Annotated in this window: 56 protein-coding genes and 2 tRNA genes (2 of these 58 only partly in view); 34 read left to right on the forward strand and 24 right to left on the reverse strand. The window is 58.4% G+C overall.

Annotated features, from left to right (window positions below):
* Positions 1-64, reverse strand: the start of a protein-coding gene (locus MMW58_RS22020) for a DUF421 domain-containing protein (protein ID WP_041144412.1). It extends 383 nt beyond the left edge of the window; 64 of the gene's 447 nt are visible here — the first part of the coding sequence; the start codon lies at positions 62-64; its stop codon lies beyond the left edge, outside the window.
* A 9-nt stretch (positions 65-73) separates the two neighbouring features.
* On the reverse strand, positions 74-577 hold the full coding sequence (locus MMW58_RS22025; protein WP_241722109.1) for a hypothetical protein: 504 nt from the start codon (positions 575-577) through the stop codon (positions 74-76).
* Between the two features lie 383 nt (positions 578-960).
* Here MMW58_RS22025 and MMW58_RS22030 point away from each other — a divergent pair, with 383 nt between their 5' ends.
* Complete coding sequence (locus MMW58_RS22030; protein ID WP_133596549.1) at positions 961-1,311, forward strand: DUF1304 domain-containing protein; 351 nt, start codon at positions 961-963, stop codon at positions 1,309-1,311.
* 367 nt (positions 1,312-1,678) lie between these two features.
* Here the strand turns inward: MMW58_RS22030 and MMW58_RS22035 are convergent, their stop codons facing one another.
* The 4 genes from MMW58_RS22035 to MMW58_RS22050 form a co-directional block, all read right to left on the reverse strand.
* Entirely contained in the window at positions 1,679-2,458 is a 780-nt protein-coding gene (locus tag MMW58_RS22035) for a MipA/OmpV family protein (RefSeq protein WP_241722110.1), read from the reverse strand.
* A gap of 90 nt (positions 2,459-2,548) precedes the next feature.
* On the reverse strand, positions 2,549-3,793 hold the full coding sequence (locus MMW58_RS22040; RefSeq protein WP_241722111.1) for a sensor histidine kinase: 1,245 nt from the start codon (positions 3,791-3,793) through the stop codon (positions 2,549-2,551).
* Positions 3,794-3,813: 20 nt separating this feature from the next.
* Positions 3,814-4,515, reverse strand: a complete 702-nt coding sequence (locus MMW58_RS22045) for a response regulator (RefSeq protein ID WP_181955380.1) — start codon at positions 4,513-4,515, stop codon at positions 3,814-3,816.
* 212 nt (positions 4,516-4,727) lie between these two features.
* Entirely contained in the window at positions 4,728-5,564 is an 837-nt protein-coding gene (locus MMW58_RS22050) for an alpha/beta fold hydrolase (RefSeq protein WP_241723770.1), read from the reverse strand.
* Between the two features lie 253 nt (positions 5,565-5,817).
* Here MMW58_RS22050 and MMW58_RS22055 point away from each other — a divergent pair, with 253 nt between their 5' ends.
* The 7 genes from MMW58_RS22055 to MMW58_RS22085 all read left to right on the forward strand — a co-directional run bounded on the left by MMW58_RS22055 (position 5,818) and on the right by MMW58_RS22085 (position 11,778).
* Positions 5,818-6,807: a GlxA family transcriptional regulator gene (locus MMW58_RS22055; RefSeq protein ID WP_123706851.1), complete on the forward strand. Its 990-nt coding sequence runs from the start codon at positions 5,818-5,820 to the stop codon at positions 6,805-6,807.
* A gap of 171 nt (positions 6,808-6,978) precedes the next feature.
* On the forward strand, positions 6,979-7,830 hold the full coding sequence (locus tag MMW58_RS22060; protein ID WP_133596541.1) for a MurR/RpiR family transcriptional regulator: 852 nt from the start codon (positions 6,979-6,981) through the stop codon (positions 7,828-7,830).
* Between the two features lie 274 nt (positions 7,831-8,104).
* Positions 8,105-8,536, forward strand: coding sequence for a PTS sugar transporter subunit IIA (locus tag MMW58_RS22065; protein WP_045854309.1), 432 nt, complete (start codon positions 8,105-8,107; stop codon positions 8,534-8,536).
* A 10-nt stretch (positions 8,537-8,546) separates the two neighbouring features.
* Entirely contained in the window at positions 8,547-9,020 is a 474-nt protein-coding gene (locus tag MMW58_RS22070) for a PTS sugar transporter subunit IIB (protein WP_133596539.1), read from the forward strand.
* A gap of 41 nt (positions 9,021-9,061) precedes the next feature.
* Positions 9,062-9,856 carry a PTS mannose/fructose/sorbose/N-acetylgalactosamine transporter subunit IIC gene (locus MMW58_RS22075; protein WP_133596537.1) on the forward strand — a complete coding sequence of 265 codons (795 nt, stop codon included), beginning with the start codon at positions 9,062-9,064 and terminating at the stop codon, positions 9,854-9,856.
* Positions 9,853-10,710, forward strand: coding sequence for a PTS system mannose/fructose/sorbose family transporter subunit IID (locus tag MMW58_RS22080; protein WP_133596535.1), 858 nt, complete (start codon positions 9,853-9,855; stop codon positions 10,708-10,710). Before MMW58_RS22075 ends, MMW58_RS22080 begins: the two co-directional genes overlap by 4 nt.
* 9 nt (positions 10,711-10,719) lie before the next feature.
* The gene (locus MMW58_RS22085; protein ID WP_241722112.1) at positions 10,720-11,778 is read left to right on the forward strand and encodes a tyrosine-protein phosphatase; all 1,059 of its coding nucleotides are present in this window, start codon (positions 10,720-10,722) and stop codon (positions 11,776-11,778) included.
* A gap of 37 nt (positions 11,779-11,815) precedes the next feature.
* Here MMW58_RS22085 and MMW58_RS22090 read toward each other — a convergent pair whose 3' ends face one another.
* From MMW58_RS22090 to MMW58_RS22105, 4 genes are read right to left on the reverse strand one after another with little or no spacing between them, the layout of a single operon-like run.
* The gene (locus MMW58_RS22090; protein ID WP_241722113.1) at positions 11,816-13,282 is read right to left on the reverse strand and encodes an ABC transporter permease; all 1,467 of its coding nucleotides are present in this window, start codon (positions 13,280-13,282) and stop codon (positions 11,816-11,818) included.
* Positions 13,279-14,091 carry an ATP-binding cassette domain-containing protein gene (locus tag MMW58_RS22095; RefSeq protein WP_052698700.1) on the reverse strand — a complete coding sequence of 271 codons (813 nt, stop codon included), beginning with the start codon at positions 14,089-14,091 and terminating at the stop codon, positions 13,279-13,281. Before MMW58_RS22095 ends, MMW58_RS22090 begins: the two co-directional genes overlap by 4 nt.
* Positions 14,088-15,041: a glycine betaine ABC transporter substrate-binding protein gene (locus MMW58_RS22100; RefSeq protein WP_133596529.1), complete on the reverse strand. Its 954-nt coding sequence runs from the start codon at positions 15,039-15,041 to the stop codon at positions 14,088-14,090. Before MMW58_RS22100 ends, MMW58_RS22095 begins: the two co-directional genes overlap by 4 nt.
* Positions 15,042-15,048: 7 nt before the next feature.
* Entirely contained in the window at positions 15,049-16,401 is a 1,353-nt protein-coding gene (locus tag MMW58_RS22105) for an NtaA/DmoA family FMN-dependent monooxygenase (protein ID WP_133596527.1), read from the reverse strand.
* 603 nt (positions 16,402-17,004) lie between these two features.
* Between MMW58_RS22105 and MMW58_RS22110 the strand changes: the two genes are divergently transcribed.
* On the forward strand, positions 17,005-17,586 hold the full coding sequence (locus MMW58_RS22110; protein WP_241722114.1) for a DUF308 domain-containing protein: 582 nt from the start codon (positions 17,005-17,007) through the stop codon (positions 17,584-17,586).
* Positions 17,587-17,747: 161 nt separating this feature from the next.
* Complete coding sequence (locus tag MMW58_RS22115; RefSeq protein WP_241722115.1) at positions 17,748-18,356, forward strand: nucleotidyltransferase domain-containing protein; 609 nt, start codon at positions 17,748-17,750, stop codon at positions 18,354-18,356.
* Between the two features lie 23 nt (positions 18,357-18,379).
* On the opposite strand, the gene MMW58_RS22120 is transcribed toward MMW58_RS22115, so the two are convergent.
* Positions 18,380-19,552, reverse strand: a complete 1,173-nt coding sequence (locus MMW58_RS22120) for an MFS transporter (protein ID WP_241722116.1) — start codon at positions 19,550-19,552, stop codon at positions 18,380-18,382.
* On the reverse strand, positions 19,549-20,742 hold the full coding sequence (locus MMW58_RS22125; protein WP_241722117.1) for a serine hydrolase domain-containing protein: 1,194 nt from the start codon (positions 20,740-20,742) through the stop codon (positions 19,549-19,551). The genes MMW58_RS22120 and MMW58_RS22125 overlap by 4 nt, the downstream gene beginning before the upstream one ends.
* A gap of 116 nt (positions 20,743-20,858) precedes the next feature.
* On the opposite strand from MMW58_RS22125, the gene MMW58_RS22130 reads away from it, so the two are divergent.
* Positions 20,859-21,779, forward strand: a complete 921-nt coding sequence (locus tag MMW58_RS22130; protein WP_159236093.1) for a LysR family transcriptional regulator — start codon at positions 20,859-20,861, stop codon at positions 21,777-21,779.
* A 153-nt stretch (positions 21,780-21,932) separates the two neighbouring features.
* On the opposite strand, the gene MMW58_RS22135 is transcribed toward MMW58_RS22130, so the two are convergent.
* Both MMW58_RS22135 and MMW58_RS22140 read right to left on the reverse strand, forming a co-directional pair.
* Positions 21,933-22,026 (reverse strand) — tRNA-OTHER (locus MMW58_RS22135).
* 14 nt (positions 22,027-22,040) lie between these two features.
* The gene (locus tag MMW58_RS22140) at positions 22,041-22,256 is read right to left on the reverse strand and encodes a hypothetical protein (protein ID WP_241722118.1); all 216 of its coding nucleotides are present in this window, start codon (positions 22,254-22,256) and stop codon (positions 22,041-22,043) included.
* A gap of 753 nt (positions 22,257-23,009) precedes the next feature.
* Here MMW58_RS22140 and MMW58_RS22145 point away from each other — a divergent pair.
* Positions 23,010-24,130, forward strand: a protein-coding gene (locus MMW58_RS22145; protein ID WP_241722119.1) for an IS3 family transposase whose coding sequence is annotated in 2 segments (ribosomal slippage) — positions 23,010-23,268 and positions 23,268-24,130 — 1,122 coding nt in all. Because the reading frame shifts where the segments join, the coding sequence is not laid out codon by codon here.
* 501 nt (positions 24,131-24,631) lie between these two features.
* Here the strand turns inward: MMW58_RS22145 and MMW58_RS22150 are convergent.
* The 3 genes from MMW58_RS22150 to MMW58_RS22155 all read right to left on the reverse strand — a co-directional run bounded on the left by MMW58_RS22150 (position 24,632) and on the right by MMW58_RS22155 (position 27,501).
* On the reverse strand, positions 24,632-26,497 hold the full coding sequence (locus MMW58_RS22150; RefSeq protein WP_241722120.1) for a YaaW family protein: 1,866 nt from the start codon (positions 26,495-26,497) through the stop codon (positions 24,632-24,634).
* Between the two features lie 146 nt (positions 26,498-26,643).
* A complete protein-coding gene (locus MMW58_RS30360) occupies positions 26,644-26,853 on the reverse strand; it encodes a hypothetical protein (RefSeq protein WP_371823017.1) in 210 nt (69 codons plus the stop codon).
* A gap of 571 nt (positions 26,854-27,424) precedes the next feature.
* Positions 27,425-27,501, reverse strand: a tRNA-Arg gene (locus MMW58_RS22155).
* A 353-nt stretch (positions 27,502-27,854) separates the two neighbouring features.
* On the opposite strand from MMW58_RS22155, the gene folD reads away from it, so the two are divergent.
* Together folD and ybcJ are read left to right on the forward strand one after the other, a co-directional pair.
* Positions 27,855-28,721 (forward strand): bifunctional methylenetetrahydrofolate dehydrogenase/methenyltetrahydrofolate cyclohydrolase FolD, encoded by an 867-nt coding sequence (gene folD, locus MMW58_RS22160; protein ID WP_041144398.1) that lies wholly within the window; start codon positions 27,855-27,857, stop codon positions 28,719-28,721.
* Position 28,722: 1 nt separating this feature from the next.
* The gene (gene ybcJ / locus MMW58_RS22165) at positions 28,723-28,935 is read left to right on the forward strand and encodes a ribosome-associated protein YbcJ (protein WP_045854288.1); all 213 of its coding nucleotides are present in this window, start codon (positions 28,723-28,725) and stop codon (positions 28,933-28,935) included.
* A 106-nt stretch (positions 28,936-29,041) separates the two neighbouring features.
* Here the strand turns inward: ybcJ and cysS are convergent, their stop codons facing one another.
* Positions 29,042-30,427, reverse strand: coding sequence for a cysteine--tRNA ligase (gene cysS, locus MMW58_RS22170; protein WP_133596518.1), 1,386 nt, complete (start codon positions 30,425-30,427; stop codon positions 29,042-29,044).
* A gap of 173 nt (positions 30,428-30,600) precedes the next feature.
* Between cysS and ppiB the strand changes: the two genes are divergently transcribed.
* The 5 genes from ppiB to mnmH all read left to right on the forward strand — a co-directional run bounded on the left by ppiB (position 30,601) and on the right by mnmH (position 34,702).
* Positions 30,601-31,095, forward strand: coding sequence for a peptidylprolyl isomerase B (ppiB, locus tag MMW58_RS22175; RefSeq protein WP_041144395.1), 495 nt, complete (start codon positions 30,601-30,603; stop codon positions 31,093-31,095).
* Positions 31,096-31,098: 3 nt separating this feature from the next.
* Positions 31,099-31,821, forward strand: coding sequence for a UDP-2,3-diacylglucosamine diphosphatase (gene lpxH, locus MMW58_RS22180; protein ID WP_133596516.1), 723 nt, complete (start codon positions 31,099-31,101; stop codon positions 31,819-31,821).
* A 119-nt stretch (positions 31,822-31,940) separates the two neighbouring features.
* On the forward strand, positions 31,941-32,450 hold the full coding sequence (purE, locus tag MMW58_RS22185; protein WP_095094553.1) for a 5-(carboxyamino)imidazole ribonucleotide mutase: 510 nt from the start codon (positions 31,941-31,943) through the stop codon (positions 32,448-32,450).
* Positions 32,447-33,514 carry a 5-(carboxyamino)imidazole ribonucleotide synthase gene (gene purK / locus MMW58_RS22190; RefSeq protein ID WP_133596514.1) on the forward strand — a complete coding sequence of 356 codons (1,068 nt, stop codon included), beginning with the start codon at positions 32,447-32,449 and terminating at the stop codon, positions 33,512-33,514. Before purE ends, purK begins: the two co-directional genes overlap by 4 nt.
* A 111-nt stretch (positions 33,515-33,625) precedes the next feature.
* A complete protein-coding gene (gene mnmH / locus MMW58_RS22195; protein ID WP_159235942.1) occupies positions 33,626-34,702 on the forward strand; it encodes a tRNA 2-selenouridine(34) synthase MnmH in 1,077 nt (358 codons plus the stop codon).
* A 60-nt stretch (positions 34,703-34,762) separates the two neighbouring features.
* Here mnmH and MMW58_RS22200 read toward each other — a convergent pair whose 3' ends face one another.
* Complete coding sequence (locus MMW58_RS22200) at positions 34,763-35,908, reverse strand: porin (RefSeq protein ID WP_133596510.1); 1,146 nt, start codon at positions 35,906-35,908, stop codon at positions 34,763-34,765.
* 316 nt (positions 35,909-36,224) lie between these two features.
* Between MMW58_RS22200 and MMW58_RS22205 the strand changes: the two genes are divergently transcribed.
* Complete coding sequence (locus MMW58_RS22205; RefSeq protein ID WP_241722121.1) at positions 36,225-36,533, forward strand: monooxygenase; 309 nt, start codon at positions 36,225-36,227, stop codon at positions 36,531-36,533.
* Positions 36,534-36,619: 86 nt separating this feature from the next.
* On the opposite strand, the gene ybbP is transcribed toward MMW58_RS22205, so the two are convergent.
* Both ybbP and ybbA read right to left on the reverse strand, forming a co-directional pair.
* Complete coding sequence (ybbP, locus tag MMW58_RS22210; RefSeq protein ID WP_241722122.1) at positions 36,620-39,034, reverse strand: putative ABC transporter permease subunit YbbP; 2,415 nt, start codon at positions 39,032-39,034, stop codon at positions 36,620-36,622.
* The gene (gene ybbA, locus MMW58_RS22215) at positions 39,031-39,717 is read right to left on the reverse strand and encodes a putative ABC transporter ATP-binding protein YbbA (RefSeq protein WP_041144387.1); all 687 of its coding nucleotides are present in this window, start codon (positions 39,715-39,717) and stop codon (positions 39,031-39,033) included. The genes ybbP and ybbA overlap by 4 nt, the downstream gene beginning before the upstream one ends.
* On the opposite strand from ybbA, the gene tesA reads away from it, so the two are divergent.
* Genes tesA through MMW58_RS22230 form a run of 3 tightly spaced genes read left to right on the forward strand, consistent with a single transcriptional unit; the run spans position 39,685 to position 42,023 of the window.
* Positions 39,685-40,311, forward strand: coding sequence for a multifunctional acyl-CoA thioesterase I/protease I/lysophospholipase L1 (gene tesA / locus MMW58_RS22220; protein WP_095094542.1), 627 nt, complete (start codon positions 39,685-39,687; stop codon positions 40,309-40,311). The two genes, ybbA and tesA, sit on opposite strands and share 33 nt — an antisense overlap.
* Entirely contained in the window at positions 40,301-41,110 is an 810-nt protein-coding gene (locus tag MMW58_RS22225; RefSeq protein WP_166646109.1) for an SDR family oxidoreductase, read from the forward strand. The genes tesA and MMW58_RS22225 overlap by 11 nt, the downstream gene beginning before the upstream one ends.
* Before the next feature lie 58 nt (positions 41,111-41,168).
* Complete coding sequence (locus MMW58_RS22230) at positions 41,169-42,023, forward strand: thioredoxin family protein (protein WP_241722123.1); 855 nt, start codon at positions 41,169-41,171, stop codon at positions 42,021-42,023.
* Positions 42,024-42,076: 53 nt separating this feature from the next.
* Here the strand turns inward: MMW58_RS22230 and fetB are convergent, their stop codons facing one another.
* Positions 42,077-42,859, reverse strand: a complete 783-nt coding sequence (gene fetB / locus MMW58_RS22235; protein ID WP_241722124.1) for an iron efflux ABC transporter permease subunit FetB — start codon at positions 42,857-42,859, stop codon at positions 42,077-42,079.
* Entirely contained in the window at positions 42,846-43,523 is a 678-nt protein-coding gene (gene fetA, locus MMW58_RS22240) for an iron efflux ABC transporter ATP-binding subunit FetA (RefSeq protein WP_241722125.1), read from the reverse strand. The genes fetB and fetA overlap by 14 nt, the downstream gene beginning before the upstream one ends.
* 137 nt (positions 43,524-43,660) lie before the next feature.
* Here fetA and MMW58_RS22245 point away from each other — a divergent pair, with 137 nt between their 5' ends.
* Together MMW58_RS22245 and MMW58_RS22250 are read left to right on the forward strand one after the other, a co-directional pair.
* Positions 43,661-44,578 carry an SPFH domain-containing protein gene (locus tag MMW58_RS22245; protein WP_045854276.1) on the forward strand — a complete coding sequence of 306 codons (918 nt, stop codon included), beginning with the start codon at positions 43,661-43,663 and terminating at the stop codon, positions 44,576-44,578.
* Positions 44,575-45,039, forward strand: coding sequence for an NfeD family protein (locus tag MMW58_RS22250; RefSeq protein ID WP_159235937.1), 465 nt, complete (start codon positions 44,575-44,577; stop codon positions 45,037-45,039). The genes MMW58_RS22245 and MMW58_RS22250 overlap by 4 nt, the downstream gene beginning before the upstream one ends.
* Here MMW58_RS22250 and cueR read toward each other — a convergent pair.
* Positions 45,036-45,446: a Cu(I)-responsive transcriptional regulator gene (cueR, locus tag MMW58_RS22255; RefSeq protein WP_041144379.1), complete on the reverse strand. Its 411-nt coding sequence runs from the start codon at positions 45,444-45,446 to the stop codon at positions 45,036-45,038. The two genes, MMW58_RS22250 and cueR, sit on opposite strands and share 4 nt — an antisense overlap.
* Positions 45,447-45,733: 287 nt before the next feature.
* On the opposite strand from cueR, the gene MMW58_RS22260 reads away from it, so the two are divergent.
* From MMW58_RS22260 to MMW58_RS22300, 9 genes are all read left to right on the forward strand, one after another.
* Positions 45,734-47,866, forward strand: coding sequence for a TonB-dependent receptor plug domain-containing protein (locus tag MMW58_RS22260; RefSeq protein ID WP_241722126.1), 2,133 nt, complete (start codon positions 45,734-45,736; stop codon positions 47,864-47,866).
* Between the two features lie 2 nt (positions 47,867-47,868).
* Positions 47,869-48,690 (forward strand): heme/hemin ABC transporter substrate-binding protein, encoded by an 822-nt coding sequence (locus tag MMW58_RS22265; protein WP_305853199.1) that lies wholly within the window; start codon positions 47,869-47,871, stop codon positions 48,688-48,690.
* Positions 48,691-48,710: 20 nt separating this feature from the next.
* Positions 48,711-50,048, forward strand: coding sequence for a heme anaerobic degradation radical SAM methyltransferase ChuW/HutW (hutW, locus tag MMW58_RS22270; RefSeq protein WP_241722128.1), 1,338 nt, complete (start codon positions 48,711-48,713; stop codon positions 50,046-50,048).
* A gap of 12 nt (positions 50,049-50,060) precedes the next feature.
* Positions 50,061-50,555 (forward strand): heme utilization cystosolic carrier protein HutX, encoded by a 495-nt coding sequence (gene hutX / locus MMW58_RS22275; RefSeq protein ID WP_045854271.1) that lies wholly within the window; start codon positions 50,061-50,063, stop codon positions 50,553-50,555.
* Entirely contained in the window at positions 50,555-51,178 is a 624-nt protein-coding gene (chuY, locus tag MMW58_RS22280) for an anaerobilin reductase (protein WP_241722129.1), read from the forward strand. Before hutX ends, chuY begins: the two co-directional genes overlap by 1 nt.
* A gap of 51 nt (positions 51,179-51,229) precedes the next feature.
* Positions 51,230-52,222 (forward strand): FecCD family ABC transporter permease, encoded by a 993-nt coding sequence (locus MMW58_RS22285; protein WP_241722130.1) that lies wholly within the window; start codon positions 51,230-51,232, stop codon positions 52,220-52,222.
* Positions 52,219-52,989, forward strand: a complete 771-nt coding sequence (locus MMW58_RS22290; protein WP_241722131.1) for a heme ABC transporter ATP-binding protein — start codon at positions 52,219-52,221, stop codon at positions 52,987-52,989. The genes MMW58_RS22285 and MMW58_RS22290 overlap by 4 nt, the downstream gene beginning before the upstream one ends.
* A gap of 138 nt (positions 52,990-53,127) precedes the next feature.
* Positions 53,128-55,629 (forward strand): copper-exporting P-type ATPase CopA, encoded by a 2,502-nt coding sequence (copA, locus tag MMW58_RS22295; RefSeq protein WP_241722132.1) that lies wholly within the window; start codon positions 53,128-53,130, stop codon positions 55,627-55,629.
* A gap of 143 nt (positions 55,630-55,772) precedes the next feature.
* On the forward strand, positions 55,773-56,212 hold the 5' portion of the coding sequence (locus MMW58_RS22300) for a TraB/GumN family protein (RefSeq protein ID WP_241722133.1). 355 nt of this gene lie beyond the right edge of the window; the window shows 440 of its 795 coding nt (coding positions 1-440); the start codon lies at positions 55,773-55,775; its stop codon lies beyond the right edge, outside the window.

Below are 56,212 nucleotides of genomic sequence, written 5' to 3' on the forward strand. Positions count from 1 at the left end.
CGGCAATTTTAAATACCACCAGCAGGATTAAATAAATGGCTAACGCCCGGAAGACCATCTCCATAGCAACCCCCTAAGGATAAATAAACTGCCAAAAGCGGATTTCAGGCTCGGCGTTCACCTGGATGGAATTCTCCGACCTTCCCGGCTTCGCCGGCGTGACGTATAGCCAGATGGTGAAGTCGCCTTTATTTTTCACGTTGTTGTAGATCAGATACAGCGTCTTTCCCTGGCTGTACATCCCATCCGGCTGCGGCCAGATGCTGCCAGGCTCATAGCTTTCATTAAAATCGCCGCCGAGGCTGAAGACATATTTATCGCCACGGTGCGGGTGCGCCGTGATTTTGAGGCGAAACTCTTTCTGCAGCCGGCCAAAATACTCGTAGTCGAGCTTTATCGTCCCCGGCGGATTGGTTTTTTCAGCCTCGCTGAAATAGCCGACAGAAAATCCGCCGGCCAGCGCCACGCAGATAATAGCCAGCAGAATAACCAGGCCGACGTTCCTCGAAGCGGCCTCGAAATTCAGCAGGCGCTGACTCTCTTTAATCCCGGGCAACTTCACCTTATTCTCTGCCATTCATCACCCCACCGCTTCGCCTGCAGGCTACAAACCATATACTTTACAATTAGATACTGCTTTAAGGCTCATATTCTTTGCCTGATTAAGCAATAGCAAGCGCGCTTAAGATGTCAAGCCGATCGCCACGGGAAGGCAGCGCGAGGTTATTGGCGTTGGCGCTATTGTGTTCGCTTTTAGTCGCGACGCACTGGCTGCATTCGCGGAGGGATATGCCGGGACGCCGCTTCGTTCAGAGCCTTTAAAATAGCCGCGCTATTTAATACGTCATATTTAAGGTATAAAACGCGTTCCGCCGCCGCTGCCCAGATACACAGCGAGCGGCGGCGTAAAAGAGTTTTAACTATAATCACCCTGCTCCCACATTTTCAGCGAGGCCCGCCGTGTTAGCCAATCTCCTTATCGCCCTGGTGGCCGCCATCCACCTCTACATACTGATCCTCGAGATGTTTCTATGGGATACCAAAACTGGTCACAAAGCCTTTAACCTGAGCGCTGATTTTGCGCGCGACACCCGGGTGCTGGCCGCGAACCAGGGGCTGTACAACGGTTTTTTAGCCGCGGGCCTGCTGTGGGGGCTTTGGGCGGGAGAGAGCGGGTTTCAGCTTAAAGTCTTTTTCCTGTCCTGCGTTGTGCTTGCCGGAATATACGGCTCGATCACCGCAAGCAGGAAAATACTCTACGTTCAGGCTTTGCCCGCCATCGCGGCGCTGGCGGCCCTGTTTATCGGCTGACGGCGGATAAAATAAGCCGGCGCTTCCGGCCTGCTGCAAATTGCGCTAAGTTGCTTAATAATCAGCCGCTCCTTAATTACGGCCGGCTTTTCTTACTCTTCGCGGAGGTTATCCTGAACACGTTCAGTATTATTGCCATACCTTTTTTCACCCTTGCCGTTGTTCTCTTAACCCTGGGTGCGACCAGGAAGAACCGGGCGTGCGTTATCGTTGGCGGCGTGCTGATGTCCTCCGCCGTTGTCAACGCGGTGATTGGAATGTCGCTTTAGCAGGACGCCGGAAAAACGCCCTGACCAGCGGCTAAAACGAGCGCGCCGTCCGGCATTTGATGCGCGATCTCCCGCCTGAGCGAAAAGGTCCGCGCTTATCAAAACCGCCAGGCGGCAAACAGGACGCCGTTAACCTGCCCTGACTTTTGCGTAACGGGGCTGTCGGCGGCGTCGTTTTGCAGACGCTGCGCGCTGACCCGGGCGCCGATCAGCCATGCCGGCGTCACCGAATAGTCCATACCCAGCTGCCAGCCCACTTTCTCCAGCCCGGCCCCACCGTCGTAGCGTGACAGGCCGCTGCGCGCCGACTGAGCGGCGGTGACGCCGTACTGCGTCTGCATATAATCGCCGTCCCCCCAGCTCAGGCTGGGGCCGGTATAAAAGCGCAGGCTCTCGAGCGGCCGCCACTGCAGGTGCGCCCAGGAGATGAGCCTCAAGCCCTGCCGATCCCCACCGATATCCTGGGTCAAAATCACGCCGCCGTTGAAGAGCGTATTTTCATAAACCGCCGAGCTAAAGGCGCGCGGCGAGACGCTAATATCGCCCAGCCCTCGGAGGTGTTCGTCATCGGACTCCTGGCGAGGAGAGAGATCCGCACCCACGCCGAGCGAAAAGGTCCAGCGATCGGTGCGGGCAAACTCCCACCCCAGCGCCGTAAGATCGTCCACTCCGCCGACAAAAAACGGTCCGTAAGCCAGCTTTATTGCGGGTACGAACGTCGTTTTGGACTCTTTGGCGCCGGAATACTTCGGCTTTACGCCCACGCCGCCGCCGATAAAGCCGGAGAATCCGTTTTCGGCGGGCTCGGCGACGGCGGGAAAGGCTGCCGCAGAGAGCAGACACAGGAGCGTAAAGGGTTTAGCCAGGGTGGATAGCATGCAGATGATCCTTACCGTTACAGGAAGCCGACAATGAGATTGGCTTATTCAAACAGGCTCCTGTAACCCCTCTTTTTACCTCAGGTAAAGTTATGTAACAGCGACTGGGATGCGTACCTGGAAACAGGCTCCGCCGCCGCGGCGGTTGCGGACCGCAAGGGTTCCCCGGTGGTATTCAGTGATTGAACGGACCAGCGCCAGGCCAAGACCGCAGCCGTTTCCGCTGCTGCTGAGCCGATAAAACGGCTCAAAGATACGTTCTATTTCCGCTTCAGGAATGCCGGGGCCGCGATCTTTCACCTCGAGGGTGAAGTACTCCCGGTCGGTAAGCTTCAGGACGACCGAAATCTCATGACCCGCATAGCGCTGCGCATTTTCAATCAGGTTGCGCAGCAGGCGGCGTATTAACCGCGCGTCCACCTCGGCGAGCACATGCTCGGCGCACAGCTCAATCTGCGCGCTGGCGCACTCCTCCGCCGCAATGGCGGTGATATCCGCCGGCCGGAAGTCGCCGGTAATCACGCCGGTCGCCTGAGTCAGGCGGCTCAGCGTCAAAATCTCCTCCACCAGCGCATCCAGCTCGCCGACGCTGCGCCGCAGCTCGCGGGAGGCGGGCGACTCCTTCTGCACTAACAGAGCCGCCGCCATTTGAATACGCATCAGCGGCGAACGCAGCTCGTGCGAGGCGTTGGCCAGCATGGTTTTTTGTGACTGAACCAGCTGCTCAATCTGCGCGGCGGCGCGGTTAAAACTGGCCGCGAGCTGCGCCACCTCATCGCGTCCGGTAACCTGCACGCGCGCGTCGAGGTTGCCTTTGCCGAGCGACTCGACGCTCTGCTGTAACGACTCCAGGCGGGCGGTCAGGCGGCGGATCACCGGAAACGACACCAGCACCACGCTGGCCGCCATGCCCAGCAGCAGCAGGATAAACAGCCACGGGCGCTTTTGCCGGTCGCTGCTGAGCTGAATGACCAGCACGCGCTTATCCTTGAGCTGCCAGACAAAACGCGTGCCGTACCAGTCATCAAACAATCCTCCCGACGCCACGCGCAGCGGAAAAGAGAGCGGAGGTGCCAGCGGGCGGCTAAGCGGAGAGCCGTCGGCGGCGTACAGGGAGAAGCGGGTATGGGTACGCTGGATCCAGCTATCAATGGCCAGAGACTGCGCGGCGCGCGGCGCAGAGGCCGGAGGAAGGTTTTGCTCTACCAGCTCGGAAAAGGTAGCGAACGCCTTTAGATGACGGTTGTTATCGTTGTTCCACAGCCACAGCGCGATAGTGCAGGTCACCACCAGCGCCAGCGCGCAGCTAAAGGCGAAAAAAATCTGCAGATGCATGGGAAAGCAGGCGAGCCGCTTCATGGGTGGGGCAAGGCGGAGAAGACGTAGCCGACGCCGCGCACGGTAATAATGCGCTGCGGTACCTGCGGATCGTCCTCAATGGCCTGACGAATGCGCCCGATATGGACATCGATGGCGCGATCGAAGCTGTCGTAGCTTTCACCGCGCACCGACTGCCAGATCTGTTCGCGGTTAAGCACCCGGCCCGCATTGCGCGCCAGCGCGACCAGCAGGTCAAACTGTAGGGAGGTCAGGCTACAGCGCCGCTGGTTAAGCGTGACGCTGCGCGCCGCGGTGTCAATCTCCAGCGCGCCGGAGCGAATAACGCCGTCGCCGCCCGACGCCGCGCCGGGCCTCATGCGCCGCAGCACCGCGCGCATGCGCGCCAGCAGCTCGCGCGGCTCAAAGGGTTTTGCCAGATAGTCGTCGGCCCCCACTTCGAGTCCGATAATCCGATCCGCCGGATCTCCTCGCCCCGTCACCATAATAATCGCCGGGTCGTGCCGGAGCTGGGTGCGAATTTGCCGACACAGCGCCAGGCCATCGGCGTCGCCCAGCATCAGGTCCAGCAGCACGACGTCAAAGGCGCGCTGCTTCAGCTTATTCTCCGCGTCCTGTGCGCTGGCGCTGTGTACCACGCTAAATTCGTACTGGGTAAGGTAGGGCATCAGCATACCGGCCAGCCGGCTATCATCCTCAATCAACAAAACGGACGTCATCTTTATCTTCCACACCAAAAGCATTGCGCCAATGAATTAAAGACAGCGTTAGCTATCAGTTAGTTTCAGGCTGCAGCGCGGCTGCCGCTAATTACTTTTCCCGGGGCGCCTTTATCTCCCTTTCGCATGTGCTACCCGGCGGCTATACTTGCCCGCTCACGGCCTAAAACCGGACCCGCCGCGGTAGGCGGATCCGGCGCATAACGTCAGGCTCAGGATTTAGCGAACGCCAGCAGGTCCGGGTTAATGACCTCAGGGTGGGTGGCAAACATCCCGTGCGACAGTCCCGGGTAGATTTTCAACGTCCCGTGCTTCAGCAGCTTGATTGATTTGCGCGCGGCGTCATCGACAGGCACCACCTGATCGTCTTCGCCGTGCATTACCAGTACCGGTACATCAATCGCCAGTAAATCCTGCGTAAAGTCGGTTTCAGAGAACGCTTTGATACAGTCATATTGCGCTTTGGCGCCGCCTGCCATGCCCTGACGCCACCAGTTATCGATCAGGCCCTGGCTGATTTTGGCCCCCGGGCGGTTAAAGCCGTAGAACGGACCCGACGGCACGTCAATGAAGAATTGCGCGCGATTAGCGGCGAGCGCGGAGCGGAAGCTATCAAACAGGGATAGCGGGAGCCCTTCCGGGTTAGCGGCCGTTTTTAGCATAATCGGCGGGACCGCCCCCATCAGCACCGCCTTCGCCACGCGGCCTTTTTCGGCCCTGGCGACATAGCGCGCCACTTCTCCGCCGCCGGTAGAGTGGCCGATATGGATGGCATTTTTAAGATCCAGCGCACCGGCAAGTTCAGCGACGTCGGCGGCATAGGTATCCATCTCGTTGCCGGTATCGGTCTGGTCGGAACGCCCGTGGCCGCGACGGTCGTGGGCAATCACCCGATACCCCTGCGATAAAAAGAACAGCATCTGATTATCCCAGTCGTCGGCGCTTAACGGCCAACCGTGGTGGAAAACGACGGGCTGCGCATTTTTAGGGCCCCAGTCTTTATAGAAAATTCGGGTACCGTCTTTGGTGGTAATAATGCCGTTGCTCATAGAAATATCTCCTGTCTGTAATGAGAGTGAGGTCATACCCCGGGCGAAGGGCGAAAGTGACAGCCCGATACCGGCAGACAACGTGCCGCTGAGGATCAGCAGACGCCGTCGTGAAATCTCAAACCGTTCGTCTGGCATAGCTGCTCCTTTATCGTTCAGGTCATCGCTGTTGTTGTCCGATGGGGCTATTGTTATGCAATACGTCGGGAGATAGAATTGTCAAAAATGACACTATAAAAGGCAAAAATGACAAATGAAGCCTTCTGTTGAAAAGAGCATCGTGGCGGAAGTGGGCCTGCTGATTTATCCCGAGTGCCAGCTGGCTGCGGTGTATGGATTGACGGATATGTTCAGGATTGCGGCGGACTGGGCGGTGAGTATCTCCGGCGAGGAGCGCGTTCGCGCGATTCGGGTGTCGCACTGGCAGGTCATGCCCGACGGCGATACGGTGGCGTGCGTCTGGGACAGCCATCCGGATGAGCCGCATCGCCTGAGCCATGTGATAGCCCCGCCCAGCCTGGTCATGCCCGCGCAGATGAAGCCTATGGCGGCCCCTGCCGCCTGGATGAGCGCCCTGTATCATGACGGCGTAACGCTCTGTTCGGTTTGTGCCGGAGCGTTCGTGCTGGCGGAGACCGGGCTTATCGATCATCGTCGCGCAACGACGCACTGGGCGTTTGCTCAGGCCCTGTCGGAGCGTTTCCCGGAGATTGACGTCGCGGCGGAAAATATGGTTATCGACGACGGCGATATTATCACCGCTGGCGGTATTTTTGCCTGGACGGATCTGGGCCTGACGCTGATAGAGAAGCTGCTGGGAAACGGTACCATGCTGGCGACGGCGCGTTTTTTACTTATCGACCCTCCCCGCCGCAAGCAAAACACCTATTCGGCATTTATTCCGCATTTCGACCACGGCGACCTCGTCATTCTGCGCGTCCAGCACCACCTCCATGCGACATATTCTGAACAGCAGAGCATCGATGAAATGGCGGCGCTGGCGGGGATGACCCCGCGGACATTTCTGCGCCGCTTTCAGAAAGCGACGGGCGTGCGGCCAACGGAGTACCTGCAGCAGGTTCGCATCATGAAGGCGCGGGATGCCCTTGAGTTAACCGGGCGTTCGGCCGACCGTATTGCCTGGGAAGTGGGATATACCGATCCCTCAGCCTTCCGCAAAATTTTTCGCAAAATCACCGGCGTAACGCCGGGCCAGTACCGGCAGCGTTTTGGCCTGGAATAAAGCGGCTTGCCGCTGCCCCGGCTTAATTTTAATTAGCTGACAAAACCGCCAGGCATATTATTTAATTGCCGCCGGATAAGAAATTAAGCAGCAATGTTTATAACTTGATGTTTTCTTTTTTCAATTGTATGATTATCGTAATAATATTCTTAATATGATGAAGGCTGTTAAATGTTCGACGTAAAAATCCGTGAAGTTAGTCACGAACTATCTGCCAAAGAACGGAATGTCGCCAATTACATCATTGAAAACAAACAGTCATTGAAAAGTATGAGTATTCAGATGCTTGCTAAGGTAAATGGCGTAAGCACCACCACTATTTTACGCTTATGCCACAAGCTAGGTTATCAGGGGTTCAGCGATCTTAAAATTGATTTGATGACCTCATCCAGCGCGGTAACCAATAATAAATTCCTCCAGGAAGATATTTGCCTCGATGATTCAGTTGAGGCTGTCAATGCTAAAATCCTGCAAATAGAGAAATCATCAATCGATGAGACGCACGCGCTTGCTAATGCCGGCACGCTTCTTGAAGCCAATGAGCTGATCAGGAAAAGCCATAAAATTGTTATTTATGGTGCCGGCAGCAGCGGCCTTGTGGGAAAAGAGCTTGAATACCAGCTAATCAAAATTAAAAAAGATGTCAGCTGTCATCTGGACTACAGTATTCAGTTTAGTATTGTTAATACCCTGGATGAAAACGATCTGCTGATTATTATCTCGCATTCTGGTGAAAACCAGGAAGGCGTCATGCTCCTGACCCTGGCGCAGCAGCTCGGCGTGCCCTCCATTGCCATTACTAAAATGGGGCAAAGCCGTATTTCCACCCTTGCCGATATCGTCCTGCACACGGTTTCTACGGAAAGCGTTTCACGCCTGATACCCATCCGCTCCAAAATGTCGCAGCTGGCGGTGATTAACATGCTGGTGACCAATCTTTTCGTCCAGCAATATGACGAGCGCCTGCTCAAACAAATCCAGATGCGCGCCGAGCGTTTTTATCGTCAAAATCATAAGCCCTGAAGCGGCCGCCGCGAAGCCGATCGCCTTCCGCGGCTGAGATTCCCCCCCAACGCCGTCGGTGTTCCGCCGCTCCCCACGCCTTAAGCTCGCCTTTATTCCTCGCTACCCGGCCGAAAAACGGCTTCTGAAAGCTCAAGCTGACTCATTGCCAAAGAGCGATCGTTATCACATATCGGTCAAAATAGTGTTTCATGGTATTTCCTTAAGCCAAAAGTAATAGTATTACTATAATTAAATTAAATCGTAGTAATAATGTCACAAAAAAAGGAAAGCTATGTCAGCCGAACTTCCCGTCATCTTGATAAGCCACGGCCCCTTTGCCCAGGGAGCCCTCACCTGCGCGGAGATGCTCATTGGTAAGCAAAGTCATGTTTTGGTTATTTCCATCGAGGAAGAGAGCAATATCAACGACGTGCGCGCGCGGCTGGCCGAGGCCTATCGTGCGCTAAATAAAGAAAATGGCGTTCTCATTCTGGTTGATATGCTGGGCGGATCGCCCTGTAATTTAGCCAGCGAGCTGGTATTAACCTATGATGACGTTGTTTTATTCTGCGGGTTTAACATTCCAACGCTGCTTGAAGTCTTTAACAACCGCGACCAGCCGCTGCCTGCGGTTAGCAAACTTATTGCTGAAGTATTTCCGCAAAGCTGTTTCAACGTCGGGGATATTTTAAACGAAGAACGGCAGCAAGCCGCCGATCTCTAAGGGGAATATCATGCCAGTTAATGTTGCAAGAATAGATGACCGCCTTATCCACGGCCAGGTCATTACAACCTGGGTAAAAAATCATGATATCGAGCAGGTGCTGATTATTAACGATAAGGTCGCAGGCGATAAAGTTCAGCAGTCCGTGCTGACCATGTCCGCGCCACCTGAGCTGAAGGTCCTCGTTTTTGGAGTACAAAAATTCATTGATGTTCTGAAAAAAACGGAAATAAAGAAACGCACTATGTTGCTATTCACCAATAGTATTGACGTGAATATTCTGGTGGAAAACGGTTTGAAAATTACCACCCTGAACGTCGGCGGTATGCGGATGCAGGAGGGGCGTAAAAGCCTGACCCGCGCGGTTGCCGTTACGCCGGAAGAAGAGGCGGCGTTTAAATCCCTTATCGCCAAAGATATTACCGTAGAAGTGCAAATGGTGCCTAAAGACCCCGTTATTGAGCTTCACACGTTACTTAAATAAGTACCCGGAACATTTATTTTATAATAAATGAGGAATAGCAAATGTTAATTGAAGCTCTTTTAGTCGCTATCTGGGCAGGTATTTGCTCAATGGATGATGTGGGTCCGCAGATGCTTCGCCGGCCTCTGTTAACCGGCACCGTTGCCGGTATTATCATGGGCGATACGGTCCAGGGACTGGCGATCGGCGCCACGCTTGAGCTGATGTGGATGGGTATCGGGAACGTTGGCGCCTACTCCGCCCCTGATATTATTGCAGGCTCTATTATCGGCGTCGCTTTGGGGATTGCCTCCAAAGGGGGGATTGCCGCAGGGATTGCGCTTGCGGTCCCGGTCTCTATTTTATGCCAGCAGCTGCTTATCGTATGGCGCTCTTTCGCCAGCTTTCTTAACCTCTGGGCAGAAAAATCGATCCATGATGGCGACTACCGAGGGCTGGTTAAAGTTCATTACTTTTCCACACCGCTGTGGTTTTTAATTCGCGCCGTACCCTGTTTTCTGGCGATCTACTTCGGCGGCGATCTGGTGAGCAAAATTTTAGCGGCGATCCCTGAAAACGTTTTGACCGGTATGGGCGTGGCATCAAAAATGATCCCGGCCGTCGGCGTATGTATCCTGCTATTGATGTTATTAAAAGGCAGAATGTGGTTTTTCTTCCTGCTCGGTTTCATCCTGACAACGTATTTGAAACTGCCGATTATTCCTATCACCTTTATTGCCCTGGCGTTTGCCGTTTTGTATGACATGGCCTACACCAACGGAATTAACAACGCTAACAATACGACGCCGGACGAAAAAAACTCCGCCGCGACATCTGAAGAAGAGTACGATTTATGAACACCGAAAATACCTGTCCAGACGTTAGTGAAGAAGACCTTCCCTGCGAACGTAAACTCAATAAAAAAGATCTGAATCGTATTTTTTGGAATCTGCAAACAATGTCATTTTCATATAACTATGAAAAATTGCAAACTATCGGCTTTGCACACTGCATGATCCCGGTTCTTGATAAACTCTATGCCCAAGCTGATAAAGAAACGCGAATCAAGGCGATGCAGCGCCATTTCGAGTTTTTTAACTCGCAAATAAATACCGGGGCTCTTATTTTAGGGGTCACCGCCGCGCTGGAAGAAAAGACCACCGAAGAAGAAAAGGATGCTGTAGTTTCCGTTAAGGCCGGATTGATGGGACCGCTTGCGGGTTTAGGTGACAGCCTGCTCAAGTTTACCTGGCTACCCATCTGCGGAAGTATTGGCGCGGCCTTTGCTCTGCAGGGAAATCTCATTGGCCCAATCCTGATGTTTCTTTTATTTAATATCGTCAACATTGGCACCAAATATTTCTTTATCCACTATGGCTATAACAAGGGCGTCGACTTAATCGAACAGTCGAAAAACTCAAATATTATTCAGAGAATTACTAATATCGCCAACGTTGTCGGGGTTATGGTGCTCGGTTCTTTAATCGCCACGACGGTCAAAATATCGACACCGCTGGTTATTGCGGTAGGTGAACAATCCATCAAAGTGCAGGAGATGTTTGATAAAGTTACGCCTAATTTATTAACCCTGCTTTTCTCCTTAGGCGTGTTCTTCCTCGTCAAAAGGCTGCGCGGGAAATATACCGTATCACTCATTATTTCGATGATGGTGCTTGGCGTTATATGTTCAACTTTCGGTATTTTAGCTTAAGGATAAAAAATGAGTTTATGTCAGACCCCGTCAGTATGCAGAAATAATAAAAATTATCTCACGCTTTCTTTTACCGCTCCCGCGGAAAACGTAGCGCTGTACTGGACCAAAGATAATGATGTCAAAACAAAAGAGCGCTACCTTATTACTCAACATGCCGTCAGCCCGTATGAACTGGAGGACCCTTTACAAGCCGAGCAGCGGATCTATTTTATTCTGGAGCACAGCGGCCAGCCAGTACTTTTCGCCGAACGAACACTGCCGGTTTCTGGATTAAATAACTTTCGGGATTTTGGTGGTTATCCCGCAGCCGAGGGGAAAACCGTAAAATGGGGCATGCTATTTCGCTCCAACCATTTGTACAACCTCGATCGACAGGCATTGGCCTACATCCGACGCCTTAACATTCAGTCAATCATCGATTACCGAAGTGAAAATGAAATCGCCAAAAGCCCGAACGACCACGTCGGTGAAAAGAGAACCTACCATTTAAACGCAACGGCACAAACGGCGGAGCTGGCGGCACAGTTCTCTGCCGAACCCAGTAATGAAGATCGAGCTTTAATCGAAAGCGTGATACGGGACATTCCCGCAGAATTAATTAATGGTCGAGGCGAACAGGTTTTAGAGCAATATCGTAACTTTGTGACCAGCGAAAAATCGAAGCGTGCATTTAAGCACATGATCGATGTGCTGCTCGATCCCCATAACGCGCCCAATATCCAGCACTGTCGTGGGGGAAAAGACCGCACCGGTTATGGCGTTCTTCTGGCACTATCGATGCTCGGCGTATCCGAAGAGGATATTATCGCCGATTATATGGTCACGCAGGCTAATCGCATGGAGCGTAATGCTATCAAAATGGACGCCTACCGAAAAATAACCAATGATGAGGACGTCCTTGCCTATCTTCACACGTTAATCGATACCCGTGAATCCTTTATTATTGAAGTATTTAACACCATCAAAGCCCATTCAGGCAGCGTCGCTAACTATATCTGCAGCGAGCTGGGCTTTTCACAACAGGCCTTTGCTCAGATGCGGCAGAACTATTTAACCGATGATTAACGGGCCCGCTATTTGTAAGCACGCCCGCGGCGCTGGCTCAGGATCGCCGCCGGAACTGCACCATCCGGTCAATCACGATCGCGCAGATCAGGATCGCCAGCCCCGCGAGTATGCCTTTACCCTGGGCTGCGTACTGCAGCGCGGAAAGGACATCCTCACCTAAGCCTTTTGCGCCGATCAGCGCCGCAATGACCACCATCGACAGGCTCATCAGCACCGTCTGGCTGACGCCTGCGAGGATCGCCGGGCGGGCAATAGGCAAATCAACTTTAAATAGCATAAACCCCCGCCCGGCGCCAAAGGCCAGGGCCGCCTCCCGCACGGCGGGCGGAACGTTGGCAATACCAAAGGCCGTCTGGCGAATCACCGGGGCGATGCCGAAGATGATAGTGGCAATAATCCCGGCGGTCTTACCGATACCGAACAGGGCGATGATCGGGATCAGGTAGACGAAAGCGGGCGTGGTTTGCATAAAATCAAGGACCGGTCGGATAACGGACGCCACGCGCCGGCGATAGCCGCTCCAGATGCCGAGCGGGATGCCGACGGCGACGGCGATAAACGATGCCGTCCCCAGCAGCGCAACGGTTTGCATCGCTTTGGTCCAGTAGCCGAAAGCGAGGATATAGGCCAGCCCCACCCCGACGCCAAATGCCAGGCGCCAGCCGCCGCGCTGCGCGGCAAAGGCGAGAAGCACGATAAACACCACCGGCCACGGCGTGGCGATCAGCGCATATTCCAGGGCACCCAGCAGCGCATCGATGACCCCGGATATATGCTGCGCGGCGGGAGCAAGGGCGGCGGCCAGCGACCCCATCCCCTCGTCGATCCACCGCGATGCGTTCGACGCCAGCTCGGGTAACCCGGCGGGGTTGAAAATCTGAGCGGGGATCGCGCCGGCGTAGTTTAAGAGCGCCATCGGCACGATCGCCAGCCAAATCAGCGCCGCGAAGAGGGCGGCGCCGGTCGAACAGGTCATGCCGCTAAAATCCTCCGTCAGGCGCGCTCTGCGCAGCCGCCCCGCCATCAGCGGCACGGCGGCAAATCCTAAAATAACGCGCGCGCCCAGCAGCGCGGCCAGCCCACCGAGGATAAGGCCACGCCCTCCCCGCTCGGCCTCAAGCGCCGCGCGCGCGTCGCTGGCGGCTCTGCTCAGCGACGCGGCGGAGCGCTCCAGGGATTGGGTCATCGCACTCTGCGGGTCCTGCCTGTGGGCCGCGGCGGCCTCCTGCGCCCGCTGGCTCGCGAGCTCGACCAGGGTGGTCACGCGCGCCTGCTGGTCGCGCGACAGGCCGTGGCTCAGCGCAAGCACGATCAGCGCCGCCCCGATCAGCTCGGCGCTTAAAAACAGCCAGAACAGTCCCCGAAAGCGGTGCGCGCCAAGCCAGAGGCTGCCGAACAGCGCCGCTTTGCGATGAAAAGGCGGCAGCCTGCGCGATTCATCCTGCAGTTGGCTAAACGCGCGCTGGTAAAACGGCGTCACGACATCCGTCTGGTGCATCATGTGGTCTCCTCTGCTCTCGCCATGCCAATGCGGATAAAGCGGGCGACATATTCATTAGCCGGACGGGCCAGAAGCTCCGCCGGCGTGGCCAGCTGCTCGAAGCGGCCCTGCCGCATAACGGCGATACGATCCGCGATGCGCAACGCTTCGGCGACATCATGGGTAATAAACAGCGTGGTTTTATTGAGATCGCGCGACAGGCTGCGAAACTCGGTCTGCAGGTCGTCGCGGATCAGCGGGTCCAGGGCGCTGAAGGGCTCATCCATCAGCAACACGTCCGGATCGGAGGCCAGCGCGCGCGCCAGCCCAACCCGCTGCTTCATCCCGCCGGAGAGCGTGTCGATCCCGCGCTGCCCCATCCCGGCAAGCCCCAGTCGTTCCAGAAGCGCTTCGGCGCGCGCTTCGCGCCGGGCGCGGGCAACCCCGAGGATTTCCAGCGGCAATGCCACGTTTTCCTGAATGCTCATATGTTCGATGAGAGCGTGGCTCTGGAACACCATCCCGATACGGCGGGCGCGCAGCTCGCGCAGCCTGGCGGGCGACAGCTCGGCAATCGCCTCCCCGGCGATGCGCACGCGGCCGATGCTGGGCGCGATCAGGTGGTTCACCATGCGCAGAAGCGTGGACTTGCCGCACCCGGAGAGGCCTAAAATGCATAGCAATTCGCCGCGCTCGACGTGCATATCGATACCGCGCACCGCCGCCAGGCCGCCTGCGGGCAGGCGGGCGTCGGGGTCGCGCCGCAACGCCGTGACGGCATGCTGCGGATCGCAACCGAATACCTTCCAGACATTTTCCAGCTGAATCATTTCGCGCTCAGCCAGTCAGCCACGCGCGCCTTATTCGCATCCAGCCAGCCGCGCGCCGCCTGCTCCGGCGTCTTCCCTTCGACGGCGATCGCATAGGCCAGGGCGCTGACGTCCTGGGTGTCGAAATGGACCGCTTCAACGATTTTTACCCCATCAGGGTTCGTTTGGGCAAAGTGATTGCTGTAGGCGATGTGGATCGCCGCATCGCCATAGCCGGTGCTGATGCGTGATTTCGTTAACCAGTCCGGGTCCGACTGATCCGCAACCTGCCAGGTCGTCGGCGTATGCTTAGGCTCCTGCAGATTGGTGAGCTTGTAGCGGACGTAGTTCTGATGCGGCGCATAGCAGTAGCCGATCCAGGCGCCGCCCGTTTTCGCGGCGTTATCCAGCGCCGCCGTCGCCACCGCCTCATCGGAACGGGTCAGGTCGAAGAACGGCGCGAAGCCGTAGGTTCGGGCGCGGATCTCTTCATAATTGGTGGACAGCCAGCCCGCCGCGCCCAGCCAGATCTGCCCGCGATCCGACCCCTTCGGTGCAAAAACTTTTGCTTTGTCAGGGTCGGTCAGATCGTAGACGGAATGAATGTTGTGCGCCTCGGCGGTCGCCGTCAGGGTGCAGTAACCCTGGGTTCCGGCATAGGCGTTTTTCGCCAGAGTGACGTTCTTGCCGGCCCCGGCGTATTTCGCCACCAGCGCGTCCTGGTTCGGTAGCCAGACGTCTGTCCAGATATCGATCTCGCCGTTGTTGCGGTTCAGCCCTTCCCAGATAACCGGCACGGAAGAGACGGGCACAATTTTGGTCTCCGCCCCCGTCTGATCTTCGAGCAGCAGCTTGACGACATACGCCGTGCCCTGAGCGGTAGCATAGCCGGCATCCACAATGCTGACGGCGTGGGCTGCGGGTGTCGCCAGCAGAAGGGCGACAATCATTTTCTTCGCTAAAAATTTCATCTGGTTATCATCCTTCCGGGTCAATATTGTGTGTGAGATGAGGTTGCGGGACGGGCAGACGGAGCCTCTCGCGCAGCGTGCCGCTAAATTCCAGCGGCGTCAGCAGACCGCGCTCGCGAAGCAGGGGAACCACATCGGAAATAAAGAGGTCCAGCCCTTCCGGGAAGGTGGGAGGCAGCAGCATAAAGCCGTCCGCCCCACCCGCTTCGTGCCAGCGGATCATCTCCGCCGCCACCTGCTGCGGGGTGCCGACGATCTGCAGGTGGCCGCGCGCGCCGGCAATGCGCCGCGCCAGCTGCAGCACGCTGAGGTTTTCGCGCTCCGCCAGCTCCCGCAGCAGCTGCTGGCGGCTGGCAATGGAATTGGACGCGGGCAGCGGTGGCAAAGGGCCGTTGGGATCGACATCCGTTAAATCAATATCGCCGAGATAGCTCCCCAGCAGCGCCAGGGCGACCTCTTCGGCGATCAGCCCCTGCAGCTGGTCAAACTTCGCCTGGGCCTCAGCCTCGGTTTTGCCAATCACCGGAAAAATGCCGGGCAGAATATACAGGTCGTCGCTGCTGCGGCCGGCCGCTTTACGGCGGGCGTGCAGATCCTGGCGATAGGCAACCGCCTCTTCCAGGGTGGGCGCCGCAACGAAAATCACTTCCGCATGGCGGGCCGCAAGATCCCGTCCCGCGGGCGACGCCCCGGCCTGCACCAGCACCGGCTGTCCCTGCGCCGAGGGCAAGACGTTCAGCCCGCCCAGCGCGCGGAACCAGCGCCCCTGAAAGCCGGGCTCACGCAGCGCATCGGCTTCAAAAAAAACGCCGCTTTGCTTATCGCGCGGAAAGTTCGTGACGTTCCAGGAACCCCACAGCGCCCGCACCGCCGCAATAAACTCCTCTGCGCGCGCGTAGCGTTTATCGTGGCGAAACTCCGTCGGGTTAAAATTCGTGGCCTCACTCGACAGGCCCGACGTCACGATATTCCAGCCCAGGCGTCCGCCGCTGATAAGATCGAGCGAAGCCAGCTGGCGCGCCAGGTTGTAGGGTTCATTGAAGGTGGTGCTGGCGGTGACGACGATGCCGATGCGCTGCGTGGTGGCCGCAACCGCCGCGGCCAGCGTCAGCGCCTCGAAGCCGTGCGACCACTCATCCACCCGCCGCGTCGCCTCGAGGGGTCCGGCGGGAATGCCGAGGCGGTCCGCAATAAAGGTGATATCAAACCCCGCGGCCTCGGCGGCGCGCGCGCTGGCAATATAGCTATCGACGGAGATATTGGCCTTTGGATCCGTATCCGGATGGCGCCACGCGGCGACATGATGGCCGCTCGGGTACTGCAGCAGCGAAAGCACCAGCGGCTTTTTCACGCGATTCATAGAAGCGGGTTCCGATTGTTGGCGACCGTAGACGCGGCGGCCTGGGATAAACAATCAGCTAAACTTATTGGAATAAGAAACGCCGCTCAAATACCATTTTGATATATTTTATACGCCATCGACAGGCAGCAGGCGCCTCGATTGCGCTCCGGCGGTGAGCCGCATTTTTTCCCTTAACAGCGGCAATAAATAGCTGCAGCGGCCGCGACAGATACCGTCGGCTGGGATATACAATGCTTACAGGCAGGTCGGCATCACTTCGCATAAAACTCCTGCGGCCAGCCATTCGCACATCATATTCAGGGATCTGAATCATACCCATGCCAGATGCGCAGGCCGCAATATAGGCCCGGCGCTGTTTACCGTCAGGTGGCTGCTGACGGCGGCGCTGGAAAAACTCTTACGTTGACTACCTACCTACTAGTAGGTTAATGTTTATTCATTGAGCAGGAACATCACGCGACGAACCGCTCATGCAGCTCGCCCCGGGCTGCTTTGCACTCAGGTTAGTCCCCGCGCGTAAGCGGCGGCGGTACCACCCGACATTCTACCTACTAATAGGTCGTTAGTGATTTTTATTACCTGACGGCCTGGAGAGCTGACATGCAAAACGCCCCTGCAACCCCGAATCGATCTCTGAACCAATGGCTCCAGACCTACTACTTTCTGCGAACCGGGGTCTCGATTGCCTGGATCGCCCTTGCCGTTTTCGTGGGCAAGCACAATCCCGCCGTGGGCGCGGCCCTGCTGATTCTGTATCCGGCCTGGGACGCGTTCGCGAACTATCTGGACGCCCGCAGAAGCGGTGGCCTTGGCGCGAATCCATCGCAAAAGTTTAACTTTGTGGTCAGCATCATTATCGCCCTCGCCGTTTGCGGAGCGCTTACCGTCGGTATGCCTACGACGATCGCGGTGTTCGCCGCCTGGGCTATCTTCTCCGGCCTGCTGCAGCTGGCGACGGCCGTGCGGCGCTGGAAAACGACGAGCGGCCAATGGCCGATGATCCTCAGCGGTGCCCAGTCCGCGCTCGCCGGCGTCTTCATGTTTCAGCAGGCGCATAGCGGCATGGCGCTGGACGTGACCACGGTCGCACCCTATGCGGCCTTCGGCGCGTTCTACTTCCTCGTATCCGCCATCTGGCTGACCGTCAAGAACGTTCGCCAGCGCGCCGCGCTCGCCGACTGAACGATCCTCCCCGCTGGACGGCGGCTCGCCGGAGACAAAGTGGAACGATAAGCACGAGGACGACTTTTCCTGTGCTTATCTTCACCGCTGCGGTAGTGTTGCTGAGGCGTTAGCAGCGCCAAAGCCGACCGATAACAAGCGCATAAATGGGAAGCGATAGCATGAACGATCGACAGATTGTGCCAGACGAGAATAGCTGGGACTCCTGGAGCCCTGCCGAGCTCTCCCGTCGGCTGAGCCGCATATCGAGGCCGTGGTGCGTCGTGGGCGGCTGGGCACTCGATCTGTGGCACGGGAAGAAGACGCGCGAGCATGAGGATATCGAGTTCACGATCCTGCTCGAGGATCTGCCCCTTTTTCGCCGCGAGCTGCGCGATATGGAGTTTTACACCGTCAGCGACGGCGTGCTCGAGCGGCTGGCGGCCGACCGGCAGCCGGAGGCCGAGATTTCCCAGATCTGGTGCTTCGACCGCCCCGCTGACCGCTGGCGGGCGGATATGATGATTGAGCCGGGAACGGATGAGCGCTGGGCCTATAAGCGGGATCCACAGCTCACGCGACCACGCAGCGAAATGGTCGCGCTGACCGCGGGCGGCATTCCTTACCTCAGCCCCTCAGCCGTGCTGCTGTTCAAGGCAAAGCACCGCCGGCCGAAGGACGAGGAGGATTTCGCCCGGACCATACCGGGGTTACTCCCGTCCGAGCGCTTATGGCTGCGGGAGTGTCTCGAGCGCCTGCACCCTAACCATCCGTGGGCAGACATGCTGTAACGGCCAGGATAGCGCCCGGCCTATCATCCCACCGACGCGGGAAAGCCGCGATCTCTGGCCGACCACGCCACCAGCAGCGTGGCCAGCAGCAGCACCAGCAGCGCAGGAGAGAATGCCCCGACGCCAAAACGGTCCAGCAGCACGCCGCCAACGATACCTCCGCTGGCAATAGCCGCATTCCAGGCGGTCACCAGCATCGACTGCGCGATATCGGCCGCATCGCCGGCGATCCTCGCCAGCGCGGTCTGAAACAGGGTCGCCGCCCCGCCGAAAGCCAGCCCCCACGCCCCTACCGCCGCGTAGACCGCAACAGGATCGCCACCGGCCATACCCAGCGTCAACGCCGCCGCGCCGAACAGGAGCGTGCTCGCCAGGGTTAGCCGGCGCAGGTAGCGATCGATCAGCACACCGACGATCCAGATACCCGCTACCGACGTCCCGCCAAAAACCAGCAGCACCACATCCGTGCGCTCCACCATTCCCGCCTTCACCAGAAACGGAGCGATATAGGTGTAGAGGATGTTATGCGCCAGAACGAAGGCCAGCACCACGAACAGCACCGGACGGATCCCCGGCAGGGTGAACACCTGGCGCAGCGACAGGCGCTTGCCCGCCGCCTGCCCGGCGAAGTCCGGCACTTTCAGCCTCACCCAGCCCATCAGCAGTAGCGCCAGCAGGCTGATGATGCCAAAACACATCCGCCATCCCAGCAGATTGCCAAGCAGCGTACCGGCAGGCACGCCCAGAGAAAGCGCCAGCGGCGTACCCACCATGGCGATAGCGATGGCGCGGCCCTTCTGCTGCTCCGGCACCATCCGCGCCGCGTAGCCGGCCAGCAGAGCCCACAGCAGGCCCGCCGAGACGCCCGCCACGAAGCGTGCCGCTAGCGTCAGCGCATAGCTGGCGGAGAGCGTCGTGACCGAGTTGGCGATGGCGAATCCGCCAATGGCGGCCAGCAGCAGCGGCCGGCGACGAACGCCTTGAGTGGCGGCGGTCAGCGGAATGGCGGCCACCAGAGAACCGATGGCATAGACAGTCACCGTCTGGCCGACCCACGCCTCGGAGACGGCCAGGCCTTGCGCCATCTGGGGCAGCAGGCCGGCCGGCAGCGCTTCGGTCAGGATGGTGATGAAAGCCGCCATCGCGAGCGCCAGCAGCGACGCGACGGGCATGCGATGCCCGGTCGTCGAATTCATCGCTCAGCCTCCAGGGCGCCGTAGACCGCATCGCGCAGATCGCCGACGAAACGGCCCGACATCCCTTCGTATAGGGTGTTAGTGAAGGCGACGACGCTCAGCCCCCGCGTCCGATCCACGAACCACGAGTGGCCGTAGGCGCCTCCCCAGCGCCAGGTGCCTTCTGATTCAGGCGAAGCGGCCAGCGTCCGATCGCGCAGGACCGAAAAACCGAGCCCAAAGCCGCAGCCCGGCGCGTTGGGCAGCTCCAGATTCTCCGTCCGATCCCGCGCCATTTCCGCAATCAACTCATCCGGCAGGATCGCGCCGCCCCCCTGACGCAGAGCCTCCAGCAGGCGCAGGAAGTCTTCGGCGGTTCCCGCCATGCCCGCGCCACCCGAGGGAAATGCCTGCGGGTCGAAGATGCGCGCAGGGCTGTAGGGAATACCAACCGCCCCCTCGAAGGGCGAAACGATTTCACCTTCCGCCAGCGGATGCGGCTGAGGCACATCGTTCACGTAGGCGGTCGCCACGCGCTGCGCATCCCGCGCGATAAAGCCGGTATCGGCCATGCCCAGCGGGCCGGTCACCAGCTGGCGCACGGCTGCGTCAAGCGGTTCGCCCTGCACTCGCTCGATCAACGCGCCCAGCACGTCGGTCGCCAGCGAGTAGCCCCAGCCCGTACCGGGCTCGTACAGCAGCGGCACGCTGGCGATGCGGCGCAGGTTCTCCGCCAGGCTGATACCGGACGCATCCATGCCGTCCGATACGCCGGCCCGCGCATAGGGGCCGTTGGCATCGGCCTCGAAGAATCGATAGCCCAGCCCGGCCGTATGGCTGAGCAGCTGCCGTACGGCGATCCGCGCGGGCTGGCCGTCGGGCAGCAGCGGCCTGAACTCAGGCAGCCAGCGCTCGAGGCTGTCGTCCAGGCCGAGCCTTCCCTGCGCCACCAGCACCAGCGCCGCCGTTGAGACGATAGGCTTGCTTACCGATGCCAGACGGAAGACCGCATCCGCGGCCATCGTCCGACCGCTTTCACGATCGGCCCAGCCGGCGGCCTGGCGGTAAATAAGCGCGCCGTCGCGGGCCACCAGGACCACGGCGCCGACCAGACGCCGTTCGTCCAGCGCCCGTTGAACGGCGGCCTGAATGCGGGTGGAGAGATGCGCAGGCGCAACGCCTGCGTGCAGCGAAAATGCGGGAACCGACATGGGAAATTCCTTTCATCAGTGAACGTTCCCGCCATGATAGAAACGCGGCTATTAAAGAAAAAGTAGGGTACAGTTCCTGTCTTAGCGGAACTCTATGTCCGCAATGGAGGAGTGAAGTGGACAACCTTAACGGCTTCGTGGTGTTCGTACGGGTCGCCGAAACGCGCAGCTTCGTCGCGGCCAGCCGGCTGCTGGGCGTTTCGGCATCGGCCATCGGCAAAAGCGTGGCGAGGCTGGAAGAGAAGCTCGGCGTGCGTCTGTTTCACCGCAGCACCCGCAGCGTGACGCTGACGGCCGAGGGCACGCTGTTTCTGGAGCGCAGCCGGCGCATTCTTGCCGAAATCGAGGCGGCTGAGCTGGAGCTGTCGCAGGCAACGGCCGCGCCGCGCGGTCGGCTGCGGGTCAGCCTGCCCCTGGTCAGCTCGCTGGTGCTGCCGGTGCTCGGCGAGTTCATGCGCGAATATCCGGCCATCGAGCTGGATCTGGACTTCACGGACCGGCTGGTCGATGTGATTGAAGAAGGCTTCGACGTGGTGGTCAGAACGGGACACCCGACGGACTCGCGCCTGTCGGCGCGCAGGCTGGGCACCTTCCGCTCGATGCTGGTCGCCTCGCCCGATTACCTGGCACGACGGGGTCTCCCCACCGCGCCTGCCGATCTGCTGGAGCATACCTGCCTGCACTACCGCTTTCCCAACAGCGGCAAGCTGGAGCCGTGGGCGCTACGGCTGACGCCCGGAGACCCTGAGCTGCAGCTTCCCACCTCAATGATCTGTAACAACATTGAGACGCGAGTGTGCTTTGCTCTGCAAGGTCTGGGGATCGCCTATCTGCCGGAGTTCGCAATTGCGGAACCGCTGGCGGATGGCCGACTGCTCGCCGTTCTGGCCGATCGGGTGGAACGCACCGGCGTTTTCCACGTGCTCTGGCCCGCCAGCAGGCACCCCTCGCCGAAGGTTCGGGCGCTGGTCGATTTCCTCTGCGCCAGGGTGTTTCCGCCCGCCAGCGCCGGGAGATCAATCAGCAGCAGAGGCTGAGGCTAAGTGCTGATCCGGGGCTACGGGATGAATAGCTACAGGTAGCAAATCATTTCATCGCGCGAATTGGCTGGATATTGGGCAGAGGGACGCAAATACGACGCAAGGGGAAAATTAAGCGGGATTAAAGTTAGTGTAACTTACTGATTTAAATGGTACGCCCTACAGGGCTCGAACCTGTGACCTACGGCTTAGAAGGCCGAAAATCCTTGATTTCTTTCGTGACAAAAAGCGCCTGTAAGGGCGCTTTGATTCAAACTATTAACAAGTGCCGTCAGGCACTGGCACAAGTTTTAAGGAAGTTTGAGGAAAACGTTCGCGAATAAACTTTCCCTCCCCCTCACTCCAGTATTCGCACTCACACATAGGTGTTTTAATCTCTGAGCTTTCAAATCCATCGAAAGCCCTTAGAACTATCATTTCGGGCCCAGCCCCCGAGGCGTGGACCACTTTATCACCAGCTTTGAAATTAGCCATCTGTGTAATTCCTTATTGGTTTTGCTTGTGTATAGAGCCAAAAGGGTAGTAGCGACACATCCATTTCGTAATAACGGATAAAAAATACATAAATATTAAGAGGTGTTCGGAAACCTTCTACGAAATACCTATCACCAATAGTACCCTTGCTTATTGCAATGCCACGCTGAGTTTGGCCACCTGAACATAGGTGATACGCTCACCTCAGAACATTATAGCTGCCATGATGAAAAAAATTCACACGGAGCTCAAACGCGAATCCGCTCAGCTTGTTGTCGCTCAAAATGACACCTTTGCTGAAGCGGAAAGTGTTATGAATGTTAGACTTTCTACAATAGCATGATAGGTAAAAAAGCTGTGTACTGAGTGTAAGGGAAATACATCTACCCCCGCCAATTACCTCGAAAAAAATGAAGTACGTGAGCTAAGAAACAAACCTCAACACATTGAAATAAAATCTAAAATACTGAAAAACGTACCGTAAAACCAGACGGCAGGCGGACTGTATTACGAAGCCAGGTTCTGGGGCTGCATAACATCAACCATGGCTCCACTGACGCAAAAGCATTGCAACCATGCCAACTTCGAGAGTCTTTCGGATAGAACGATAACTTGCTGGCAGATTGATGAAAAAGCCAGACCTGGTCAGCTGTCAGCAACCTACTCATTGATATAAATACGGTGACCTGCTCCCTGTTGATTAACACACTGCGATGCTAGTAATGTCTTCATAAGCCACATGAGGACATCCCCATGAAGAAGCGTTTTTCCGACGAACAGATCATCAGTATTCTCCGCGAGGCCGAGGCTGGCATTCCCGCCCGTGAGCTTTGCCGTAAGCATGCTATTTCTGACGCGACCTTTTACACCTGGCGTAAGAAGTTTGGTGGCATGGAAGTACCGGAAGTAAAACGCCTTAAGTCGCTTGAAGAAGAGAACGCCCGTCTCAAGAAGTTGCTTGCAGAAGCCATGCTGGATAAGGAGGCGTTACAGGTGGCGTTGAGCCGAAAGTACTGACGACAGACCACAAGCGGGAAGCTGCTGTAGTGATGTGTGAAGCGACGGGTCTGTCGCAACGCCGAGCCTGCAGGCTGGTTGGTTTGTCCCTGTCGACCTGCCGCTATGAGGCGCAGCGTCCGGCGGCTGATGTGCATTTATCCGGACGCATCACTGAGCTGGCGCTTGAGCGCAGGCGTTTCGGTTACCGCCGTATATGGCAACTACTGCGTCGGGAAGGCCTGCATGTTAATCACAAGCGCGTGTACCGCCTTTATCACCTCAGTGGCCTGGGTGTTAAGCGCAGACGACGTCGTAAAGGACTGGCAACAGAACGTCTGCCACTGCTCCGTCCGGCTGCTCCTAACCTGACGTGGTCGATGGATTTCGTCATGGACGCACTGGCTACCGGACGCAGAATAAAGTGCCTGACCTGCATCGATGATTTCACGAAGGAATGCCTGACAGTCACTGCCGCCTTCGGTATATCAGGAGCTCAGGTCACACGCATTCTGGACAGTATTGCGTTATTTCGTGGCTATCCGGCAACGATCAGAACAGATCAGGGACCAGAATTTACCTGCCGGGCACTGGACCAGTGGGCTTTTGAGCATGGCGTTGAGCTTCGGCTTATTCAGCCGGGTAAGCCGACACAGAACGGGTTTATCGAAAGCTTTAATGGTCGATTTCGGGATGAGTGTCTGAACGAGCACTGGTTCAGCGATATCGTTCACGCCAGGAAAATCATTAACGACTGGCGGCAGGACTATAACGAGTGCCGGCCTCATTCCTCACTGAATTATCGGACGCCAGCGGAATTTGCAGCGGGCTGGCGAAATGGAAAAATTGAAGGTAAACAAACCGACATTACTAACTGACGATTGTGTTTAATACTGGGGGCAGGTCAACGGTGGTCATGAGCGTATCGCTATCCCAAATCACCTTGCGCGGCAATTCGCGTTGACGGAGCTAAACCGGGTTTGGTGCGAAGACGTGATATATATGTACGGGTAGTACAGGGCTCTCAGGATGCTCGAATATGACTGTGGATTATGACCAAACGAATCGGAAGATTGGTACTGGAAAAACGCTAAAGAACGGACCGGTGCTTTCACAGAACGATTCATTGATCGCTGAGGGCGCCTTGTTCCTTTCTATATTAAGCGATATTGATGGCGAATTTCATCAAATTTCGTCAGGAACACCCATTAGTTGGGTGCTCCATTAGAATATCAGTGATGTTAAGCAATAACCCACGGTAGTAAAGAGGATTATTTATAACGCATCGTTCAGTAACATCGGAAACCTAAGTAGAATGATACGTTCAAGCAATAGTTTATATGTTTCATTAGTTTTCCCAGGCCTGTTATAAAAGCATTTTAAACCGGGGGCAATTCAAAACACTTCACCGGTTTTCCATCCTGCATTTCTACCAGTAACCGTGCAGATTGCGGTTGCTCAGTCAACAATCCTTGTTGGAATTGCCCGAACGACAAATGGGCTTCATTAATAGCCATCTTTTGCTGCATTAACGTCGTTGTCACCCATTTCCGCAGTAATACTTTATTGGCATTGGTCGTATTGCTCTGTTCCGTCAATGCGCTGATACCTTGTATCCGCTGGTGAAGCTGACTCTCAACTTTGTCAATAACGCTTGCGAACTGCTGATAATTATGAACAATAGTTTGTTGGCGGTGCCTGACGAGTGTTATGTCACCTTCGGCATGAGTCAGAAGATGCAATGCTTGCGCACGAACCTTCATTGCCAATCCCCATTCATGGATTCGCTCATCAAGGATCTTTTGTTGGGTTTGGATCTTGTTCGTAATTTCTGTACTGCCAAAGAGTCCGTGGTCTTTAAGCACTGACACTTTGTCGCCAGCAGCAGTAATATCACTCAGTAAGTGCTCCTGCAGGGCGGAAAACTGGACTTCAATATCCTCCAGTTTTTGGCGTATCGCAGGTGAGCATTGCCCCTCCAGCACCGTGGGTGTGATTTGCTGCAGATAGTGTATGGCTCCAATGATCTCTGACTTACGTGCACTGTTCTGGAACTCAGAAATCTCACGCACCGCTTCAACAATTTCCGTTAATTTCTTGCTGATATCTGCCAGATGTTTTTGCGCCAACACTGCAGAAGCAACATTCAACAACATACCGGCATTAACAAGTTGATTGAGTTTGTCAGGATTAAGCAGAACGGCATGTTCCTTAATACCTTTTTCTCCCAGACTGAATCCACGAAAACCTGGACCACCTTTTACACTCGCCAGAGGGCCATTAATAACGACCTCCATATATTGATGCCTGGCAATGCGTGCAGAGGTAGCCAGTGAGGGCAACGTTTGCAACAGCGGGCTCAGGCGTGAAATACCTGTAATATCCTGTTCCTGCATCGCTTCCGTGCTGATAAGTTCCGAAGATGGAATTGTCGAAACCGTAAGCGCAGGTTGGTTAATATCCTGCCCAAAACCCCAGCGTTCATCGTATGCGAGAGCAGGCATCGTGGCTGGTGTTGATTGAGCGGCAAGTTGGAACTGGCGGGAATTTTTTAAACGAATCCAGGCAATCTGCACCACGCAGGGCAGGGTTACTCGAAATGCCGGGTTCGAGATGTCATAGGCTGTATACAGACCGGTAATAGCCAGACCAACCGGCCCCGTCAGAACTCCCAAAACACGCCCGATCCCGAGCCCTGCAATTAATGGCAGGGCTTTGCCTGCCGTAGTTTGGGCAAGGCCATTGGCAACTAATGCTGCTTTCTGCCAGACGGGCATATCCATTCTGGATAATTTATCCATGCTGGCAGATGGGCTTATGCCCATATCATGCAGAATCTGGCTGCGTTCATCATCCGACATTTTTTTCCATGATGAGGTAAAGACATCATCAATGATCAGCGCTTCTTTTTCTTCAACAGTGGTAGAGGTTGGGGCTTTAATCTTCAGATGGCTGGCAACGTCATCCACAATTTCGTTATAGCCGACACCATTGCGACGAAACAGATTCACGAACGTATTGCCACCAAAATGCTGCAACTCCCGCACCAGCAGGCGCAGAGTTTCTTCATCGGGAACATCGTGGCGCTTGGCGTCCTGCAATACAGTTTTCACGCTGTCTGACATTGAAAAACCAAACTTGCCAGTGTTGGTGATGTAATCGATCAGCAGATCAATATCACCTTTATCCGCGTTCAGCAGCAGCGTAACCAGAGTCTCATCCCCCTGGATATCTATCTCGTTCATGAAAATTCCTCTGCAGTATTCATTGTCTGAAACTCTTAAAACCCACGTATTCCATCAATAAACGTATCAATCACGCTACGTACTCACTCATAGACACGTGTGCGGACCGTTTTACGTTCCAGAATTTTAGGTTGCCAGGTGAGGATTTAGGCTATCCGATCTTCTCGCGGGAATACATCGGTAAAAATGTAATGTTCCAGTAGTCCTGTGAGCTTAATGGCATCCAGTCGTTCTTCTTCACAACTAGCTGAAATGGCTCTACTTTTTTCGTGCTTAACATAGATTTCAAATGTCTGAGTGACATCTTCATCATGGGTGACGTATAGCAGATTTTCTTCAATAAGGTTTTCAATCAGCTCACTTTTCTGCGCATCGCGATATTGCTGTCGATGATATCCATGACCTTTTTCTTCTACTCCTGCGGCTCATTAGGCAGCGTTACCTGAATACCCGCCAACAGTATCAAAAGGTAGCCAACGTTAATTTCATCGCAGTGGCGCAGTGGCATTTCAAAATCGATATCATCCAGGCTTGCCCGTACTCACTGTGCTGGATACGGCTGCTATGTGAACCCGCTGTAAACATGACGATATTATGGTAAGTGGGCTGCACTAAGATTCCGAATAAAAATAAAATTACGTAAAACGATGGGCTTTAATCATAAGTTTTATGAATGACTCATATCAAGATATTTCAATTTATTAGATATGCGCAGGATCAATACTTTTTCGATGTGTATAACGTTCTATATATTCGATTATAAGAACATTATTATTTTGTTACTGGTTACCCTATGGGCCATGATAGTGAGCTATGACTTTTGAAGAGACGCGAGATGAGTTTCTCAACCGTAAGCGTGCTCTGGCAAGAGATATATTGAAAAATACTTCACAATTAACCGTTACTGATTTTTAAATCGTACTGAAATGGTACGCCCTACAGGGCTCGAACCTGTGACCTACGGCTTAGAAGGCCGTTGCTCTATCCAACTGAGCTAAGGGCGCACTGAGAAGCGGGAGCTTCATGATGTGCAATCGCCGGGAATTATACGGTGCATGCCTGATGAGTCAATGCATTTTGCCATCAAACTGTTTTCTGCGGCCGACTTGTCTACTTATGCACCAGGCGACGCATAAGGATTATCCAATCCGCTTCGTCATTTCCCCGTATAACATCGGCTTAAATGTCCGCCGGTTCGTCGTGTATGGATCTTCATCGCGTCGCAACGGCAGGGCTTATCGCCCCTCCGCGCGCCGAAAAGCGATAAAAAATCAAACGAGGACTGACAGAGAGGCTGGCTTCTGACAAAATATCCGCAACCCCCTTTCGTTAAGATACAGATGGAATCCTCTCTCTGATGGCAGCAAAAATTATTGACGGTAAAACGATTGCGCAGCAGGTGCGCTCTGAAGTCGCGGAAAAAGTGAAGGCGCGCACTGCGGCCGGAAAACGCGCCCCAGGGTTAGCCGTCGTGCTGGTTGGCAGCAACCCGGCATCGCAGATTTATGTCGGCAGCAAGCGCAAGGCGTGTGAAGAGGTGGGGTTCATCTCCCGCTCATACGATCTCCCGGAAACCACCAGCGAAGCGGAGCTGCTGGAGCTTATCGATACGCTGAATGCCGATTCGGCTATCGACGGTATCCTGGTGCAGCTGCCGCTGCCTGCCGGGATCGATAATGTGAAAGTACTGGAACGCATTGCGCCGGACAAAGACGTCGATGGCTTCCATCCCTACAACGTCGGCCGTCTGTGCCAGCGCGCTCCGCGTCTGCGCCCGTGTACGCCGCGCGGTATCGTGACGCTGCTTGAGCGCTACAACATCGATACCTACGGCCTGAATGCCGTGGTGATCGGCGCCTCTAACATCGTCGGCCGTCCGATGAGCATGGAGCTGCTGCTGGCAGGCTGCACCACCACCGTGACCCACCGCTTTACCAAAAACCTGCGCCAGCACGTCGAAAATGCCGATCTGCTGATCGTCGCGGTCGGTAAGCCGGGCTTTATTCCGGGCGAATGGATTAAAGAAGGCGCGATTGTGGTCGATGTCGGGATTAACCGCCTGGAAAGCGGCAAAGTGGTTGGCGACGTGGTTTATGAAGATGCCGCCGCGCGCGCGTCATACATCACGCCGGTCCCTGGCGGCGTCGGCCCGATGACCGTTGCCACCCTCATTCAGAACACGCTGCAGGCGTGCGAAGAGTATCACGACATTCAGGAGGCCTAAGATGGCGACTTTTTCTCTGGGTAAACACCCGCACGTTGAGCTGTGCGATCTGCTGAAGCTGGAAGGCTGGAGCGAAAGCGGCGCGCAGGCAAAAATCGTGATTGCCGACGGTCTGGTGAAAGTTGACGGCGCGGTTGAAACCCGCAAGCGCTGCAAGATCGTTGCCGGCCAGACGGTCAGCTTTGAAGGTCAGAGCATCACCGTGACCGCCTGACCGCCGTCGCTGAATAAAAAAATGCCGGGCCCTTAAGGTCCGGCATTTTTATTTCGCTAAAGGCTGCGCTGCCCCCTGGCGTCTCGCCCGGAGTTCAGGCCTGAGACTACTTGCGGCGCCAGGTGGTGCCCTGAGCGCCATCTTCCAGCACGATCCCCATCTCGTTGAGACGGTCACGCGCGGCGTCCGCTGCGGCCCAGTCCTTCGCTTTACGCGCGTCGAGACGCTGCTGAATCAGCGCTTCAATCTCAGCCACTTCGCCGTCATCCGCCTGCGCCCCACTCTGCAGGAACACGTCCGGCTCCTGCTCCAGCAGGCCCAGCACGCCGGAGAGCTTACGCATATGCGCCGCCAGCGCGTTCGCCGCCTGCGCATCTTCGGTTTTCAGCCGGTTCACTTCGCGCGCCATATCGAACAGCACCGAATAGGCTTCCGGGGTGTTGAAATCGTCGTCCATCGCTTCCACAAAGCGCGCTTCAAACGCCTCGCCGCCGGCCGGGGCTACGCTGCCATCGGTACCGCGCAGCGCGGTGTAGAGACGCTCCAGCGCGGAACGCGCCTGCTTCAGGTTCTCTTCGCTGTAGTTCAGCTGGCTACGATAGTGGCCGGACATCAGGAAGTAGCGGATGGTTTCGGCATCGTAGTACTTCAGCACGTCGCGCACGGTAAAGAAGTTGCCCAGCGATTTCGACATCTTTTCGCGGTCAATCATCACCATGCCGGAGTGCATCCAGTAGTTCACGTATTCGCCGTCGTGCGCGCAGGTGGACTGCGCGATTTCGTTTTCGTGATGCGGGAACATCAGATCCGAACCGCCGCCGTGAATATCAAAATGGTTGCCCAGCTGCTTGCAGTTCATCGCCGAACATTCGATGTGCCAGCCCGGACGCCCGGCCCCCCACGGCGACGGCCAGCTCGGTTCGCCCTCTTTCGACATCTTCCACAGCACGAAGTCCATCGGGTTGCGCTTGACGTCAACCACGTCAACGCGAGCGCCGGCCTGCAGCTGCTCCAGATCCTGACGCGACAGCTGACCGTAGTTCGGATCGGTCGGAACCGAGAACATCACGTCGCCGTTGTCCGCCACATAGGCGTGCTCGCGGGCGATCAGCTGCCCGGTGATTTCAATAATTTCCGGAATGTGGTGCGTCGCACGCGGCTCGAGGTCCGGGCGCAGAATATTCAGCGCATCAAAATCGCTGTGCATTTCGCCAATCATGCGATCGACCAGCGCCACGAAGCTTTCGCCGTTCTCATTCGCACGCTTAATGATTTTGTCGTCAATATCGGTGATGTTGCGCACATACTTCAGCTTATAGCCGAGAAAACGCAGGTAGCGGGCTACGACGTCAAAAGAGACAAAAGTACGGCCGTGGCCGATGTGACAGAGATCGTAAACGGTGATACCACACACGTACATGCCAACTTCCCCGGCATGAATAGGTTTAAACTCTTCTTTTTGGCGCGTCAGTGTATTAAAAATTTTTAACATCGAAGATTCCGTGTAAACGTGTGTAGTGATAAGCCGCATATTCTAACCTGAATTCAACCCCGAAGCAGCACACAATGCAAGGTGATCCAACCCCGCGGTTATGCTATAACAGCCCCCTATGTCACGCCCAACCTTGGGTTCAAGCACCACAATCATCGGAACAGGATGCAAAAATGGTTACTTTCCACACTAATCATGGCGATATCGTAATCAAAACCTTTGACGACAAAGCGCCGGAAACAGTTAAAAACTTCCTGGACTACTGCCGCGAAGGTTTCTATAACAACACCATTTTCCACCGTGTTATCAACGGCTTTATGATCCAGGGCGGCGGTTTTGAGCCGGGTATGGAGCAGAAAACAACCAAGTCTCCGATCCAAAACGAAGCCAACAACGGCCTGAAAAACACCCGCGGCACTCTGGCGATGGCCCGTACTCAGGCGCCTCACTCCGCCACCGCGCAGTTCTTCATCAACGTGGCTGATAACGACTTCCTGAACTTCTCTGGTGAAAACCTGCAGGGTTGGGGCTACTGCGTATTTGCTGAAGTCGTTGAAGGCATGGACGTGGTAGACAAAATCAAAGCGGTTTCTACCGGCCGCAGCGGCATGCATCAGGATGTGCCGAAAGAAGATGTTGTGATCAAAAGCGTCACCGTCAGCGAATAATTCGTGGCGACACTTTTTATTGCAGACCTGCATCTGCAAACCGAAGAACCGGCGATCGTCGCCGGTTTTCTCCGCTTTTTACGCGGCCAGGCCCGCGAGGCGGACGCGCTCTATATCCTTGGCGATCTGTTCGAAGCCTGGATCGGCGATGACGATCCTAACCCGCTGCATCAGGAAATCGCCGCCGCGCTCAGCGCATTGACCGACTCCGGCGTCCCCTGCTTTTTCGTCCACGGCAACCGCGATTTTCTTATCGGCCAGCGCTTTGCCCGCGCCTGCGGCATGACGCTGCTGACGGAAGAAAACGTGCTCGATCTCTACGGCCGCCGCGTTTTAATTATGCATGGCGACACCCTCTGCACCGACGATGCCGGCTACCTGGCGTTTCGCGCCAAGGTGCATACGCCGTGGATCCAGCGCCTTTTCCTCGCTCTGCCGCTGTTTATTCGCCGCCGCATCGCCGCGAAAATGCGCGCCAACAGCACCGCGGCCAACAGCAGCAAGTCGATAGAGATCATGGACGTTAACCCGCAGGCGGTCACGGCGGTCCTCGAAAAGCATCGCGTCCAGTGGCTGATCCACGGTCATACCCATCGCCCGGCCATCCACCAAATAGAAGCAAACGGCATGCCGGCCTTTCGCGTGGTCCTCGGCGCGTGGCACAGCGAAGGCTCGATGGTGAAGGTCACCAAAGACGACGTTGAACTGATCCCCTTCCCGTTTTAATTATCGCGCTATTTTCCGCCGCAATCGGCCTACGCAACCGTTTTCCTCGCCCGTTTATCGTGTTATTCTCTGTGGCCTCTAAAGCAGTGTGAAGCACACCCACAGGAGTTTTAAGACGCATGTCTTCCCGCAATAATTCGGCGCGTATCGCCATCGTGATGGGGTCCAAAAGCGACTGGGCTACCATGCAGTTTACCGCAGAAATCCTTGATGCCCTGAACGTTCCGTACCATGTTGAAGTGGTCTCCGCGCACCGTACTCCCGATAAGCTGTTCAGCTTCGCCGAAGGCGCGGAAAGCAACGGCTATCAGGTGATTATTGCCGGTGCGGGCGGCGCGGCGCATTTGCCGGGCATGATTGCGGCGAAAACGCTGGTCCCGGTGCTCGGCGTGCCGGTGCAGAGCGCGGCGCTGAGCGGCGTTGACAGCCTCTACTCTATCGTCCAGATGCCGCGCGGGATCCCGGTCGGCACGCTGGCCATCGGTAAAGCCGGCGCGGCCAACGCCGCCCTGCTGGCGGCACAGATTCTGGCGGTGCACGACGCCGAACTGCACCAGCGCCTGAGCGCATGGCGCCAGGCGCAAACCGATGAAGTGCTGGATAATCCGGACCCACGGGGTGCGGCATGAAGCAGGTTTGTATCCTCGGCAACGGCCAGCTCGGCCGCATGCTGCGCCAGGCCGGAGAGCCGCTGGGTATCGCGGTGTGGCCGGTTGGCCTTGAGGCCGATCCTGAAGCGGTGCCGTTTCAGCAAAGCGTCATCACCGCTGAAATCGAACGCTGGCCGGAAACGGCCCTCACCCGCGAACTGGCGCGTCACCCGGCGTTTGTTAACCGCGACGTGTTTCCCATTATTGCCGATCGCCTGACGCAAAAGCAGCTGTTCGACAGGCTGGGCCTCGCCACCGCGCCGTGGCAGCTGCTGGCGGATAAAAACCAGTGGCCGGAGATTTTCGCGACCCTCGGCGAGCTGGCTATCGTTAAGCGCCGCGTGGGCGGCTACGACGGGCGCGGCCAGTGGCGCCTGCGTGAAGACGACTGCGCGCAGCTGCCCGACGATAACTACGGCGAATGCATCGTCGAACGGGGAATTAACTTCTCCGGCGAAGTGTCGCTGGTTGGCGCCCGCGCCCGGGACGGCAGCACGGTGTTCTATCCGCTGACCCGCAACCTGCATCAGGACGGAATTCTGCGCACCAGCGTCGCCTTCCCGCAGGCCAACGCCCGCCAGCAGGACCAGGCCGAAGGCATGCTCTCCGCCATTATGGACGAACTGCAGTACGTCGGCGTCATGGCGATGGAGTGCTTCGTCACCGCCGACGGTCTGCTGATCAACGAGCTGGCCCCGCGCGTGCACAACAGCGGCCACTGGACGCAGAACGGCGCCTCCATCAGCCAGTTTGAGCTGCATCTGCGGGCCATTACCGACCTGCCGCTGCCGCCGCCGGTGGTCAACAGCCCGTCGGTGATGATCAACCTGATCGGTACCGATCTCAACTACGACTGGCTGAAGCTGCCGCTGGTGCACCTGCACTGGTACGACAAAGAGGTTCGTCCGGGCCGCAAAGTGGGCCACCTGAACCTGACCGACAGCGATACCGACCGCCTGAGCGCCACGCTCGAAGCGTTGAAGCCGCTGCTGCCGCCGGAGTACGCCAGCGGTATTTTCTGGGCGCAGTCGCAGCTCAGCTAAGCCTTTCGTGCCGGGGGAAGCGCGTTATTCCTTCCCCGGCACGCCTTCAGGCGCGTAGAATCCCTCCTTCGCTTTACAGAAAATCTCGGTTTCACTGCAAAAGGAAGACCCATGAATAATGGGACGGATTACCGCGCCATTCTCGCCGCGGATACCCCACTCATTGACGTACGCGCCCCGGTTGAATTCAGCCAAAGCGCGCTCCCCGCAGCGCTCAACCTGCCGCTGATGGACGATGAAGAACGCGCCGCCGTCGGCACCTGCTATAAACGTCAGGGGGCAGAAGCCGCCCTGGCGCTCGGCCATCGCCTGGTCAATGGCGACCTTCGCGCCCAGCGCATGCGGGCGTGGCGTGAAGCCTGCTTACGCAATCCTCAGGGCTATCTTTGCTGCGCCCGCGGCGGCCAGCGCTCGCACATTGTTCAGCAGTGGCTGCGCGAATCGGGCGTCGATTATCCGCTGATCGTCGGCGGCTATAAGGCGCTGCGCCAGGCCGCCATCCAGCTGACGCAGGAGCTGGTCCAGCGCTCGATAGTGCTTATCGGCGGCTGCACCGGCAACGGTAAAACTCAGCTGGTCGGCGCGCGGCCCGACGGAATAGACCTCGAAGGCCTCGCCCACCATCGCGGCTCCTCCTTCGGACGCACGCTGCGCGAGCAACACTCTCAGGCGACGTTTGAAAACCACCTCGCGGTAGCCATGCTGAAAAAAGCGGCCAGCCAGCGCCGCTGGGTGCTGGAAGATGAGGGGCATATGATAGGCGCCAACCACCTGCCGGAATGCCTGCGCGAGCGCATGGCGCAGTCGCCGCTGGCGGTGGTGGAGGATCCGTTTGACGTCCGCCTGGCGAGGCTGCGGGAGGAGTATTTTGACCGGATGCACCGCGAATTTATGGCCGCGTACGGTGAAGAGCAGGGCTGGCAGGAGTACGGCGCCTATCTGCACCACGGCCTGTTTGCTATCCGCCGTCGCCTGGGGCTCCAGCGTTTTGCTCAGCTCACCGCCCTGCTCGATGATGCGCTGGCGGAACAGCTGCGCACGGCAAGCACCGAGGCGCATTTTGCGTGGCTCGTTCCGCTATTGAAAGAGTACTACGACCCGATGTATCGCTATCAGCTGGGTAAAAAGGCGGAGAAGATTATCTTTCGCGGAAGCTGGCAGGACGTCGCCTCCTGGCTGGCGCGGTAGCCCGCGTAAACGCAGCGCAAGCCGGGATTTTCGGCGTCGCGCTGCGCGGGAGGTCGCGGTTTAGAAGTCGTAGCGCAGACGCACCAGGTTCATATCGCCCAGGTTGTCGGTGCTCGACGTAAAGACGTGTTCGTAGTCAACGCGGAAGCCATAATCGAGCTGGAAGCTGATCCCCAGACCGTTATCAATGCGCTGGTAGTTACGTCCGTTCACGTATTCCAGGCGGTCGCCCATAAAGTACGGCTGAACGGATTTAAGCGCGTACTGGCCAACCGGGATTTTATACCCCGCAAAGTACTCAATACCCCAGGCATCGCCGGCGAAGTAGTTATTCACATCGGCTTTTTTGGTGGTCAGGAAGTTCTGATACCAGCCGCCGCCGAAGGAGAAGGTCCAGTTATCCGGCGTCCAGCTTAGGGCGGTACCGAGGATATTCTGGTCATAGGTTTTATTCTCAGCGCTCGACGGATCGCGCATTTCGGCACGCGTATAGTTCCACGCCGTACCCCAGGTCAGGTCCTTCATGATGTGATAGTCCACGCCAACGGAGCCCCCGCCTTTACGCTTATAGCGCAGGCCATTTCCCGGCAGATACTCATTATCTTCAAACAGATAAGAAGCATACAGATCGACGTCACCGGCCGATTTTTTGTACTTGAGCATATTGCGCGAGCGGTAGGAACCATCGTAATCGCCGTTGATCCCGTTACCCGGTGCCTGGGCAATCATGTCGTAATCCCAGATATCGGTTTTGGCGCCCACCACATCGTAATAAATACTGTTTTGCTGACCGTAGGTTAACGTCCCCCAGGTGTCGCTCTTCAGCCCGGTATAGAGCATACGGCGAGAGGTGTTATTGGCGCCCTCCGCATAGTGATTATCCCAGTCGAACAGCGCCGGAATATTGACCCCCAGTTCGTAATAGCTGATCCAGCTGATATCGTCGAACAGGTAATAATCAGCGGCGAAGCGGAAACGGGTGCCGCCGTCGAAGCCGTTACGCTTATAGGAGCCTTTGTCGCCATCGCCGGACATCATGTTGAACTGCGGACGAATACTCCCGCCGACGGTGAAATTCAGACGGCTTAACGGATCGCCGGCCTGCGGATCTTGTTTCAGCAGCGTTATCTCGGCCTGGGAAGCAAAAGAAGTGACTGCCAGCGCTGCGCCGATCGTTATCGCCAGCGCTTTTATTTTATGTGCCATGCTTTTTCCTTGAGTAATAAGCAACCTTATATTTGCAAGGTGAATATTAACCGTGATTACCAACTCCGTGTTGTCGCTTTTTTACGCTTTCGTGCTCTTAAAAATCAGTGACTTACCATTTTGTGCCGTTAACGAAAAGCCGCCGCGAATTTCATTCAACCGTCATTAACCTGCGCTAGCTGCGTCGCGCCCGCAGGGGCTCGCTTTGCCGTCGCCGATCTATTGCGGGTATAGTTGCCGATGCACGGCGCTCCCGGGAAGTACCGCTCTGCCGACGGCGCGCTGGCGAACCCTACGTCGAGCCCATGGAGGAGTTATGTCGAATAAACTGCTACAGCTTCACTTTGCCTTTAACGGCCCGTTTGGCAGCGAGATGTCCCGTCAGCTGGTGGAGCTTGCCGAGTCCATCAACCAGGAGCCGGGTTTTATCTGGAAGATTTGGACCGAAAGCGACAAAAACTACGAGGCGGGAGGTATCTATCTTTTTGCGGATGAGGAGACGGCGCTCGCCTATCTTACGAAGCATACCGCGCGCCTGAAGTCGCTGGGCGTCGAATGCGTGGAGTACAAACTTTTTGATATTAATGAACCGCTGACCGCGCTGAACCACGGCCATGCCCGCTAGCCGGGCGCCTGGCTTAAACGCAACGCAGTAAAAAGCCCGGGGCGCTGATGCTCCACCCCGGGCCTGCAAACGATCCGCCCGCTGAATTACTGGCTAAACTGGCGGAACAGCGCCTTGCCTTTTAACAAACGCAGCCCCAGCCAGCCGCCGCACAGGGAGAGCAGCAGCGCCCCGCAGAGCGGCAGCATCACCCACAGCCGCCAGTCCGGCGACCACGGGAAATCAAAGACTTTGGTTTGCAGCATCGCCAGCGCCACCTCAGCCCCTATCGCCGCCACAATCCCGGAAACCACCCCCAGCAGGGCAAACTCCGCCCACAGCGTGGTACGCAGCAGCGATTTTCCGGCCCCCAGCGTGCGCCAGACCACCAGCTCCTGATAGCGCTGGCGCATCCCGACCTGAACCTGCGCCAGCAGCAGTAAAATACCGCAGGCGGTCACCAGCACCACCATCACTTCCAGCGCGCGGCTGACCTGCGTCAGTACCTGACCCACCTGACGCAGAATGGCGCCGATATCCAGCAGGCTGACGGTCGGGAATTCGCGGTTCAGCTGCGTCAACATGCCGCTGCCGTTATCCCAGCGGAAGCTGGTCAGCCAGCTCTGCGGCTGTCCGTCGAGCGCGTTCGGCGGGAAGATAAAGAAGAAGTTAGGCCGCAGGCTCTCCCAGTCAACTTTGCGCACGCTGGTCACCTTAGCGCTGAAGTCCTGGGTATCGCCGGTGAAGGTGACGCTATCGCCGAGCTTAACCCCCAGCCGCTGCGCCAGCCCCTCTTCGATCGACACCTCACCGGCTTTTGGCGGCCAGCTGCCGGCCACCAGCGGATTATGATCCGGCCGGTCGTTGCTCCAGGTCAGGTTGAGCTCGCGATTCAGCGCTTCGTCCTTATTGCCCTCCGTCGCCTGGCCGTTAATCTGCGTCAGGCGCGCGCGGACGATCGGGTAGAACTCCGTCGCCGCCGTCTGGTGCCCGGCAAGAAAAGCTTTGACCGGCGCGACCTGATCCGGGGCAATATTAATCAGGAAGTAGTTGGGGCTTTCCGGCGGCAGCTGCTGCTGCCAGCGATCCAGCAGATCGCCGCGCAGCACCAGCAGCAGGGCGAGCAGCATAAACGACAGCGAGAACGCCGCCAGCTGGCTGAGCGTCGACCACGGCTGGCGCAGCAGCCGGTTGACCGCGAGGCGCAGCGGCAGCGCCTTCAGCGTCACGCGCTTCAGCAGCCACAGCAGCCCCCATCCCAGCAGGCCGCACAGCAGCGCCAGCACCACCGCGCCGGCCAGTACCGCCCACAGCAGCGGGCTGCCGCCCATCAGCCAGGCCAGCAGAATAACCACCACCGCGCAGACCAGCGGAATATAGACCTTCAGCGGCCAGACGTTAGCCACCACGTCCTGACGCAGCACCCGCAGCGGCAGCGTCGCCAGCAGCAGCCGATAGGGACGCAGGCCCACCAGCAGCGAAATCACCACCATCGCGCCAATCGCCCACAGCCACGGCCAGAGGCTGGCGGCCGGCAGCGCGCCCGGGAGAACCGGTTTCAGCATCACCAGCAGGACTTTCTCCAGCCCCATCCCCATCGCGCCGCCGGCAATGACCGCCAGCGCCAGCAGCAGCAGCCACTGCCCGACGATCAGCTTGCGCAGCTGCGCCCGCCCGGCGCCCAGGGTTTTAAGGATCGCCACCAGATCGTAACGGCTGCGGCAGTAGTGGCTCATGGCCACCGCTACCGCCGCCACCGCCAGCAGGAGGGTGAGCAGCGCCGAGAGCAGCAGGAACTGCTGCGAGCGTTCGAGCGATTTACCCAGCGCGCTGTCATCCTGCTGCAGGCCAATCCAGCGGTGTTCCGTCCCCAGCTTTGGCAGCAGCCACCGCTCATATTCCGCCAGCTGCGGCGCGGTTCCGGCAAACTTATAGCGCCAGGAGACGCGGCTGCCGGGCTGCACCGCCCCGGTCTTTGCCACATCGGCGGTATTCATCATCAGCCGCGGCGCCATCTGGAAAGGATTGAACCCGGCGTCCGGCTCCTGAATCACCTCCCCGGCAATGCGCAGCGTGGCGTCGCCGACGTCGATGGTATCGCCGGTTTTTAAATTTAGCAGCGCCATTAATCGCGGGGCCAGCAGCACGCTGCCCGCCTGCGGTTTTAAGCCCGGCGGCTGGGTTTCCAGCAGCCCGTAAAGAGGATAGGTATCATCAACCGCCTTGACGTCGGCCAGCTGCGGCGTATCGCCAGCGAAGGTCATGGTGGCGAAGCTGAGCTGTTCGCCAACCGTTAACCCCAGCCGGTGCGCCTGCGCGAGCCAGTCGGCGGGCACCTCGCGCGAGCTGCGCAGCGTCCGGTCTCCGGCCATAAACTCACGGCTCTGCTGGCTGAGCCCCTTTTCCATGCGATCGCTTATCGACCCCAGCGCCAGCACGCAGGCCACCGCCAGGCTCAGCGCCAGCCAGACGATCAGCAGCGATGGCGATCGCCATTCGCGCCAGAACCAGCGGGCAATCATGCTTCCTCCCGCAGCTGACCATCAACCAGCCGCAGCCGCCGGTCGCAGCGCGCCGCCAGCAGCGGATCGTGCGTCACCAGGATCAGCGTCGTCCCGTGTTCGCGATTGAGCGAGAACAGCAGGTCGGCAATTTTATCCCCGGTCTGCCGATCGAGGTTGCCGGTCGGCTCATCGGCAAACAGCAGCTCCGGACGCCCGTTGAAGGCGCGGGCCAGCGCCACCCGCTGCTGCTCGCCGCCGGAAAGCTGCGCCGGCAGATGGTTCAGGCGCTTGCCCAGCCCCAGCTGCTCCAGCAGCGCCCTGGCGCTGCCCCGGCTCTGGCTGTCGCTCTCGCCGCGCAGCAGCGCCGGAAGCTCGACGTTCTCCAGCGCGTTGAGGGTCGGGATTAGCATAAAGGACTGAAAGACAAAGCCGATGTGCTTCGCGCGCAGCTGCGCCCTCGCCTCTTCGTCCATGCGGTGCAGCGGCTGCCCGAGTAAAGAGACTTCACCGCCACTGCCGTCGTCCAGCCCGGCAAGGATCGCCAGCAGCGTGGATTTGCCGGAACCCGACTCGCCAATCAGGGCGATGGTCTGCGCCGGTTTGACAACCAGCTCAACTCCGGTGAGGATGGAAAGCTGATGCTCTCCCTGACCGACGGACTTCTTAAGATGATGAACTTCAAGTATGTTTTCCGCTGGCATTTGCCTTTCCTGTTTCTGGTCCTGTTTACCTGCCGCGCGATGGCGGCGGACACGCTGTTAGTTCTCGGCGATAGCCTGAGCGCCGGCTATCGCATGGCGGCCAACGCCGCGTGGCCTGCGCTACTTAACGATAAGTGGCAGGCAAAAACGCCGGTGGTCAACGCCAGCATCAGCGGCGACACGTCGCAGCAGGGGCTGGCGCGTCTGCCGGCGCTGCTTAAACAGCATCAGCCGCGCTGGGTGCTGGTCGAACTGGGCGGCAACGACGGGCTGCGCGGCTTCCCGCCGCAGCAAACGGAGCAGACGCTGCGCACCGTTTTGCAGGATATCAAAGCGGCGAATGCCCAGCCGCTGCTGATGCAAATTCGCCTGCCCGCCAACTACGGCCGTCGTTATAATGAAGCCTTTAGCGCAATGTATCCCGCACTGGCCAAAGAGTTTGATATTCCTCTGTTACCCTTTTTTATGGAAGAGGTCTATCTGAAGCCGCAGTGGATGCAGGATGATGGAATCCACCCCAACCGCGACGCCCAGCCGTTTATTGCCGACTGGATGGCGACGCGGCTGGCTCCCTTAGTTAATCATGACTCCTGATCCTCAGGGGTTGTTTGCAGGTAAAGTTATGCAAAAAACGGTTTTAGTTACAGGATGTTCCAGCGGTATTGGCCTTGAAAGCGCGCTCGATCTGCAACGTCAGGGCTTTAACGTTCTGGCGGCCTGCCGCAAGGCTGACGACGTTGCGCGGATGCAGGAACTCGGACTGACCGGTATTTTGCTGGATCTCGACGATCCGCTGAGCGTGGAGCGCGCGGCGGCAGAGGTTATCGCCCTGACCGATAACCGCCTGTACGGCCTGTTTAATAACGCCGGCTACGGCGTGTATGGCCCGCTTATCACCATCAGCCGCCGGCAGATGGAGCAGCAGTTTGGCGCCAACTTTTTTGGCGCCCATCAGCTCACCATGCTGCTGCTTCCGGCGATGGAGCCGCACGGCGAGGGCCGCATCGTGATGACCTCCTCGGTGATGGGGATCATCTCCAGCCCCGGGCGCGGCGCCTATGCCGCCAGCAAATATGCACTGGAGGCCTGGTCCGACGCCCTGCGCATGGAGCTGCGCTATAGCGGCATTAAGGTCAGCCTGATTGAGCCGGGGCCGATTCGCACCCGCTTTACGACCAACGTCAACCAAACCCAGAGCGATAAACCGGTGGAAAACCCCGGTATCGCCGCGCGCTTTACCCTCGGGCCGGAGGCGGTGGTGGAAAAAGTGCGCCATGCTTTCGTTAGCGAGAAACCGAAGCTGCGCTATCCGGTGACCCTGGTCACGCACGCGGTGGCCCTGCTCAAACGCCTGTTGCCCACGCGGATGATGGACAAAATTATCCAGGGCTGAGTTGAAGCTCCGGCCGTCGCCCCCATGTATACAAAAAATTGATTAAAGAGATGCGCTTATGTCAGTACAGAATATTATCAACATTACCGAAGCTAACCTGCACCAGACGCTGGAACAATCCGTTACCGCACCGGTGCTGTTTTATTTCTGGTCCGCGCGCAGCCAGCACTGCGAGCAGCTGACGCCGGTTCTGGAAAGCCTGGCGGCGCAGTACAACGGTCAGTTTATCCTGGCGAAGGTGGACTGCGATGCCGAGCAGATGCTGGCTTCACAGTTCGGCCTGCGCTCGATCCCAACGGTTTATCTGTTCCAGAACGGTCAGCCGGTGGACGGCTTTGAAGGCCCGCAGCCTGAGTCCGCCGTCCGCGCGCTGCTTGATAAGGTGCTGCCGCGCGAAGAAGAGCTAAAGGCCCAGCAGGCGCTGGCGCTGATGCAGGAAGAGAAGTACGCCGAAGCCCTGCCGCTGCTGAAAGAGGCGTGGCAGCTCTCCGCTCAGGATAGCCAGATTGGCCTGCTGCTGGCGGAAACGCTGATCGCCTTGCACCGCTCCGACGAGGCCGAAGCGGTGCTGAAAACCGTTCCGCTGCAGGATCAGGATACCCGTTTCCAGGGGCTGGTGGCGCAGATTGAGCTGCTCAAGCAGGCGGCCGATACCCCGGAAATCCAGCTGCTCCAGCAGCAGGTTGAGCAAAACCCGCAGGACGCGGCGCTGGCGGCCCAGCTGGCCCTGCAGCTGCATCAGGTTGGCCGCAACGAAGAGGCGCTGGCGCTGCTGTTCAGCCATCTGCAGAAAGATTTAGACGCCGGCGATGGCCAGGTGCGCAAGATGCTGCAGGAAATTCTGGCCGCCCTCGGCACCGGCGACGCGCTGGCCGCCAAATATCGCCGCCAGCTCTACTCCCTGCTGTACTGATCGTTACGCCACAAAACCCTCCCCGGCGGCGCTGCGCCGACCGGGGAACGCGGTCAGGCGCTCTTTTTCAGCTGCGTCACCACCAGCTGGTGGCGCGGGTTAAAGAATTTCCGGTAGGTCAGATAGCCGGCGATGATGGTTGACAGGCTGGCGGTCGATAGCAGCATAAACGTGACCATTATCTGATATTTAATCGCTTTCACCGGATCTATCCCGGCAAAAATCAGCCCCGACATCATCCCCGGCAGGCTCACCAGCCCCACCGTTTTCGCCGAATCAATGGTCGGAATAAGCGCGGCGCGAATGCTCTCGCGAATCAATCCGGCAGAGGCCATTTTCGGCGTCGCGCCGAGGCTCAGCTTCTCCTGAATCTGCTGCTGCTCGCTGCTGAAGCGCTGGCCCATATTGTTGTAGCACAGCCCCACCGCCACCATCGCGTTGCCGGCGATCATGCCGGCGATCGGGATCACCTGCATCGGCACGAAAGAGATCGACCCGGAGAAGACCAGCACCGCCAGGGTAAGCCCCGCGCCGGTGGTAATGGCGATAAAGGATGAGAGGAAGGCCTTATCGATATATTTGCTGCGCTTTTGCGCATTCCACGCGGCGTTAAAACAGATAAACAGCACCATAAGCAGCGTCAGCAGGGCGTGATTGACGTTGAAGATATATTTCAGCACGTAGCCGACGATAATCAGCTGCACCACCGCCCGGCAAATGCTCCAGACGATATCTTTCTCCAGCGCCAGCTTTTCGCGATAGCTCACCACGATGGCCACCAGCACCAGCACCATCGACAGGGCCAGCGATTCGTTAGTGATATTATGCCCGTTCATTGATGAACTCCTGCCCCTCTGCGCTCGCCGGCTGCAGCGTAATCACCTCATCAGCGTGGTCGATTTCACTCCGGTCATGCGTCACCCACAGCACCGCAATATTCTTTTCCGTCGTATAGCGATGAATAATATCGTTGACGTTGCGCTTATTGCTCTCATCCAGGGCGCTGGTAATTTCATCGAGCAGCAGCACCTTCGGCAAAAACTGTAAATTGCGGATCAGCGAAACGCGCTGCTTTTCTCCGCCGGAGAGTTCGTTGATCGATTTGCCCAGCGTATTTTCCGCCAGCCCGAAGCGGCGTAAATCGGCAATTAGCGCCTGCGGGTCCGGCTGCTGATTGCGAATTTGCCACGGGAAGATGAGGTTGTCATAAACCGAATCGCCGAACAGCGCCGGGGTTTGCGCGCAGTACGAGACCTGCTGGCGGTAGGTTTCCGGCGACAGCGTATTGATATCCTTACCGGAATAAAAAATCTGCCCGCTGGTCGGGCTGAGCAGCGAGGCGATAATTTTTAGCAACGTACTTTTACCGCAGCCGGAGGGCCCGGTAATTAGCTTAAATTCCCCGGCGCCCAGCTCGAGATTAATATTATGCAAAATGACCGACTTATCGATCTGAAAGCCTACGCCGTCAAGGCGCAAGATAGCGTTATTTTCCTTCATTATCGTTCCATATATTTCCCAAAACCCGACTAGTTTACTCCACTTTTCTTTCGCCAGGATGAGGAGAAAGATATACTCGATTTAAACATGCGTCATTTTGCTGACGCCTGGCAGGCAATTAAACAGGAGGTTTTTTGATGCTAATTTTTATCCCCGTTCTCATTTTCGTCGCCCTGGTTATCGTGATTGCCGGAGTGAAAATTGTCCCGCAGGGTTACCAGTGGACCGTTGAGCGCTTTGGCCGCTATACCATGACCCTCCAGCCGGGCCTGAGCCTGGTGGTGCCGTTTATGGACCGAATTGGGCGGAAAATTAATATGATGGAGCAGGTGCTGGATATCCCCTCGCAGGAGGTTATTTCGCGCGATAACGCCAACGTCACCATCGATGCGGTGTGCTTTATTCAGGTTATTGACGCGCCGAAAGCGGCCTATGAGGTCAGCAACCTCGAGCTGGCGATTATCAACCTGACGATGACCAACATCCGTACCGTGCTCGGCTCGATGGAGCTCGACGAAATGCTCTCCCAGCGCGACAGCATCAACACCCGCCTGCTGCATATCGTCGATGAGGCCACCAACCCGTGGGGGATCAAAATCACCCGCGTGGAAATTCGCGACGTGCGCCCGCCGGCGGAGCTTATCGCCTCGATGAACGCCCAGATGAAGGCCGAGCGTACCAAGCGCGCCTATATTCTGGAGGCCGAAGGGATACGTCAGGCAGAAATCCTCAAAGCCGAAGGCGAAAAGCAGTCGCAAATCCTCAAAGCCGAAGGCGAGCGCCAGTCGGCGTTCCTGCAGGCAGAAGCGCGTGAACGTTCGGCGGAAGCGGAGGCCCGCGCCACCCAAATGGTCTCTTCCGCTATCGCCTCCGGGGATATTCAGGCGATTAACTACTTCGTTGCGCAGAAATATACCGACGCGCTGCAGCAGATTGGCGCATCAAATAACAGCAAAGTTGTGCTGATGCCGCTCGACGCGACCAGCCTGATGGGCTCTATCGCCGGGATTAGCGAACTGCTTAAAGAAGGCGCCGGCGAACGGAAAAAACTATGATTGCGATGATACTGGTCCATCCGCACCTCTTCTGGCTGAGCCTCGGCGGGCTGCTGCTGGCGGCGGAGATGCTCGGCGGTAACGGCTATCTGCTGTGGAGCGGGGTTGCCGGCGTGATCACCGGCGCCCTGACCTGGCTACTGCCGCTGGGCTGGGAGTGGCAGGGCACGCTGTTTGCCGCGCTGACCCTGCTGGCGGCCTGGCTCTGGTCGCGCTGGCTGCGCGGCCAGGTGAAGCGGCAGAAGCCGGCAGACGCCCGGCTTAACCAGCGCGGGAATCAGCTGATCGGCCGCATCTTCTCCCTGGAGACGGCGCTGGTTAACGGCCGCGGCCACGTGCGCGTTGGCGATAGCTCATGGCCGGCGATCGCCGACGAGGACCTCCCGGCGGGCAGTAAGGTCGAGGTGCTGGCCGTTGAGGGCATCACGCTGCGGATCAGGCTCGCCCCTCCCCACCGCTAGCTCTGCGCCTTGCGATGGCAGCAGCCGGAGAGATTGTCGATAATCGGACAGTCCGCGCCGTCATCGCCGGGACAGGATTCCGCCAGCGCCAGCAGGTGGCTACGCATGCTCTGCAGCTCGCTGATATGGCGCTCAATATCAGCGACTTTATCCAGCGTTCTGCGCTTGACGTCGGCGCTATGCCGCGACGGATCGTTAAACAGGCCCACCAGCTCGCGGCACTCCTCCAGATTAAAACCAACCTGCCGCGCCTGGCGCAGCAGGGTCAGCTCGTCCAGATGCCGCTGGCTGTAGCTGCGGTAGCCGTTTTCACTGCGCAGCGGCGGCGTCACCAGCCCCTTCTCTTCGTAGAAGCGGATCGCTTTACTGGTTAAGCCGGTTTTTTTTGCCACATCGCTGATATTCATCGCCTCTGCACCTCATTGCTTCTCGCACAGCCCCTATTGTAGGACCATTCGCACAATAACCAACCCTGTGCGCGGGGAAAAAGATATAAGCCATATCTTTTATCAGGTTAACCGCGCCGGCGGTTTTTCATAACGTGATGAGTCTCGCAAAAAACTATTTACGCACCGGTAGAAATTGACCCATATCAAAGGTGTATTCCATTTACCTCTTAGCGTCTGGACGTGTCCTCCACAAACCAATATAAATGCGAATGATAGTAGTTATCATTATAATAAAGGTTACTCTAATGGTGAAAAGGACAAACCGGGGGAGCATGTTACTCTCCAGCCTGTCGCTGTTTGTTGCCGCCAACGTTTCTGCGGCAACCCCGACCAGCACAGCCAAAACGGCCGGCGACGAGATGCTGATCGTCACGGCCAATCGTACAGAATCAAGCCTCTGGGACAGCCCGGCGACCGTTCAGGTTATCGACCGGGAAACGCTCAACAACTCAACCAGCGTCTCTATCGCCGACGATCTGCAGGATATTCCCGGCGTTGAGGTGACCGACAACTCCCTGGCCGGGCGTAAGCAAATCCGCATCCGCGGCGAGGCCTCGTCGCGGGTGCTGATCTTGATTGACGGCCAGGTGGTCAGCTACCAGCGCGCCGGGCAAAACTACGGCGTCGGGCTGCTGATTGATGAGTCGGCGCTGGAGCGGATAGAAGTGGTAAAAGGCCCCTACTCGGTGCTTTACGGCTCGCAGGCCATCGGGGGCGTGGTTAACTTTATCACCAAAAAAGGCGGGGATAAGCCCCTCGCCGGGACGGTGAAGGCCGTTTATAACTCGGCGACCGCGGGCTGGGACGAGTCGGCGGCGGCCTGGGGCAGCATCGGCCAGTTCGACTATCGCATCAACGGCAGCTACTCCGACCAGGGCAACCGCGATACGCCGGACGGCAGATTGCAGAACACCAACTTTCGCAACAACAGCCAGGGCGTCTGGCTTGGCTACAATCTCGACCGGCATAAATTCGGCCTGTCGCTCGACCGCTACAAAACCTCCACGCAAACCTGGTTTGACGATCCCGAGGGCCAATACGAAGACTTCAGCGTCCGGATCCCCAAGCTGGAACGCGAAAAAATCGGCGCGTTCTATGACTTCGACGCCGGCGGCGATTACCTGAAAAAAATCCACTTCGACGCCTACAGCCAGACCATCGAGCGTGAATTTGAAAACCGGATTAAGACCACCCAGCCGATCCCCAGCCCGATTATCCAGGCGCTGACGGTCAGCAACCAGACCAACACCAACGATAAGCAATATACCCAGGGCGTAACGCTGCAGGGCAACTTCTCCCTGCCGGCGAACAACGAGCTGGTTATTGGCACCCAGTACCAGCATGACAAGGTGAAGCAGGACACCCGCAGCAGCACGCGGCAGACGGCGGCCACCGGCGCCTTCGATATCCAGACCCTCACGCTGTCGCATATTGAGGCGGAGCAAAGCAACGCCTCGGTGTTTGCGCAAAACGACTGGCGCTTCGCCGATGACTGGACCTGGACCGTTGGCGCGCGCCAGTACTGGCTCTCCTCCGAACTTAACCGCAGCGACAGCCAGAGCGGCGCGGTCAGCCAGTCTACGGGCGGCAAGTCGGCCCATGACGATAAGCTGGTGACCTCAACCAGCCTGCGCTATTCCGGCTTTAAAGATATTGAGCTGCGCGCGGCGTACGCCCAGGGCTACGTCTTCCCGACGCTGACCCAGCTGTTTATGCAGACCTCGGCCGGCGGCGGCGTCACCTATGGTAATACCGGCCTGAAGGCGGAACACTCCAACAACTACGAGCTGGGCGCCCGTTACAAAGGCAATATGTGGCTGGTTGACGGGGCGATTTACTACTCCGAAGCCAAAGACTATATCGCCAGCCTCCCCTGCTCGGGTCAGGCGATATGCAGCGGCAACAGCACCTCTTCCCGCGGCGAATATTTCTATTACGACAATATCGATCGCGCCAAAACCTGGGGGATGGAGCTGACGGCAGAGTACAACGGCTGGGCCGTTTCGCCCTATCTGAGCGGCAACCTTATCCGCCGGCAGTATGAAGGCGAGACCGTTAAAACCTGGGATACCGGCGAACCCGCCCTGACGGGAAGAGCGGGCCTGAAGCATACGCTGCTGCTGAACAGCGCCAACGTCACCTCCGATCTCTTCGTGCGCGCCGCCTCCAGCGCCGACGATAAAACCGGCAGCAGGGAGATTCGCTATCCGGGCTGGGCAACGCTTAACCTCGCGTTCAATACCGAGTTTGGCCCGCAGGAGCAGTATCAGGTCAACCTGGCGCTCAACAACCTGACCAACAAGCGCTATCAAACTGCCCATGAAACCATTCCGGCGGCCGGATTTAACGCAGCGGTCGGTTTTGCGTGGAACTTCTGATGATGAAAAAACTCTTGTTCGCCCTGCTGGCGCTTTGTGCCGCCGGCGCAGCCTGCGCCAGCGAACGTATCGTCGTGGCCGGCGGCTCGCTGAGCGAGCTGGTCTACGCGCTTGGTGCCGGAAATCAGGTGGTCGGCGTCGATGAAACCACCTCCTGGCCGCCGGAAACGGCCGGGCTGCCGCATATCGGCTACTGGAAGCAGCTCAGCAGCGAAGGCATTTTATCCCTCAGGCCGGACGTTTTTATCACCTGGCGGGATGCCGGGCCGCAGATCGTTCTGGACCAGCTGCGGACGCAGAAAGTAAGCGTCGTGACCCTGCCGCGCGTGCCGGCCACGGTTGAACAGATGTACGCCAACGTTCGCCAGCTGGCGAAGACGCTGCGGGTTCCCGAACGAGGAGATGCGCTGGTAGGCCAGATTGAGCAGCGTCTGGAGCGCGTTCAGCGCAGCGCGGCGCAAAAGGCGCCGCTCAGGGCGATGTTTATTCTCTCCGCGGGCGGCAGCGCGCCGCAGGTGGCCGGTAAGGGCAGCGTTGCCGACGCCATTCTGACCCTCGCGGGCGCGCGGAACGTGGCTTCGCACGCGCAGTATAAAAGCTACAGCGCGGAATCGCTGATTGCGGCAAACCCGGAGGTCATTGTCGTGACCTCGCAAATGGTCGACGGCGATATTAACCGGCTGCGCGCCGTCGCCGGCATAACCCACACCGCCGCATGGAAAAATCAGCGCATTGTCACCATCGATCAGGCGCTGATCCTCGGGATGGGCCCGCGGGTGGCCGACGCGGTTGAGTCCCTGCACCGGCAGTTTTGGCCCCAATAACTGGATGTGATGTTGACGCTATGAAGACTAACAATGCCCTCGATCTCTCCGCGCACTTCGCGCTGGAGGGAAGCCAGCCCTTTAAAGATCGTCGGGCCACCATGCCGTGGCGCGGTGCGATCCCGGTGGCAAAAGAGCAGCTGGCGCAGACCTGGCAGGAGGTCATCAGCCGCAGCGCGCCGCCGCGTAAAAGGCTGCTGTACCTGCACATTCCCTTTTGCGCCACCCACTGCACTTTTTGCGGCTTTTATCAGAACCGCTATGAGGATGACCACTGCGCCCGCTATACCGACGCCCTGCTGCGCGAAATAGAAATGGAGGCCGATAGCGTCCTGCACCAGTCGGCGCCGATCCACGCGGTTTACTTTGGCGGCGGCACGCCCTCCGCGCTGGCGGCGCAGGACCTGGCGAGAATTATCACCGCGCTGCGGGAAAAGCTGCCCCTCGCGGCGGACTGCGAAATCACCATCGAAGGACGGGTGCTTAACTTCGATGACAACCGCATCGACGCCTGCCTTGACGCCGGCGCCAATCGCTTCTCCATCGGCATTCAGTCCTTCAACAGCAGGGTGCGCAAGAAAATGGCCCGCACCTCCGACGGCCCCACCGCCGCCGCCTTTATGCGGAGGCTGGTGCGGCGGGATCGCGCGGCCGTGGTGTGCGATCTGCTGTTCGGCCTCCCCGGTCAGGACGCAAAGCTGTGGGGGGAAGATCTCAGCATCGCCCGCGATATCGGGCTCGATGGCGTCGATCTCTACGCCCTTAATCTGCTGCCCAACACGCCGCTGGGTAAAGCCGTGGAAAACGGACGCACCGCCGTCCCCACTCCGGCAGAGCGGCGCGATCTCTATCTCCAGGGCTGCGATTTCATGGAGGATGCGGGCTGGCGCTGTATCAGCAACAGCCACTGGGCCCGCACAACCCGCGAACGCAACCTCTACAACCTGCTGATTAAACAGGGGGCCGACTGCCTGGCCCTGGGCTCCGGCGCGGGCGGCTCGGTCAACGGCTATTCGTGGATGGTGGAGCGTAACCTGACGGCCTGGCACGAAGCGATCGCCGACGGGAAAAAGCCGCTGATGATGATGATGCGCGCCGCCGAGCGCGGCTTTCAGTGGCGGCATACGCTGCAGGCAGGCGTGGAAACAGCGCGCGTGCCGCTGGATGAGCTGACGCCGCGCGCCGGGGAGCTGGCCCCGCTGCTGGCCCAGTGGCATCAGGCGGGGCTCACCCGCGACGCCTCAACCTGCCTGCGGTTGACCAATGAAGGCCGCTTCTGGGCCAGCAATATTTTGCAGTCTCTTGATGAGCTGATTCAACACCTTAACGCGCCGCGCATTGCGGTAGAGCAACCCTAACAGGAGTGATTTATGAGCCATGTTTCTTTAGCGGAATTTTTGCTAACCGAGCCGGACGGCACCCTGGAAGCGATCGCCGATCGTTACCAAACCTCCCTTCTGGAGGTGGTGCAAAACCTCCCCTCTCCGACCCTCGTGTCGGGTGAAAGCTTTGACGCCGTCTGGGAAACCGTCAGCGAATGGGGCAAGGTCACCACGCTGGTCCATACCGCCGACGTCATCCTCGAGTTTACCGGCGAACTGCCTTCCGGATTCCACCGCCACGGCTATTTCAATCTGCGCGGCAAAAAGGGCATGACGGGCCATATCAAAGCGGAAAACTGCCGCCATATCGCGCTGATTGAACGTAAATTTATGGGCATGGATACCGCGTCGATTCTCTTCTTTAACCAGGCAGGTAGCGCGATGTTCAAGATTTTCCTCGGCCGCGATGAGCATCGCCAGCTGCTCGCCGACCAGGTTAGCGCCTTCCGGGCCCTCGCCGCTTCCCTCAAGGAAACCGCCTGATGAGGCCGTGGTTAATCTTTGGCGCCGGCGGCAGCGGCACGGGCGCAAAGGTGCTTGAACTGGCGCTGGCGGAGCGGCGTCCGCTGCTGGCGGTGGTGCGCAATCCGCAATCCGCTGCCGCCCTTGAGGCGAAAGGCGTGCGGGTTTTCGCCGGCGACGCCTGCGATGCCGACGTGGTGGCTGACGCCTGTCATGCCGCCGGTGCGGATGCGCTGATCGTCTCCTCCATGGGCGGCGCCGAGGACTACCTGGCGCACAGGACCGTTATTGATGCGGCAGAGGCGGCGGGCATCGGGCAAATGATTCTGGTGACGTCGCTGGGCTGCGGCGATAGCTGGCCCTTTTTATCCCCGCGCGCCAAAGCCGCGTTCGGTCAGGCGGTGCGCGAAAAGACCCTGGCGGAAAGCTGGCTGCAAACCAGCGGCCTGGATTATGCCATCCTGCGCCCCGGCGGCCTGCTCAACGGCGAGGCGAGCGGTAAAGCGCAGCGCTTGCAGAACCAGGAGTGCCACGGTTTCGTGAGGCGCGCGGACGTTGCCGCGCATATTCACGAGCTGGCCGCCGCGCCGGCGCTCAACAATCAGATCTACAGCCTGATTGAGCCGGACCTGAAGCCGGCGTAATCCCCTCGCGGCGCGGCTCGTCCGCGCCGCAAAGACGTAATGGAGTTTTGCGTGCTCAAGGATTCACTCTCTTCCGTCGGCGTTCTGACGGGCCTTTCGCTGCTGCTGGTCGCGCTGGTGCTGGTTGGCGCCAGCCAGGGCGCGCTGAACATCAGCTTCAGCGCGCTGTTTAACGAAGAATACCGCGATATCTGGCTGAATATTCGCCTTCCCCGCGTCCTGCTGGCGGTCCTGGTAGGCAGCGCGCTGGCGACGGCTGGCGTCATTATGCAGGGCCTGTTTCGTAACCCAATGGCCGATCCCGGCCTGCTCGGCGTCAGCAGCGGCTCCGCGCTGATGGTGGGGGTGGCGATCGTTCTGCCTTTCTCATTTCCGGTGGTTTTGGCGCTGTACGAGCAGATGATTTTCGCCGTCGCCGGCAGTATGGCTGTCTGCGTGGTGATTTTTCTCATCAGCCGGCGCCACGCTCACGGCGGCATGATGCAGCTCCTGTTAGCCGGGATCGCCATCAACGCGCTGTGCGGAGCGGCGATAGGCGTGCTGAGCTACATCGGAGACGAGCAGCAGCTGCGCCAGCTCACGCTGTGGATGATGGGCAATCTTGGCCAGGCGCAGTGGCCTACGCTGCTGGTCGCCGGCTCGTTTATTCTGCCGGCTATTGTCACCACGCTGTTTCTTGCCGGGACGCTCAACCTGCTGCAGCTGGGTGATGAAGAGGCGCACTATCTCGGCGTTAACGTTAGCCGTAAGCGTCAGCAGCTGCTGCTGCTCAGCTCGCTGCTGGTAGGCGCGGCGGTGTCGGTGAGCGGCGTTATCGGCTTTATTGGTCTGGTTGTCCCGCACCTGATCCGCATGACCACCGGGGCCGATCATCGCTGGCTTATCCCCTGCTCGACCCTGGCCGGCGCCTGCCTGCTGCTGGTGGCCGATACCCTCGCCCGCACGCTGGTGCAGCCGGCGGAAATGCCCGTCGGCCTGCTGACCAGCCTGATCGGCGGCCCCTATTTTCTGTGGCTGATCCTGCGCGGCCGGAGGTCAGCATGATTCTGGCCGAAAATCTGGTTTATACCCTGCAGGGACGTCGCCTGACCGATAACGTCTCTCTGACGCTGCCCGGCGGGGAGATCGTCGCCATTCTCGGCCCAAACGGCGCCGGAAAATCGACGCTGCTGCGCCAGCTCACGGGCTATCTGCGGCCGCACGGCGGGCGATGTTCCCTGCTGGGTACGCCGCTGGAGGCGTGGTCGATAACCGAGCTGGCGAAAACCCGCGCCGTGATGCGGCAGAACGGCCATATGGCGTTTCCGTTCAGCGTACAGGAGGTGATCCGCATGGGAAGGCATCCCTGGCGGACGCGCGGCTCCCATGATGAAACGGATCGCATTATGGCGCTGTGCGACTGCCGCGAGCTGGCCGCCCGCGACTATCGACAGCTCTCCGGCGGCGAGCAGCAGCGGGTACAGCTGGCGCGTCTGCTGGTGCAGCTCTGGGAGCCGATCCCGTCGCCCAAATGGCTGTTTCTGGATGAGCCCACTTCCGCCCTCGATATTCACCACCAGCAGCATCTTTTCCGCCTGCTGCGCCGGCTGGTGCGCGAGCGGCAGTTCAACGTCTGCTGCGTCCTGCACGATCTTAATCTCGCCGCCCGCTATGCCGACCGCGTGGTGCTGATGGATAAGGGGCGCGTCGTCGATAGCGGCAGCCCGCAGGCGGTTATGCAGCAGCGGGCGCTGAAAGACCTCTACGGCGCGGATATCACGGTAATTAAAGAGTCTGAAAATCAAACGCCGCTGATCGTTCTTGATTATTAAGCTCAGGGTTCCCCGGTCGAAGCGCCCCCGTAGCCGGCGTCTTTTTGCCGCATTGACGAAAACCGCCTTGACCTTCCCCTTGCTGGAAGGTTTAACCTTTATCACAGTCAGCTCATCCACGTAATAAAGGAGTTTGTTATGTCACAAACCATCGACCTGACGCTCGATGGCCTCACCTGCGGCCACTGCGTCAAACGCGTAAAAGAGAGCCTGGAGCAGCGTCCTGACGTTGAGCTGGCGGAGGTCACCACGACCGAAGCCCACGTCACCGGTAGCGCCAGCGCTGAAGCGCTCATCGACACGATTCAGAAAGCCGGATACGGTGCGGAGCTCAGCCACCCAAAGGCTAAACCGCTGGCGGAATCAACACTCCCGTCGGAAGCACTGACAGCGGCCTCTCCTGCGCTTCCGGCAGCCCATGATAGCGATGACAGCCAACAGCTGCTGATCAACGGCATGAGCTGCGCCAGCTGCGTTTCCCGGGTCCAGAAGGCGCTTGCCGCGGTACCGGGCGTCGCGCAGGCGCGGGTAAACCTGGCGGAACGCACTGCGCTGGTCATGGGCAGCGCGTCCGCCGCAGAATTAGTGCAGGCGGTGGAGAAGGCAGGCTACGGCGCCGAGGCTATCGAAGATGACCTGGAGCGCCGCGAGCGCCAGCAGGAAACCGCCATCGCCACCATGAAACGCTTTCGCTGGCAGGCGATCGTCGCCCTGCTGGTGGGCGTTCCGGTGATGGTGTGGGGAATGTTCGGTGACAACATGATGGTCACCGACGACAACCGCTCGCTGTGGCTGGCTATCGGGCTTATCACCCTGGCGGTGATGGTCTTTGCCGGCGGCCACTTCTACCGCAGCGCCTGGAAAAGCCTGAGAAACGCCACCGCCACCATGGATACGCTGGTGGCGCTGGGCACCGGGGTCGCCTGGCTCTACTCGATGAGCGTCAACCTGTGGCCGCAGTGGTTCCCGATGGAAGCCCGCCACCTCTACTATGAAGCCAGCGCCATGATTATCGGCCTGATTAACCTCGGCCATATGCTGGAAGCCCGCGCCCGGCAGCGCTCTTCCCGGGCGCTGGAAAAGCTGCTCGATCTGACGCCGCCGTCGGCACGCGTAGTCACGCCCGAGGGCGAAAAAAGCGTCCCCCTGGCCGACGTTATGCCCGGCATGACCCTGCGTCTGACCACCGGCGACCGGGTGCCGGTTGACGGCATCATCTCTCAGGGCGAGGCCTGGCTGGATGAAGCCATGCTGACCGGCGAACCGATCCCGCAGCAGAAAAGCGGCGGAGATCCCCTGCACGCCGGGACGGTTGTGCAGGACGGCAGCGTCCTGTTTACCGCCAGCGCCGTAGGGAGCCAGACCACGCTGGCGCGAATTATCCGTATGGTGCGCCAGGCGCAGAGCAGTAAGCCAGAAATCGGCCAGCTGGCGGACAAAATTTCCGCCGTCTTCGTCCCGACGGTGGTGGTCATTGCGCTGTTCAGCGCGGCAATCTGGTACTTCTTCGGCCCGGCGCCGCAAATCGTCTATACCCTGATCATCGCCACCACGGTGCTGATTATCGCCTGCCCCTGCGCGCTGGGCCTGGCTACGCCGATGTCGATTATTTCCGGCGTCGGGCGGGCGGCAGAGTACGGCGTGCTGGTGCGCGACGCCGATGCGCTGCAGCGCGCCAGCCAGCTGGATACCGTCGTATTCGATAAAACCGGGACCCTGACCGAAGGAAAGCCGCAGGTTGTGGCGGTGAAAACCTTTACAGCTATCGATGAGGCGGCCGCTTTACGCCTGGCCGCCGCGCTGGAACAGGGCTCCAGCCACCCCCTGGCGCGGGCGATCCTCGACAAAGCGGCGGAGAGCGCGCTGCTAACGGTCGGCAACTTCCGTACCCTTCGCGGGCTGGGGGTGAGCGGTGAAGCCGACGGCCATCGTCTCCTGCTCGGTAACCAGGCGCTGCTCAACGAGCAGAATATTGCCACCGACGCGGCGGAAAGTGACCTCAACGCTCAGGCCGCGCAGGGCGCCACGCCGGTGCTGCTGGCGGTAGACGGCGAGGTTGCCGCGCTGATCGCCATCCGCGACCCGCTGCGCAGCGACAGCGTGGCGGCGCTGGCCCGCCTGCATCGCCAGGGCTACCGTCTGGTGATGCTCACCGGGGATAACCCGGTTACGGCCAACGCCATCGCCAAAGAGGCGGGTATCGATGAGGTGATTGCCGGCGTCCTGCCGGACGGTAAAGCCGATGCCATCAAGCGTCTGCAAAGCCAGGGCCACCAGGTCGCGATGGTCGGCGATGGCATTAACGACGCCCCGGCGCTGGCGCAGGCCGATGTCGGCATTGCGATGGGCGGTGGCAGCGACGTCGCCATTGAAACGGCGGCGATTACCCTGATGCGCCATAGCCTCAACGGCGTCGCCGACGCGCTGGCGATTGCAAAGGCCACGCTGCGTAATATGAAGCAAAACCTGCTGGGCGCCTTTGTCTATAACTCGCTGGGCATTCCGATTGCCGCCGGGATCCTCTGGCCGCTGACCGGCACGCTGCTCAACCCGGTGGTTGCCGGGGCGGCGATGGCGCTCTCTTCCATTACCGTGGTGAGCAACGCCAACCGGCTGCTGCGTTTTAAACCAAAAGAGTAGCCCCTCGCGCGAATCAGCACCGGATCCTTTCCCGGACAGCGGCATCACGCCCTGTCCGGGCTATCGCACGCCGATCCTCCCGCCCACGCTTGCACCCTCAGGCCGCGCGCGCTAGCATGAGTTCTTCACTTTGCGGAGCGCGTATGGGCCTGTTAAACCGAATAAAAATGCTGTGGCGAGCCGCCGTTGGCCCGTCTTATTCCTGGCCGGCGCTGGATGTTACCCTCCCCGGCGGACGCTATCTGCACCTCGTCGGCAGCATTCATATGGGCACCCGCGATATGGCGCCGCCCCCGGCCAGGCTGCTGAAAAAAATTCGCCAGGCCGATGCGCTGATTGTGGAAGCCGATATTACCGGGAACGAAACGCCCTTCAGCAACCTCCCCTCTTATCCGCCGCTGGCCGGGCGCCTGAGTCCCGAACAGCTCGTGGAGCTGGAAGCCCGCGCCGCGGAGCTGGGGCTGGCAACCGCCCTTTTCGACAGCCAGCCGCTGTGGCAGGTTGCCATGGTGCTGCAGGCGACCCAGGCGCAAAAGCTGGGGCTTCGTCCGGATTACGGGATTGATTATCAGCTGCTGATGGC

Source organism: Klebsiella sp. HC6, assembly GCF_022605325.1.
In the GTDB taxonomy this organism is placed as follows: domain Bacteria; phylum Pseudomonadota; class Gammaproteobacteria; order Enterobacterales; family Enterobacteriaceae; genus Klebsiella; species Klebsiella terrigena.

Bases quoted from the DNA above. Each gene is read 5' to 3' on its own strand.
- hutW (WP_241722128.1), top strand. From the start codon at position 48,711: ATGAAGACTAACAATGCCCTCGATCTCTCCGCGCACTTCGCGCTGGAG.
- MMW58_RS22110 (WP_241722114.1), top strand. From the start codon at position 17,005: ATGCAAAACGCCCCTGCAACCCCGAATCGATCTCTGAACCAATGGCTC.
- MMW58_RS22125 (WP_241722117.1), bottom strand. From the start codon at position 20,742: ATGTCGGTTCCCGCATTTTCGCTGCACGCAGGCGTTGCGCCTGCGCAT.
- folD (WP_041144398.1), top strand. From the start codon at position 27,855: ATGGCAGCAAAAATTATTGACGGTAAAACGATTGCGCAGCAGGTGCGC.
- MMW58_RS22100 (WP_133596529.1), bottom strand. From the start codon at position 15,041: ATGAAATTTTTAGCGAAGAAAATGATTGTCGCCCTTCTGCTGGCGACA.
- MMW58_RS22105 (WP_133596527.1), bottom strand. From the start codon at position 16,401: ATGAATCGCGTGAAAAAGCCGCTGGTGCTTTCGCTGCTGCAGTACCCG.
- MMW58_RS22060 (WP_133596541.1), top strand. From the start codon at position 6,979: ATGTTCGACGTAAAAATCCGTGAAGTTAGTCACGAACTATCTGCCAAA.
- MMW58_RS22200 (WP_133596510.1), bottom strand. From the start codon at position 35,908: ATGGCACATAAAATAAAAGCGCTGGCGATAACGATCGGCGCAGCGCTG.
- chuY (WP_241722129.1), top strand. From the start codon at position 50,555: ATGAGGCCGTGGTTAATCTTTGGCGCCGGCGGCAGCGGCACGGGCGCA.
- MMW58_RS22115 (WP_241722115.1), top strand. From the start codon at position 17,748: ATGAACGATCGACAGATTGTGCCAGACGAGAATAGCTGGGACTCCTGG.
- MMW58_RS22090 (WP_241722113.1), bottom strand. From the start codon at position 13,282: ATGATGCACCAGACGGATGTCGTGACGCCGTTTTACCAGCGCGCGTTT.
- MMW58_RS22085 (WP_241722112.1), top strand. From the start codon at position 10,720: ATGAGTTTATGTCAGACCCCGTCAGTATGCAGAAATAATAAAAATTAT.
- MMW58_RS22150 (WP_241722120.1), bottom strand. From the start codon at position 26,497: ATGAACGAGATAGATATCCAGGGGGATGAGACTCTGGTTACGCTGCTG.
- fetB (WP_241722124.1), bottom strand. From the start codon at position 42,859: ATGAACGGGCATAATATCACTAACGAATCGCTGGCCCTGTCGATGGTG.
- MMW58_RS22075 (WP_133596537.1), top strand. From the start codon at position 9,062: ATGTTAATTGAAGCTCTTTTAGTCGCTATCTGGGCAGGTATTTGCTCA.
- MMW58_RS22260 (WP_241722126.1), top strand. From the start codon at position 45,734: ATGGTGAAAAGGACAAACCGGGGGAGCATGTTACTCTCCAGCCTGTCG.
- MMW58_RS22055 (WP_123706851.1), top strand. From the start codon at position 5,818: ATGAAGCCTTCTGTTGAAAAGAGCATCGTGGCGGAAGTGGGCCTGCTG.
- cysS (WP_133596518.1), bottom strand. From the start codon at position 30,427: ATGTTAAAAATTTTTAATACACTGACGCGCCAAAAAGAAGAGTTTAAA.
- ybbP (WP_241722122.1), bottom strand. From the start codon at position 39,034: ATGATTGCCCGCTGGTTCTGGCGCGAATGGCGATCGCCATCGCTGCTG.
- MMW58_RS22120 (WP_241722116.1), bottom strand. From the start codon at position 19,552: ATGAATTCGACGACCGGGCATCGCATGCCCGTCGCGTCGCTGCTGGCG.
- MMW58_RS22080 (WP_133596535.1), top strand. From the start codon at position 9,853: ATGAACACCGAAAATACCTGTCCAGACGTTAGTGAAGAAGACCTTCCC.
- MMW58_RS22050 (WP_241723770.1), bottom strand. From the start codon at position 5,564: ATGAGCAACGGCATTATTACCACCAAAGACGGTACCCGAATTTTCTAT.
- MMW58_RS22070 (WP_133596539.1), top strand. From the start codon at position 8,547: ATGCCAGTTAATGTTGCAAGAATAGATGACCGCCTTATCCACGGCCAG.
- MMW58_RS22065 (WP_045854309.1), top strand. From the start codon at position 8,105: ATGTCAGCCGAACTTCCCGTCATCTTGATAAGCCACGGCCCCTTTGCC.
- MMW58_RS22225 (WP_166646109.1), top strand. From the start codon at position 40,301: ATGACTCCTGATCCTCAGGGGTTGTTTGCAGGTAAAGTTATGCAAAAA.
- purE (WP_095094553.1), top strand. From the start codon at position 31,941: ATGTCTTCCCGCAATAATTCGGCGCGTATCGCCATCGTGATGGGGTCC.
- MMW58_RS22045 (WP_181955380.1), bottom strand. From the start codon at position 4,515: ATGACGTCCGTTTTGTTGATTGAGGATGATAGCCGGCTGGCCGGTATG.
- MMW58_RS22250 (WP_159235937.1), top strand. From the start codon at position 44,575: ATGATTGCGATGATACTGGTCCATCCGCACCTCTTCTGGCTGAGCCTC.
- hutX (WP_045854271.1), top strand. From the start codon at position 50,061: ATGAGCCATGTTTCTTTAGCGGAATTTTTGCTAACCGAGCCGGACGGC.
- ybbA (WP_041144387.1), bottom strand. From the start codon at position 39,717: ATGCCAGCGGAAAACATACTTGAAGTTCATCATCTTAAGAAGTCCGTC.
- MMW58_RS22290 (WP_241722131.1), top strand. From the start codon at position 52,219: ATGATTCTGGCCGAAAATCTGGTTTATACCCTGCAGGGACGTCGCCTG.
- cueR (WP_041144379.1), bottom strand. From the start codon at position 45,446: ATGAATATCAGCGATGTGGCAAAAAAAACCGGCTTAACCAGTAAAGCG.
- MMW58_RS22035 (WP_241722110.1), bottom strand. From the start codon at position 2,458: ATGCTATCCACCCTGGCTAAACCCTTTACGCTCCTGTGTCTGCTCTCT.
- MMW58_RS22245 (WP_045854276.1), top strand. From the start codon at position 43,661: ATGCTAATTTTTATCCCCGTTCTCATTTTCGTCGCCCTGGTTATCGTG.
- ybcJ (WP_045854288.1), top strand. From the start codon at position 28,723: ATGGCGACTTTTTCTCTGGGTAAACACCCGCACGTTGAGCTGTGCGAT.
- tesA (WP_095094542.1), top strand. From the start codon at position 39,685: ATGATGAACTTCAAGTATGTTTTCCGCTGGCATTTGCCTTTCCTGTTT.
- MMW58_RS22140 (WP_241722118.1), bottom strand. From the start codon at position 22,256: ATGGCTAATTTCAAAGCTGGTGATAAAGTGGTCCACGCCTCGGGGGCT.
- ppiB (WP_041144395.1), top strand. From the start codon at position 30,601: ATGGTTACTTTCCACACTAATCATGGCGATATCGTAATCAAAACCTTT.
- MMW58_RS22025 (WP_241722109.1), bottom strand. From the start codon at position 577: ATGGCAGAGAATAAGGTGAAGTTGCCCGGGATTAAAGAGAGTCAGCGC.
- purK (WP_133596514.1), top strand. From the start codon at position 32,447: ATGAAGCAGGTTTGTATCCTCGGCAACGGCCAGCTCGGCCGCATGCTG.
- copA (WP_241722132.1), top strand. From the start codon at position 53,128: ATGTCACAAACCATCGACCTGACGCTCGATGGCCTCACCTGCGGCCAC.
- mnmH (WP_159235942.1), top strand. From the start codon at position 33,626: ATGAATAATGGGACGGATTACCGCGCCATTCTCGCCGCGGATACCCCA.
- fetA (WP_241722125.1), bottom strand. From the start codon at position 43,523: ATGAAGGAAAATAACGCTATCTTGCGCCTTGACGGCGTAGGCTTTCAG.
- MMW58_RS22265 (WP_305853199.1), top strand. From the start codon at position 47,869: ATGAAAAAACTCTTGTTCGCCCTGCTGGCGCTTTGTGCCGCCGGCGCA.
- MMW58_RS22040 (WP_241722111.1), bottom strand. From the start codon at position 3,793: ATGCATCTGCAGATTTTTTTCGCCTTTAGCTGCGCGCTGGCGCTGGTG.
- MMW58_RS22205 (WP_241722121.1), top strand. From the start codon at position 36,225: ATGTCGAATAAACTGCTACAGCTTCACTTTGCCTTTAACGGCCCGTTT.
- MMW58_RS22230 (WP_241722123.1), top strand. From the start codon at position 41,169: ATGTCAGTACAGAATATTATCAACATTACCGAAGCTAACCTGCACCAG.
- MMW58_RS22095 (WP_052698700.1), bottom strand. From the start codon at position 14,091: ATGATTCAGCTGGAAAATGTCTGGAAGGTATTCGGTTGCGATCCGCAG.